The 49,227-nt window shown below is 66.0% G+C and carries 45 protein-coding genes and 4 pseudogenes (1 of these 49 cut by a window edge); 28 read left to right on the plus strand and 21 right to left on the minus strand.

Annotated elements, in window-relative coordinates:
• The 7 genes and pseudogenes from dapB to EET13_RS09970 all read left to right on the plus strand — a co-directional run.
• Positions 1-494 carry the 3' portion of a 4-hydroxy-tetrahydrodipicolinate reductase gene (gene dapB / locus EET13_RS09940; protein ID WP_122442129.1) on the plus strand. 244 nt of this gene lie to the left of the window's left edge, so 494 of the gene's 738 nt are visible here — the last part of the coding sequence; its start codon lies off the left edge, out of view; it ends in the stop codon at positions 492-494.
• 18 nt (positions 495-512) lie between these two features.
• The gene (locus EET13_RS09945) at positions 513-989 is read left to right on the plus strand and encodes a hypothetical protein (RefSeq protein ID WP_122442130.1); all 477 of its coding nucleotides are present in this window, start codon (positions 513-515) and stop codon (positions 987-989) included.
• A gap of 50 nt (positions 990-1,039) precedes the next feature.
• Positions 1,040-1,201: pseudogene (locus EET13_RS30880) on the plus strand (flavodoxin family protein); the annotation flags it as partial.
• Positions 1,202-1,266: 65 nt separating this feature from the next.
• The gene (locus tag EET13_RS09955) at positions 1,267-2,073 is read left to right on the plus strand and encodes a hypothetical protein (RefSeq protein ID WP_122442132.1); all 807 of its coding nucleotides are present in this window, start codon (positions 1,267-1,269) and stop codon (positions 2,071-2,073) included.
• Between the two features lie 150 nt (positions 2,074-2,223).
• Entirely contained in the window at positions 2,224-3,144 is a 921-nt protein-coding gene (locus EET13_RS09960; RefSeq protein WP_122442133.1) for a restriction endonuclease, read from the plus strand.
• A 13-nt stretch (positions 3,145-3,157) separates the two neighbouring features.
• Positions 3,158-3,613 (plus strand): flavodoxin family protein, encoded by a 456-nt coding sequence (locus EET13_RS09965; RefSeq protein WP_168991258.1) that lies wholly within the window; start codon positions 3,158-3,160, stop codon positions 3,611-3,613.
• Positions 3,614-3,617: 4 nt separating this feature from the next.
• Positions 3,618-4,601, plus strand: a complete 984-nt coding sequence (locus EET13_RS09970) for a DUF4238 domain-containing protein (protein ID WP_122442135.1) — start codon at positions 3,618-3,620, stop codon at positions 4,599-4,601.
• A 1-nt stretch (position 4,602) separates the two neighbouring features.
• Here the strand turns inward: EET13_RS09970 and EET13_RS09975 are convergent, their stop codons facing one another.
• From EET13_RS09975 to EET13_RS10045, 15 genes are all read right to left on the minus strand, one after another.
• Positions 4,603-5,547 (minus strand): DUF6602 domain-containing protein, encoded by a 945-nt coding sequence (locus EET13_RS09975; protein ID WP_122442136.1) that lies wholly within the window; start codon positions 5,545-5,547, stop codon positions 4,603-4,605.
• A 4-nt stretch (positions 5,548-5,551) separates the two neighbouring features.
• On the minus strand, positions 5,552-5,791 hold the full coding sequence (locus tag EET13_RS09980) for a hypothetical protein (RefSeq protein WP_122442137.1): 240 nt from the start codon (positions 5,789-5,791) through the stop codon (positions 5,552-5,554).
• Between the two features lie 52 nt (positions 5,792-5,843).
• Positions 5,844-6,281 carry a LexA family transcriptional regulator gene (locus EET13_RS09985; RefSeq protein WP_122442138.1) on the minus strand — a complete coding sequence of 146 codons (438 nt, stop codon included), beginning with the start codon at positions 6,279-6,281 and terminating at the stop codon, positions 5,844-5,846.
• 44 nt (positions 6,282-6,325) lie between these two features.
• Positions 6,326-7,828: a terminase large subunit domain-containing protein gene (locus EET13_RS09990; protein ID WP_122442170.1), complete on the minus strand. Its 1,503-nt coding sequence runs from the start codon at positions 7,826-7,828 to the stop codon at positions 6,326-6,328.
• The gene (locus EET13_RS09995) at positions 7,828-8,079 is read right to left on the minus strand and encodes a hypothetical protein (RefSeq protein WP_122442139.1); all 252 of its coding nucleotides are present in this window, start codon (positions 8,077-8,079) and stop codon (positions 7,828-7,830) included. The genes EET13_RS09990 and EET13_RS09995 overlap by 1 nt, the downstream gene beginning before the upstream one ends.
• 81 nt (positions 8,080-8,160) lie before the next feature.
• A complete protein-coding gene (locus tag EET13_RS10000; RefSeq protein ID WP_122442140.1) occupies positions 8,161-8,721 on the minus strand; it encodes a hypothetical protein in 561 nt (186 codons plus the stop codon).
• Positions 8,722-8,791: 70 nt separating this feature from the next.
• The gene (locus tag EET13_RS10005) at positions 8,792-9,016 is read right to left on the minus strand and encodes a hypothetical protein (protein ID WP_122442141.1); all 225 of its coding nucleotides are present in this window, start codon (positions 9,014-9,016) and stop codon (positions 8,792-8,794) included.
• Between the two features lie 31 nt (positions 9,017-9,047).
• Positions 9,048-9,659: a hypothetical protein gene (locus tag EET13_RS10010; protein WP_122442142.1), complete on the minus strand. Its 612-nt coding sequence runs from the start codon at positions 9,657-9,659 to the stop codon at positions 9,048-9,050.
• Positions 9,660-9,718: 59 nt separating this feature from the next.
• On the minus strand, positions 9,719-10,072 hold the full coding sequence (locus tag EET13_RS31315) for a hypothetical protein (protein WP_244603842.1): 354 nt from the start codon (positions 10,070-10,072) through the stop codon (positions 9,719-9,721).
• A 202-nt stretch (positions 10,073-10,274) separates the two neighbouring features.
• Positions 10,275-11,018: a recombinase family protein gene (locus EET13_RS10020; protein WP_122442143.1), complete on the minus strand. Its 744-nt coding sequence runs from the start codon at positions 11,016-11,018 to the stop codon at positions 10,275-10,277.
• A 324-nt stretch (positions 11,019-11,342) separates the two neighbouring features.
• Positions 11,343-11,912 (minus strand): flagellar hook-length control protein, encoded by a 570-nt coding sequence (locus tag EET13_RS30885; protein ID WP_211189046.1) that lies wholly within the window; start codon positions 11,910-11,912, stop codon positions 11,343-11,345.
• Positions 11,912-12,397 (minus strand): hypothetical protein, encoded by a 486-nt coding sequence (locus EET13_RS10030; RefSeq protein ID WP_211189047.1) that lies wholly within the window; start codon positions 12,395-12,397, stop codon positions 11,912-11,914. The genes EET13_RS30885 and EET13_RS10030 overlap by 1 nt, the downstream gene beginning before the upstream one ends.
• Before the next feature lie 555 nt (positions 12,398-12,952).
• Positions 12,953-14,692 (minus strand): AAA family ATPase, encoded by a 1,740-nt coding sequence (locus tag EET13_RS10035; protein WP_122442144.1) that lies wholly within the window; start codon positions 14,690-14,692, stop codon positions 12,953-12,955.
• Positions 14,693-14,861: 169 nt separating this feature from the next.
• Entirely contained in the window at positions 14,862-15,221 is a 360-nt protein-coding gene (locus EET13_RS10040; RefSeq protein WP_122442145.1) for a helix-turn-helix domain-containing protein, read from the minus strand.
• 173 nt (positions 15,222-15,394) lie between these two features.
• Complete coding sequence (locus EET13_RS10045) at positions 15,395-16,747, minus strand: recombinase family protein (protein WP_244603844.1); 1,353 nt, start codon at positions 16,745-16,747, stop codon at positions 15,395-15,397.
• A 97-nt stretch (positions 16,748-16,844) separates the two neighbouring features.
• On the opposite strand from EET13_RS10045, the pseudogene EET13_RS10050 reads away from it, so the two are divergent.
• Positions 16,845-17,093: pseudogene (locus tag EET13_RS10050) on the plus strand (flavodoxin family protein); the annotation flags it as partial.
• Between the two features lie 67 nt (positions 17,094-17,160).
• On the opposite strand, the pseudogene EET13_RS10055 reads toward EET13_RS10050, so the two are convergent.
• A pseudogene (locus EET13_RS10055) lies at positions 17,161-17,415 on the minus strand (VOC family protein); the annotation flags it as partial.
• A 272-nt stretch (positions 17,416-17,687) separates the two neighbouring features.
• On the opposite strand from EET13_RS10055, the gene EET13_RS10060 reads away from it, so the two are divergent.
• From EET13_RS10060 to EET13_RS10095, 8 genes are all read left to right on the plus strand, one after another.
• Positions 17,688-18,836, plus strand: a complete 1,149-nt coding sequence (locus tag EET13_RS10060) for a PPE family protein (protein WP_122442148.1) — start codon at positions 17,688-17,690, stop codon at positions 18,834-18,836.
• Between the two features lie 113 nt (positions 18,837-18,949).
• Complete coding sequence (locus EET13_RS10065; protein WP_425294234.1) at positions 18,950-20,497, plus strand: class I adenylate-forming enzyme family protein; 1,548 nt, start codon at positions 18,950-18,952, stop codon at positions 20,495-20,497.
• 301 nt (positions 20,498-20,798) lie between these two features.
• The gene (locus tag EET13_RS10070; protein ID WP_122442149.1) at positions 20,799-21,605 is read left to right on the plus strand and encodes a PPE family protein, SVP subgroup; all 807 of its coding nucleotides are present in this window, start codon (positions 20,799-20,801) and stop codon (positions 21,603-21,605) included.
• A gap of 46 nt (positions 21,606-21,651) precedes the next feature.
• Positions 21,652-22,815: a PPE family protein gene (locus tag EET13_RS10075; RefSeq protein WP_122442150.1), complete on the plus strand. Its 1,164-nt coding sequence runs from the start codon at positions 21,652-21,654 to the stop codon at positions 22,813-22,815.
• A gap of 65 nt (positions 22,816-22,880) precedes the next feature.
• Positions 22,881-26,090, plus strand: a complete 3,210-nt coding sequence (locus EET13_RS10080) for an acetyl-CoA carboxylase family protein (RefSeq protein ID WP_122442151.1) — start codon at positions 22,881-22,883, stop codon at positions 26,088-26,090.
• Positions 26,091-26,175: 85 nt separating this feature from the next.
• Complete coding sequence (locus EET13_RS10085; RefSeq protein ID WP_122442152.1) at positions 26,176-26,958, plus strand: SDR family oxidoreductase; 783 nt, start codon at positions 26,176-26,178, stop codon at positions 26,956-26,958.
• Positions 26,955-28,139 carry an acyl-CoA dehydrogenase family protein gene (locus tag EET13_RS10090; protein ID WP_122442153.1) on the plus strand — a complete coding sequence of 395 codons (1,185 nt, stop codon included), beginning with the start codon at positions 26,955-26,957 and terminating at the stop codon, positions 28,137-28,139. The genes EET13_RS10085 and EET13_RS10090 overlap by 4 nt, the downstream gene beginning before the upstream one ends.
• Positions 28,136-29,239 (plus strand): acyl-CoA dehydrogenase family protein, encoded by a 1,104-nt coding sequence (locus EET13_RS10095; RefSeq protein ID WP_122442154.1) that lies wholly within the window; start codon positions 28,136-28,138, stop codon positions 29,237-29,239. The genes EET13_RS10090 and EET13_RS10095 overlap by 4 nt, the downstream gene beginning before the upstream one ends.
• A 157-nt stretch (positions 29,240-29,396) precedes the next feature.
• On the opposite strand, the gene EET13_RS10100 is transcribed toward EET13_RS10095, so the two are convergent.
• Positions 29,397-30,140 (minus strand): dienelactone hydrolase family protein, encoded by a 744-nt coding sequence (locus tag EET13_RS10100; protein WP_122442155.1) that lies wholly within the window; start codon positions 30,138-30,140, stop codon positions 29,397-29,399.
• Between the two features lie 156 nt (positions 30,141-30,296).
• On the opposite strand from EET13_RS10100, the gene EET13_RS10105 reads away from it, so the two are divergent.
• From EET13_RS10105 to EET13_RS10145, 10 genes and pseudogenes are all read left to right on the plus strand, one after another.
• The gene (locus EET13_RS10105; RefSeq protein ID WP_122442172.1) at positions 30,297-31,097 is read left to right on the plus strand and encodes a thymidylate synthase; all 801 of its coding nucleotides are present in this window, start codon (positions 30,297-30,299) and stop codon (positions 31,095-31,097) included.
• Positions 31,094-31,579: a dihydrofolate reductase gene (locus tag EET13_RS10110; protein WP_122442156.1), complete on the plus strand. Its 486-nt coding sequence runs from the start codon at positions 31,094-31,096 to the stop codon at positions 31,577-31,579. Before EET13_RS10105 ends, EET13_RS10110 begins: the two co-directional genes overlap by 4 nt.
• Complete coding sequence (locus EET13_RS10115) at positions 31,579-32,796, plus strand: winged helix-turn-helix domain-containing protein (protein ID WP_122442157.1); 1,218 nt, start codon at positions 31,579-31,581, stop codon at positions 32,794-32,796. Before EET13_RS10110 ends, EET13_RS10115 begins: the two co-directional genes overlap by 1 nt.
• Positions 32,793-33,839 (plus strand): annotated as a pseudogene (locus EET13_RS30290) (restriction endonuclease subunit S); the annotation flags it as partial. The gene EET13_RS10115 and the pseudogene EET13_RS30290, both read left to right, overlap by 4 nt.
• A gap of 213 nt (positions 33,840-34,052) precedes the next feature.
• Complete coding sequence (locus EET13_RS30295; protein ID WP_168991260.1) at positions 34,053-35,657, plus strand: class I SAM-dependent DNA methyltransferase; 1,605 nt, start codon at positions 34,053-34,055, stop codon at positions 35,655-35,657.
• 353 nt (positions 35,658-36,010) lie between these two features.
• A complete protein-coding gene (locus EET13_RS10125; RefSeq protein WP_122442159.1) occupies positions 36,011-37,354 on the plus strand; it encodes an MFS transporter in 1,344 nt (447 codons plus the stop codon).
• A gap of 383 nt (positions 37,355-37,737) precedes the next feature.
• The gene (gene thyX, locus EET13_RS10130) at positions 37,738-38,490 is read left to right on the plus strand and encodes an FAD-dependent thymidylate synthase (RefSeq protein WP_122442173.1); all 753 of its coding nucleotides are present in this window, start codon (positions 37,738-37,740) and stop codon (positions 38,488-38,490) included.
• A gap of 190 nt (positions 38,491-38,680) precedes the next feature.
• Positions 38,681-39,583, plus strand: a complete 903-nt coding sequence (dapA, locus tag EET13_RS10135) for a 4-hydroxy-tetrahydrodipicolinate synthase (protein ID WP_122442174.1) — start codon at positions 38,681-38,683, stop codon at positions 39,581-39,583.
• Positions 39,584-39,602: 19 nt separating this feature from the next.
• Entirely contained in the window at positions 39,603-41,279 is a 1,677-nt protein-coding gene (locus EET13_RS10140; protein ID WP_122442175.1) for a ribonuclease J, read from the plus strand.
• Between the two features lie 413 nt (positions 41,280-41,692).
• Positions 41,693-42,943 (plus strand): hypothetical protein, encoded by a 1,251-nt coding sequence (locus EET13_RS10145; RefSeq protein WP_244603845.1) that lies wholly within the window; start codon positions 41,693-41,695, stop codon positions 42,941-42,943.
• A 54-nt stretch (positions 42,944-42,997) separates the two neighbouring features.
• Here EET13_RS10145 and EET13_RS10150 read toward each other — a convergent pair whose 3' ends face one another.
• From EET13_RS10150 to EET13_RS10160, 3 genes are read right to left on the minus strand one after another with little or no spacing between them, the layout of a single operon-like run.
• A complete protein-coding gene (locus EET13_RS10150; RefSeq protein ID WP_122442160.1) occupies positions 42,998-43,870 on the minus strand; it encodes an SAM-dependent methyltransferase in 873 nt (290 codons plus the stop codon).
• Positions 43,871-43,873: 3 nt separating this feature from the next.
• A complete protein-coding gene (locus tag EET13_RS10155; RefSeq protein WP_122442161.1) occupies positions 43,874-44,707 on the minus strand; it encodes a mycofactocin-coupled SDR family oxidoreductase in 834 nt (277 codons plus the stop codon).
• Complete coding sequence (locus EET13_RS10160; protein ID WP_122442162.1) at positions 44,707-45,021, minus strand: putative quinol monooxygenase; 315 nt, start codon at positions 45,019-45,021, stop codon at positions 44,707-44,709. The genes EET13_RS10155 and EET13_RS10160 overlap by 1 nt, the downstream gene beginning before the upstream one ends.
• Positions 45,022-45,081: 60 nt before the next feature.
• Between EET13_RS10160 and EET13_RS10165 the strand changes: the two genes are divergently transcribed.
• Positions 45,082-47,742 (plus strand): FtsK/SpoIIIE family DNA translocase, encoded by a 2,661-nt coding sequence (locus EET13_RS10165; RefSeq protein ID WP_122442163.1) that lies wholly within the window; start codon positions 45,082-45,084, stop codon positions 47,740-47,742.
• 67 nt (positions 47,743-47,809) lie between these two features.
• Here EET13_RS10165 and EET13_RS10170 read toward each other — a convergent pair whose 3' ends face one another.
• The gene (locus EET13_RS10170) at positions 47,810-48,334 is read right to left on the minus strand and encodes an amino-acid N-acetyltransferase (protein ID WP_122442164.1); all 525 of its coding nucleotides are present in this window, start codon (positions 48,332-48,334) and stop codon (positions 47,810-47,812) included.
• An 85-nt stretch (positions 48,335-48,419) separates the two neighbouring features.
• Between EET13_RS10170 and pgsA the strand changes: the two genes are divergently transcribed.
• A complete protein-coding gene (gene pgsA, locus EET13_RS10175; protein ID WP_122442177.1) occupies positions 48,420-48,989 on the plus strand; it encodes a CDP-diacylglycerol--glycerol-3-phosphate 3-phosphatidyltransferase in 570 nt (189 codons plus the stop codon).
• The last annotated feature ends 238 nt before the right edge of the window (positions 48,990-49,227 follow it).

Genomic DNA, 49,227 nt, shown 5'->3' on the forward strand with positions numbered 1-49,227 from the left:
AGCGCGTCCAGCAGGTGGCAGAATGGCTCGCGGGAAAGCCCGACACATCGGTGCTGATTGCGCCGAACTTTGCCATCGGGGCGGTGCTGTGTATGCATTTCGCCAAACAGGCCGCTCGGTTCTTCGACTCGGCCGAGGTCATCGAGTTGCATCACCCGAACAAGGCCGATGCTCCGTCGGGCACCGCGACGCGCACTGCCAAGCTGATTGCCGCGGCTCGAAAAGGCTTGCCGCCCAACCCCGATGCCACCAGCACCAGTCTTCCCGGAGCCCGCGGCGCCGACGTCGACGGCATCCCGGTGCACGCGGTACGGCTGGCCGGACTGGTCGCTCACCAAGAGGTGCTGTTCGGAACTCAAGGGGAGACGCTGACTATTCGTCACGACAGTCTCGATCGCAGCTCGTTTGTGCCCGGGGTGCTGCTGGCGGTGCGCTGCATCCGAGACCATCCCGGCCTGACCCTGGGCATTGAACCGCTACTCGACCTGCGATAACGGGACAATCAGAATCCGATGACAGGCGCCGCTCGCACCATGCGCATCCAGCTGCTAATCGCGTTCATGTGCCTGGCATTGCTGGCGTACCTAGCTCTGCTCGGCCGCATTGGGTTCACCTTGATCGGTTCGGGCCGGGCTGCCGCGATGGGCCTGGGGCTGTCCTTGTTGGTCATGCCGGGCATCGGACTATGGGCGATGATCGCCACGCTGCGGGCCGGATTCGCACATCAGAGGCTGGCCCGGCTCATCGCTGACGACGGGATGGAACTTGACGTCAGCGCGCTGCCGCGGCGGCCCTCGGGCCGCATCGAACGGGCCGCGGCCGACCAGTTGTTCGACAGTGTGCGCGTCGACCTCGAACACCAGCCCGACGACTGGCGTCGTTGGTACCGGCTGGCCAGGGCCCACGACTACGCGGGCGACCGCCGTCGGGCCCGGGAAGCCATGAAAACGGCCGCGGAGCTGGAAAGGCGCTGTGGGAGGCGTCGGTGACCAAGACCCTGCTCGTCGTGCACCATACCCCGTCGCCGCACTGTCAGGAGATGTTCGAGGCGGTCGTATCCGGGGCGACAGACCCTGAAATCGAGGGCGTGGAGCTGCTGCGGCGGCCGGCGCTCACGGTGTCGCCGGTCGAGATGCTGGAAGCCGACGGCTACGTGCTCGGCACACCGGCCAACCTCGGATACCTTAGCGGTGCCCTCAAACAGTATTTGGTGCAAAACCCGTCTAGTACCCCGACGATGTCTCGCCGCTCCACGTGGAGTGTCGGATGACAACAGTCGTGGCGTGGGAGCGCGAGGTTGGCTTGCAGCGCGAACTTGTCATGGCTAGCGATAGCCGCTTAGGTGGCGGTGAAGATTGGGACGCGTGCGCCAAGATTTTCGATATCGGTAGATCTGATGCACTCCTGGGGTTTGCCGGCAACACGTGGCGAGCATTGCCACTCATATTCCAGGTGCTTGCCACCACGCGATCCTACGAAGGATCGTTGTTGCGAACCTTGGACTTACCGAAGTACGCCGGTCACCTCGAGCGCGTGCTGAATGTGGTCCTGGAACAGGCTGCAGGTCCGGCCGCAGCGGATCCGCCCGGCTGTGAGTTTCTGCTAGCTGGATGGTCCTGGTCCGAGGGCAGATTCTTGATCTACCACTACCTCTTCGACAAGCGCACTTCGCAGTTCGTCCTTGCCGGATTGCGAAACCCGCCCCGCTCGATCGCGAGACCCGCCAAGGTTCGTTTGTATGGCGTAATTGGCGATGCTGGCCGGAAACTCACTGGCCAGATGGCAAAGGACTACAGTCTTGGCGTCATGTCGGGGAAGCTCGACTACCGCCCTCTAGAGGCCCTATATAAGCAGACGGCGGATCCAGAATTTCGCACTGTGGGCGGCCCGGTGCAGGTCGCGAAGGTCTACAAATCAATCCGGGTCGAGCACTTCGCCACTCGCATCCACGGGAATCTCTACATATCGGGGCGGCCGGTGTTACCACACTCTGAGAACGTCGATCTTCGTGTGATCGCCCGCAACGAGGATGGAACATGGGAGATCGAACCACGGAAGGATCTGGCTGAGTGACGTGGAATCTGTGGGGTAGATACCGGCGTACTGAGCTTAGACCGCGCTTGTGCTCTGAGCGCCCGATGGTCTAGTCAGAGTGTCACGCATCGACCAATCTAAAAAGCGGGGGAGCAGCACAATGTTTTCGTCTGAGCGGGAGCCTGCGCAGTGACGATCCCTGACTATCAGACGCTCATGCGCCCTGTACTCGCGTCGCTGGCAGACGGACAGATTCATCGGTCGCGTGACGTGATCGAAGCGATGGCCGATGAGTTCGCCCTTACCGTTGAGGAGCGCGCAGCCAAGGTGCCGAGTGGGCAGCGGCGCATCGACAATCGCGCCGGATGGGCGATGTCGTACCTGAGTCAAGCCGGTCTGATCGAACGGCCGGGACGTGGCCTCGTCAGGATCTCGGATGAGGGTCGTGCGGCGCTGGCCAAGCACCCGCAGCGGATCGACACAAAGGCGTTGGAGATTTACCCGGCGTATCTAGAGTTCCGCGATCGGAAGCGAGGCCGGTCCACCGACGATGGGGACAGCGCGGAGAAGTCAGCCGCCACCGACGACGATTCGAGTACGCCGAACGATCTCGCTGAGCGTGCAGAGCGAATTAACCGCACGGCGGTCGAGCGCGAAGTGCTTGCGGCGGCGCTCAAGCTATCGCCCACTGGCTTTGAGGAATTGGTCGTGCGATTACTCGACCGGATGGGGTACGGGCGCACCGGCTCGGCGCACCGAACCGCGCCCTCCGGCGATGGCGGCGTCGACGGAATCATCAGCCAAGACCCGCTGGGGTTAGACCGCATCTATATCCAGGCCAAGCGGTACACGGACGCGGCGGTCGATCGGCCTGCAATTCACGGTTTTGCGGGGGCGCTGCTCTCGAAACAGGGTGATCGGGGAGTCTTCATCACGACATCGCGTTTCACCAGAGGTGCGCAAGACGAAGCGGAGCGGATCAACGCTCGGATAGAACTGATCGACGGTGCCCGCCTCGCTGAGCTTCTTGTGCAGTACGGCGTTGGAGTCCAGCCCGAGCAGTCGGTGACGCTCTACCGCCTTGATGAGGACTTCTTCGAATCAATATGAGGGGGCGACGTCAGTGCCACGCCTGCTGATCATCCATCACACCCCGTCGCCACACTGCCAGGAGATGTTCGAGGCGGTCGTGGCCGGTGCCACCGATCCCGACATCGAGGGCGTGGAGGTCGTCCGCCGACCGGCGCTCACTGTGTCGCCTGTCGAGATGCTGGAGGCCAACGGCTACGTGTTGGGCACTCCGGCGAATCTGGGCTATATCAGCGGTGCTTTGAAGCTGGCGTTCGACCAGTCGTACTATCAGCTGCTCGACTCCACACGTGGCCGCCCGTTCGGCGTCTACCTTCATGGCAACGAAGGCACCGAGGGAGCCGAACGTGCGCTCGACGGTATCACCGCCGGATTGGGCTGGGAGCGTGCCGCGGAGACCGTGATCGTGTCGGGCAAACCGACCAAAGCCGACGTTGAGGCCTGTTGGAATCTCGGCGCAACCGTCGCCGCAACGCTTATGGGGGAGTGACGAATTGGCCGCCGAGGCGAAGCTCCATCACACGGTGCCCCAGTTCTACCTCGCTGGGTTTGCAGACGACTCAGCACGGATCACAACCGTGAGATTGCCGGGCGAGAAGCGGTACACGTCTCGCGTGAGAAACACTGCCGCGACAAATCGCTTCTATTCGATCGACGGACATCCCGACGGCGCGGACGCGTTCGAGAAGGCGCTGTCACTGTTGGAAGGTAACGCGGCATCGGTCCTGCGCGTGATCGAGGAGGGCACCTGGCCGCTCTCCGAAGAGGACCGCCTGACGCTCGCGACCCATATGGCGGTGCAATACCTTCGCGGACCCGACCACCGTCGGACCCTCGAATACCTCGCCGCGCAGATGACCCGTTTGGAGGTGCAGTTCACCGGGCGGGACAACATCAAGCAGTGGGTCGAGAAGCGTTACGGCGTCGAGGTCGATGACGATGAGGCCGAAACCCTCTGGCAGCAAGCGACTCAACCCAGCGGGCCACCGATTACCCTTGCGCCGATAGCGCACATCGAACAGATCATCAACGGCGCGGATGAGTCGTTGCCGTACATCGTGTCTCGGCCCTGGAAGCTGGTTCGATTTGACCGCCGCTCGTTGGTCACCTGCGACCAACCAGTCGGCCTTGTGCCCGCTGAAGATAGCAAGCCGTGGCAGGGTGTGGGTTTCGCGACGGCGTGGGGAATCACGTTTCCCGTGACCCGGAAACTCGGCCTTGTGATGAGCGACGTCACGCCGATGATTGAGTTCCGGTATCCGGTCGAACGGGTGCGGGCGGGTCAACTGGACTCGGCCGAACCAGGCACAACCGCGATGGAGAAGTTCATCAACGAGAGCACGATCAGGTCGGCTAGCGAGTATCTCTACCTGCACCCTGACGATGAATCGTTCCTGCCGCCCAAGCTGCCGGAGCCAACGCTCAGCAACCTCGTTTCGCCGGCTGAGCTCGACATTCCGGACGGGGAGGTGATCTGAGTCAGCCGGACTCCGGCTTGCTGAGGTCGTCGGTTCCGACGGGTTGGGCCTGGGCTTTCATGTAGTTGGCGTGCCGTATCGGCGGGATGAGGTAGGGCCGGAACACCGACGTACCTCGGAGCACTCGGGGCATCGCGGCGTGCAGCCATATCATCGTCAGCACCAGCGGAGCGTCCGTTTGGGCATAGGCCCAACCCGAGTAGTCGTTCTTGACGGTCTTCGAACCGTCTTCCTTCTGAATTCCGATCTGGATGCCCATCGGGTTGTCAGGTCGCAGGTAGAGCCACACGCCCTTCCCGAGCACACAGATCGCATCGAGCGGCGGTTGTGGCGTGTCTGCCCAGTCGTGCGGCCCCATCGACTTACCTGGTGGCGGTGGGATCAGGTCCGCCTCGCGGAGGCGCTCACCGATTGTTTCGATGGCGACCTTGTTGTCAAACGCGACAACGAAGTAAGGCGGCACCATGCCGATCTGCTGCATGTAGGCCTGCTCTTTGGCCGTCATCACGTGGTCCGACTCGTTGACCGTCATCCGCAGTTGCTTAAACACCGTGCCCTTGTTGATGCAGTCACTGAGCGCGGCGACGTCAAGACAGGACTTGACTTCCCCGGCGGCAGCGACACCGTCCACGACGTAGGTTCCCGACTTGCCCTCGGGGAACGACAGAGGATGGTCGGGGTTCGTGATCACGACGTCGGTCTGTCGTGAGCCGTCTCCAAAGGCGTCGTAGACGATGCCCTTGCCGACGCTGTAGACCAAGGGAAGATAGCTACGCAGCGTGGTGCGCACCGCCTCCTCGGCTCCGTCTCCGACCGTGGTGCCGTGGTCAGATTCCAGGCGAGCTTTCGCCAGGGCGGTCTGCAGTTCTTGCTCGACGGTCGACAGGATCTTGTGAAAACGCAGGTCGATGCTGTAGCTGCCCTCTTGGGTCTGCTGCTCGGTCATGCACTCACGACCCCCCGGCGAACCGGCGCGCCTCGGCGGTCGGCTGCCGAACGACGGCGAGACCGTCGTCACCCGGCAAACTGGACTCGAAGTACTCGGCGATCGACGGCAGCAGCTTCCGAACCGCCACGTCGAGTTCAACGCCGAATCGAGCAGCCATTGCCCCCGCGCTGGCTGCGCCGTCGTTCTCGTCGCATATCTGAAGCGCAGCTCGAAGGGTGGCCAGTTTGTCGGGAATGGTCATAGTCGCCAGTATGCGCGGGGTCACCGACACAACTCCGCGAGACCGCCGCCCCCTAACCGGACAGCATGTTGCCACCTGCACCTCCGAGCGCGCCGATGGCGATCTGTTGGAGCGCACCCGTGAGCCACAGCCCTGCTTGCTTGGCACGGCTCCGTTCCTCCTCGGGGCGCGAGTCGTCGGCGGCGACGGCCTCGAACGCCGCCACCAGTCGTTCCAGCTGCACCTCGGGTGAGGGCCACTGCCCGGCAACCCGCAGCGCGGCACTCGTCGGCGGCCCGACCGCGAGGATTTGCCCGCTGAAGGCATTCATGCCCTTCTCGAAGTACGGCTCTCGATAGAGAGCGCGCAGTGCCCGCTGCACTGTGTCCTTATCGAACTCACACGCCGCCCCGAGTTCAGCGGCGCTCGGATTCCGGCCCGTGCGGTCGAATATCTCGACGGCTGCCCGCAGCACCGGCAAGTCCCGATCTGTCCATGTGTCGGCGATCATGGCGCGAGTATGCCCCCGCACCCCGACAACGGCAGGGAGGTCAGCTACCCGCTGATCCGGCGGCGCAGGTACCCCGGCATGGCCGTGATCGCGCCCTCGCGAGCACGGCGCTCGCTGCCTAGCGGTGACGCAAACCCCCACCGCTGACCGATCGAGTGGACCAGCACGTCGTGAGCCACGACCGTTGCGGCGAGGGCGTCGGGCTGGTGCTGTCCGGCCTGCCACGTCACCGCCGCGCCTTCGAGGTCAGGCAGGTGCCCGGCGATGCGGGTGGTGCCGGTCTCCAAGCCCTGCAGCAGCGCCGCCGACCGGGCCAGCGCATCACCGCCGCCGCGACCGCTGCCCTTGGGAGGCCACGTCGTGACCTTGATCGGGCGGTCGAGCTTGGCGCGGCGCAGCGCATCGGTGACGACACGCCGATACGTCTCGCGGGCGGCGAATCCCTCCACGGCGATCTCAGATGCGCCGACGTCGACCGCCAGATCGACAGCGGCCCTGGCCCATTGGTCGGACGTCATCGGCGCGGAGACATCGGCGATCACAGCCACGACGCCCTCAGGCGTGAGGCTCGCAGCGACGATGCCGCAGGCGTCGCCGGAGCCGGAGTCAGCCGGGTCAACACCGATCACGGTCTTGACCGCGCCGCTCGGCGCTGCAGGCAGCCGCCACGCATCGAGCCACTCGCGCTTGACCAGACCGCCCTCGGGAGCCGAGGGCACCCCCTCGTACAAGGCGTACCAGGCGCGCTCACCGGAGGTGCGGCGAGCGGCGGCGAAGTGTTCAGCGGTGAAGCCCAGCGCCGACGTCATGGCGGTGCCGGGCGACCGGCCCAACACGTCGGGCGCGCCGGTCTCGGCGACGGCAGGCACGTTGGTGTGGGTCCAGACGTCGGGTTCGGCGTCGAGCAGTTCGCCTGCCAGGTCGCGTTCGTGCCAGCGCGTCATCACCAACAGCACCGACCCGCCGGGATGCACGCGGGTCGCCAGGGTGGAGCGGTACTCGGTGATCACGCGGCGGCGGTGCGCCGCGCTGTCGGCCTCGGCGGCATCCTTCACCGGGTCGTCAATCACCATGAGATCGGCACCGAAACCCGTCACGCCGCTGTTGATCCCGGTCGCGAGCAGCCCGCCCGCGTGGCCCTCGACCCGCCATCGCCCCACTGCCGTCTTGTCGGCGGACAGCCGGATGCCGAGGTAGTCGGCGTGCTCATTGATCAGCTGGCGTGCCTCGCGGCTATGGGCCTGAGCGAGTTCATCGCTGTAGCTGACCAGCACGATTTGCAGGTCGGGATTGCGCATCAGTGCCCACACCACCTCCCACACAGCCAGCAGCCTGGACTTGCCGGTGCGCGGCGGGGTCGTCACGATATCGCGGCAGTCCGGTTCCTCAACAGCGCGCACGGCGATGTCCGACAGCAGCCGGATGGTCGGCGTGACAACGAACTTCGGGTCCAGCCGACGCGCCAGATCGGCAGGGCTACTGGGCCGTTGCCGGCCTCGACCGGCCCGCAGAGCACGGGCGGCAGTGAGCGTCGTGAAGGCCTCGATCACGCCGCGCCCTTCCGGTCGAACCCCGCCTGTTCGGCATCCCACAGGTCGGTGCGGGTCCACCGATGGCCGCAGTGAACGCAGACGTACTCGCACGTCACGCGCCGGTCGCCGTGCCACGTCACCGCATCAGGTTCGACCAGGGTGGACAAACGAACGCAACTGTCGGCCTGGTCTCCGGCGGGGTTGCAGTGCCCGCAGTAGTCGCCGAGATAGCTAACATGTCTGCGGTCGACGGTGTTGGTGCTCATTGGGTCTCCTCGGTGTTGGTGGTGAGTCGTTGGCGGCGGAGACCTTCGTGGCTGTGGGGGTGAGTCAGGCGGTCGCGGCGGTCACCGCCGCAGCCCCGCGGTCAAGAAGGCGATATGGGTACTGCTCGGCCCGCCCCTGTCGCCCTTGGGCAACCCAAGCGCGGCGCACACGTCATCGTGGGAGGCCTCGCTGGTCCGGTGCAGCTGTTGCGCGACCTTCACGACCGCGCCCCACGTGCGGTTCAGTAACGGCGGCACCACCATTCGCGCCTCCGCTGTCGGGGTGCCGGGCGTGTTCATCTCCCGCACCGCCGCTGCGCACAGAGCCTTGGTGTCTCGACCGTTGTAGGTCTGCAGGTACCGGAGCTGCGCAGTTGTCGGGCGCGGCCCGTACAGCAACCGGCTCTCGGCAGCCATGCCCGCGTAGGTGACTCGGGCGTCGATATGGTCGGGGAGGTTCGCCCAGTGGACGAACCCCTCCAAGCCGTTCACCCTGCTGTCGCTCACGATGGCCGTGCCGATCTCGCCGCCGAGCACGGCACCGACGACGGCGTGGCCTGCTTCATGGACGCACGCCCGCAGGTGCAGCATCTCGCCGTCGGTCAAGTCGGCCCACGTCAGCGGTGGGCGGGTCTTGGTCATAGTTGGCCCTTCCTAGCTATTACAAGTTGCGTCTCGGTGGGACGTCGGGGCGATCGGCACATAGCTCAGATCACCGCCCCGACGCCACCTTCCAGACCGAAGGAGAGTCTTTGTTGCTGAGCAGCTTGGAGAGATTGCGCTTGCGGGCCTTCTGGTCGCGGACGTCGGCACGCGCTGCAGCCGCTTCGAGGTGGTCATTGATGCAGGCCGTGCAGGTGTAACCCCAGACGTCGCCCTTCCACTGCCAGCACGGGCCGTTGCAGGACCGGCAGCGCGGGCCGCGATAGTCCGTCATTAAAAATCCTGTCTCTCTGGCGGTTGTGGTCTTAGACGTCGATGCCCAGCGCGGCCAACTCGGCGCGGGGGTCGGGCTTGGCGGGCAGAGCGGACGGTTCGGTGTCGGCCCGGTCGAGCGCCCGTTGCAACGACATTGCGGCCCGGTCGACAGTCTCGCGCAGCAGCGCAGCCAGCACGTGTGAGCGCGACGGGCGACCACGCAGCGCGGGCGCGCCCGGCGGGAACGCGGTGGCGAGCAGGTCACGCAGCGCGTCGTCGACCGGCGTGACCATCTCGACCAGCGCCACCGCCCACGAACCGTCAGCGATCATCTCGTCGGTGATCTTCGGCAGGGCCGGGCGCGGGGCGAGATCGCAGATCGTGGTCATGGCGTACTTGCGCTTGCCGGGGTCATCGGCCAGGTGTTCGGTGCGACGGCGCGCATCGCGCTCGGCGTGCCAGCGGGTCATGGAGCCCGCCGCCTCATGCGCCGCGTCGGCGTAGGCGAGCACCTGCCGCCGCAACTCCAGAGGGCACGGCTGGGCGGTGACCTGAGCAGCCAGAGGCCCGGCCACGTCGGCGACCTCGCGGCACACTGAGAAGCCCCGGTAGTCGTCCACCGACAGGTTGCCGCGACGTCGGCGGATTTCAGCCTGATCCATGAGTCGTCCTCTCGACGGGCGGGCCACAGGTGTAGGCGAGGCCGGGTCGCGCATCGCAATCACGGCGTCGCCTCGGCGGGCGCAGGCTCCAATGGCGATTCCGGCTGCCTCTTCGCAACGCTTGCGGGCGAATGGGGTGCGGGCAGGTCATCGTGTGGGGCGGGTGCCTGCGCGACCTCTGCGGGCCGGGGCGTGGACTCGATCAAGTCGAGCAGTGCATCAGCCCGTTCGGCGCTCAGGCCGGTGTCTCTGATCAGGAACGTGCGACGACGCCAAAAGCTCAGTGCCGTATCGCATTCGGCAACGCGAGGTCCGTCAACCTCACCACGGCTGGCGAGCACCGCCTTGCGCGCACGCCACGACTCCATCGGGCGCGAGCGAGGGTGGGCCGGGGTCGGGGTGCTGACTGTCATAGCGCCCATCATGCCACTGAGGCGTGCAAGGAATACGCTTAAACATGTTGCGGCACAACGCTATACGGTAACCAAACTAACCAGAGGCGAGGGTGGAAACCGTCTCGATCCAGGGCAAACGCAACGACCCCGGCTGACCAGAATCAACCGGGGTTCGTTGGCGCGTCGGGAGCGTCGGCGCACCTTTGCACGCCATTACCGGTCAGGCGGTCGGTTCGAGCTGACGGGACAGGATGCGGCTCACGGTGGCTGAAGCCCACCGCCCGCCGCGCTTGGTCGGATGCCCCTCGGCGGTGAGCGTGTCGGCGATCTGCTGCGTGCTGGCTCCGGTGTCGCGCAACTCGTTCATGCGGCGCAGCGCGGCCTGCTCGGCAGGCACCGGCACCAACGCGCCGTTGGGGTTGGCCGGGCTGCGCTTGCCCGAGCGCCACCCGTACGGCGTTGCGCCCGTGGCGTGTCCGCCTGCAGCGGCCTTGGCACGCCGTCCATCGCGGAGGCGCTTGGCGATCATTCGGCGTTCCAAACCGGCGAACACCCCAGCCATCTCGCGCATCGCCGTGCGCATCGGGTCGTCAGGGTCGTCGCGCATCACCTCGGCGGGCGGCAGGCTGGTGAACACGGCGGCGTGGCCGACCAGCCAGACCCTCGTCAACAGCGCCTCCTGCACGGTGACGGAGCGCGCCAGCCGGTCGAGGTCACGCACAATCAGCCCGTCGGCCTCGCCGTTGTCGATCATGTCCAGCGCCTCGGTGAGGCCGGGGCGATCGATGGCGGGCAGCGCGCCGGATAGGCCTTCATCGCTGCAGCAGGCGACCACGCGGGCGTCCAGAGCGCGAACCGCGTCGCGAATTGCCCGGCGCTGCACGTCGAGCCCGAACCCGTGAGCCTTCTGCTCGATGGTCGACACGCGGAGGTACGCAACAAGTCGACGCTTACGTTCCTGCATGGCTCAAGTCTCCTATGTGGGCCGCGATTAGAGCTGAAGGTCTAGTAGCGACTATAGCTGACGGCGTGCCCTGACAGACGTGAGTTGCGCTGTGGCCGAGGGGTTTTCAGGTCACGAACCGGCGCGGCTGGGACGCCAGCCCGGCGCACCCGTGCTCGCGGGCGGTTCCGTGAAGGCATCGTTGCGGCGCGTAGCCCGCCAGTCCTCGCCGAGGTCAGCCGTCGGTGCAGCCGTCGAGCCACGGTTCGATCGCGAAGCGCGCCAATCTGATCCCAGTCCGCTGTCGTTTGCCATGTGATCCATTCTCCTCTGTTGGGGTGAAGCTCAGAGCCGTCGAGTCGCGCCGGGGTTGAAGCCGCGCAACGGGTCATAGTCGCCGCTGTCGGCCCGGCGCTGCGGTGCAGGCGTCGGCGTGGAGGCAGGCTGCGCGTGAACCTGCTGGGCAGCCGAAGCGAGTGCCGCCAGCGCCGACACGATCGAGGTGCCCTGCAGCGCAGCGTAATCGGATTCGTCCTCCGGCGCGTGATCGTCGTCGGTGGATTCCGGCCTGCTCTCCGCAACGCTCGCCAACGAAACCGCCGGCAATGGATCATCGTGTGGGCAGGACGATTCCGACGGCTCTGTGGGCTGCTCGACACCGCGCTGGCGATCGAGCACGGCTGCCCACTCGCGCAATTCCTCGGGACTCAGCGCACCAAGCCCCACCGCCTGCCGGGCGACGTCGGCGTGCAGCGACCACAGCGGGTCATCGGCTCCGATCACGGTGCCGAACAGTTCGCGCAACTCGGTCACGGCCTGGTCCTGCAGCGCCGACGGGTCCAGCCGACCCTCGGCCACGTCCTGAGCAACGGACATCGCAGCGTCTACGGCGTCGCGCCGGGTAACAGTGGTCATCAGGCGATCTCCTTGGTTGGGGTTGGTGCGTCGACCACCTCGGCGTCGAGCACTTCGAGCATCCGTTGACGCGTGTCGGCGATCAGCGAGGGCAGCGATTGGGACACGTTCACGTCGACCTGCTGGGCAACCGGCACGTGCAACCCGTTGAGCTTGGCGTCCTTGTCGATGTTGTCTCCGATGGCCCGGGCGTAGGAGACCACCGCCTGATGGTCTCCGGCCTGCTTCGCTTCCGCGAGACCGGCGAACATGATGCTCCTGGTGATCCGCAACCCGTCTGCAGCGGTGCGACGGAGGGTGACGGGGTTCTCTGCGGGTTCGGCCTCCGCCAGGCGAGCCACCGCCAGTTGAGCCGCCCGCCGCGACCGGAAGCCCTCGGAGTCGGCGATCTGCTGCCACGTCTTGCCGGTACCGCGCAGCCACCGCGCCCGCTCAGCGCGGCGTCGGCTGTCCTCTCGGCTCATCGCCGGTCCCGGTCGTGCCATGTGGTCATTGTGGGGTAATTGCGACCTTCTCCTCTAGTACCCGACGTCGGAGGGAAACTCGTTGTGCCACTGCCTGATCCGCCGCTCACCGCCCCGGTCATCCGCCGCTCTCCGGCCCGTCGGGGCGCGCTCGGGTGAGGGTGTCGCCGCCGCCGCTCCTGACGTCGCCAGTGACGCCGGAGCAGCAGGGGCGGGTCTCGTCGTCGGTGTTCCCCTTCCCTCTAAGTCCCCCCATAAAGGGGGGAACGACACTTAGAGGGGGTAGGCCTCGATTTGGACCCCCGCTTAGAGGGCTTATAAACATGCAGGTCAGCGCATTTAGACCCCGTTTAGAGGGCTTTAGACCCCCGGTTGCCTAACTAACCTGGGGTCTAAGTGGCTTCATTTAGACCCCTCGTCCAGTCTGACCTGGGCTTTTGCGCCTCAGCGGCGTGCCGGAGCCGTCGAAACCCGCCATCGCTAACCCGATCGGGCATTGCTCCGAGCGCAAAGGCGCAGTTCGGAAGGGATCTAAGTGACGATTTAGAGGGCTTAGACCCCCCTCGCTTGACCCTTCTATGCGGCATCTCCGGCGGCATCCTCGAACCCGGCGGTGTCCTCGGTCGCCGTCAGTGCAGCACGATCGGCGTCGGTGAGTTCCACGTCATCCTTGGGCTGCCAATAGGTGTGCTGCAGGGAGTCGACGCGGGCGACCACCAGCTTCCCGCCTTGCGCGAGCAGCTTGATCGCCGTGGTGGCGGTGCCCGTGCTGCACACCCGCCGCTCCTTCTTCGTGCGCCCCTTGTGGTCGGTGTATTCGCGGACCACCTCGGCGGCGATCTCGGCGAGGCGCGTTTGGGTCAGACCGACGCCGGGGATGCAGTTGACCTGCGCCAGCTTGAGCATCGGCAGCGCGTAGTTCGCGCCGACGCCGGTCCACTCCTCCATCGGGGCGGTGGTGAGGTCGACGTCAATAACAGCCGGGTCGACCGCCTCCGGTGCCAGCACCAGAGTGCTCCGCCCGCCGCCGAGTTCGACCTTCGTGGCCGTGACGAGGATGGCGTGGCCGTCGGCACCGTTCTTGTTCTTGCGGTTCTCCAACCGGACAGCGAACGTGCCGGGGTCGGGCCGCAACACGGCCCATTCGGTGTCCAGCGCATTGGTCCACGCAATCGTGCCGCGCCCGACTTCGGGGTTGCTCTTGGGCGTGTGGTGCAGCAGCAGCGCAGTCACCCGCGTGTCGTTGACCAGATCGGTGACCTTTGCGATGGCGAGACCCTGGGCTGTGGCGCTGTCCTCTTCGAGACCGACCGTGCAGCGGGCCTGGGTGTCGAAGACGATCAGGGCGGTGCTCCGCGCCTGGACCAGTGCCCGAATGTCGGCCATGTCGGCGTCGGACGCCAGTTGCGCCGCCCCATTTAGGAACGTCACGTACTGATCAACTTTGCTGCGGGGCACGCCGCGCTCCCGGCACCACCCCTCCACCCGGTCGTTGATGCCCGCCAGACCCTCACCGACCACGTAGGCGACGTGCACCGGCTCGGCTCCGGCCACCTCGAACCGCCGCGCCCCGAGCAACGGGGTGGCGGTCGCCAGCGACAGCGCGACGTCGAGAGCCAGGAAGCTCTTGAGCGTGCCCGACATGCCGACCCAGCGTTCGAGGGTGCCGGTGCCCATCAGCTTCGGGATCAGGTCGACCGGCGCGGGCAGGGCGGCAAGCTCATCGAGCGACATCCAACGCTCGCGCACGGGGTTGGTGTTGCGGCGTGCGGCAGCCAGGCTCTGCGCTGCTTCCCGCGCCTGGATGCGGCAGTCCTCGCGGGTCGCCGCCTCCGTGATCTTCAAGGCGGCGATCTGCTCGTTAGTCAGTGCGCCCAAGGCGGTGATTTGGTCGTCGGTGGCTCCGGCGTCCACGAGCCGGTCGCCCTTGAACATCAACTGCGGGGTGTCGCTGATCGGATCGCGTCCAGCGTCCCAGGCGTCGATGTTGGCGGCGAGCTTGCGCGCCCACGGCTCCGTGCACCCATCAAGGCTACTGCGGGCGAACCGCACGCTCGCCCAACGGTTCCGCCGCTTCTCCACTGCCTGCTGCACTCCCAACTCCTTCGCGTGCTTGGCGTTGGCCGACGGACGGTTGAACGGCTGATAACCCTCCTCGCCGGGCCGCAGCCCGTTCACGTCGGCCTTGCCGTCATCGGCCTTGGCGCGCTTGCCGAAGTCGACCGGCAGGTCGATGACTAACCCGCTGTGGCCGTTTGTATCGGCCTGTTCTGCACCGCTGCCGGTAGACTCGGCAGCGTTCTCCTTGCGAGACATGGTGTTGCCTTTCTGAACTGGTGACTCGGAGAGGGTGCGGTGGCCTTCGTGGTTGTGGGCGTCGCGGGCACTGAATCGTTGGGAGTGATGCCCGCCGGGTTAGCGTCCGGCGGGCATCACCCTTTTCAGGGCAATCATGTTGAGCCGGTGCCGGTTCGGGTCACTAAGCTCATGTGGCACCGCTGGTCTGGACGTCAGCACGGCTGAGCGCCAGCAGTAACTCGCCAGCCCGCCGCAGGTCGTCGGCGCTGAACTGAGCAACGACAGCGGCTACCCAGGCCTGGTCGACCGGCGCAGGGTTACTGCGAGGCGGCGTGGCTGTTACCGCACCGCCGTCGGCATCGCGGTTGCGGACCCAGGCGTCGACCTCATCGGCGATGAACATCTGGCGACGACCAACACGGTGCGACGGAAGGCCTTGGGTCTTGGTGAGGTTGAGGATTCTGCCGGGCGCGACAGCACCGCCGAAGCATTTGGTGCTGACTTCGTCCGGCGTGAGATACCGGGGGAGAGTGGCAGTGGCGGACAACGGGTTTCCTTACAACTCGCCGACGTACCGCCCAGGATCGGGTGATCCTCGCGGGCTTGTCGGCGGGTTCGGTTCCGCCTCAACAGACGCGACTATAGCGCGTGTTAGATCACTTTAGATATCGGTGCGCGCTCTATGGCGCGTCGAGAAACCCACCTTTGTCGGGTTGCCTCTCAACGGTTTTGGCGTGGCGTGATGATGATGCCGTGCTCCTTGGCGTGCCACCTGCTCGTCACGCGCTCGATCTCGATCGTCATCACGGCGCGGATGAACTCGCGCTTGCGAGGCAGGGAGAACGATCGCCACAGTGCCAGCGGGTCAGGGGCTGTGGCGATTTCACGCACGATCGGCTCGGTGAACACGGGCGCGGTCACCTTCTCCAAGGCATCGATGCGCTCGGCAAGTCTGGTGGCGACGCGTGCGCCCACATCGGCGGGCATTTTGCCGTCGGTCAGCTGGTCCTCGACCGCCTGCAGCTGGCGCTTGAGTTCTTCGAGATTGGCCTTGGCCGTCGAGTCGGGTTCGGCACGCGGCACGGCCAGCGCCTCAAGTGCCTCCGGCGTCGTCAGGATGCCGTCGACCACCGCCAGGATTACGTCATCGACCTGGCCGAGGTTGCGCCCCACGCAGCCTTTCCGGCACTTGTAGACCTCATAGAGGGAACCATCCTTCTTGCGTCCCGCCTTGCCGCGCCAGATTTTGTCGCCGCACACCGCGCAATCGGCGATACCCGACAGCAGATACACGGGCTCAGGCCCACGCGGGCCAGTCTTGCGGGCGGTGAACAGCGCAACCAGATCGTCGTGCTGCTCGGGTGTGAGGATGGGCGTCCAAGTGCCTTCCTTGACGATCTTCTGCGGTCCACGCTTGCCGTTGACCTTTGCGCTCTGAGTGCGGAATCCGGCGTTGGTGGCGTTGAGCAGAATCCGCCGGAGCTTCGCGGCGTTCCACCGGGGGTCGGGGTCTTTGGCGGCGATCCACCGCACCGTCGATTCGAGGCTGTGCCCGTCGAGCACCCGGCGCGCCGCCTCGGCAACCAGGGGAGCGCGTGCAGTGTCGGGCACGCGCCCGGTCGCTTTGCCGGTCTCGGGGTCGCGAACGATCTTGTAGCCATACGGAACTCGTCCGTGGGGCTTGCCCGCCGCCAGGTTGGCGCGGTGTGAGCGGACGATGCGCTTGCGAATGTCCTCAGCCTCGCGCTCGGCAATCAAAGCATCGAGACCCGTGGTGAAACGGTCGTCGCCGTCGTCCATGTCGAACAGCTTCCCGCTGTAGGAAAGCAGCACGCCGCGCTCCGAGCACAGCCGCCGCAGATCGACGTAGTGATCGAGTGACCGCCCCGCACGACTGGCCTCCCAGACCACCAGCACATCGCCGGGTTGCAGGATCGTGCGCAGCCGCTCGTACTCGGGCCGGTCCTTAGTGGCGAACCGTGTTGCCGAGCGGTCGTTGTCGGTCAGCACGTCGGCGACCGGCCAGCCCCGGCGGTCGCACTCGGCACGGCATTCGGCCTCTTGCTCGACCACCGAACGGCCCTTGGCCCTGTCGCTCGACACTCGGGCATAGATGACAGCACGGGTGACCTGCGGTGATAGTGTCGTCGCCATACTAAGAGACTATACGAGTTTTAAGCACGCGTTCGATCAGTCCTACTACCAGCTGCTCGATTGCACCCGTGGCCGACCGTTCGGGGTCTATATCCACGGTAACGAGGGCACCGAGGGAGCGGAGCGGGGCCTCACCGCCATCACGACGGGACTGGGCTGGGTGCAGGCTGCCGAGACCGTGGTGGTGATGGGCAAGCCGAGTAAGGCCGACCTGGAGGCTTGCTGGAACCTCGGCGCGACGGTTGCCGCTCATCTCATGGGTTGACAGCCGGGCCCCGCATTCGGTTCGCGGCGTTCGAGTTCGATGGGGCCGGCCTGTGCACTGTTGCCTGTCACTCGGCGGGTGGCTGTTCGGGTTCCATCACGTAGATGATGGCGCCTACGGGATCTTTGAACATGCAGATAATTCCAACGCCGGGAACTTGGCTCGGATGTTCGAGCACCGTCCCCCCGAGGTCGGTTACTCGGGCCGCGATCTTGGCTGCGTCGTCCACGGCGATGTAGGCAACCCATCGGGGTGGTGGGGAGCCGGCGTAGTCGCGCGCCGTCGGGTTCATCATCCCTGCGGCGTCCCGTCCGTCGCGCTGGAAACGGTGTAGATGCCGGGGCTACCTTGCACAGTCACCACGCGCCGAGCACTGCCCCGACACCATGTGACACCGCCGGTGCCGCTATCGCCGTCGGCAAGCCGATGACCGGGTGGGCCGCAATCAGGGTGTCGACCTGATCGAGGTCGTCGACACGGGTACGCGCCTGTCAAGTGAGCGGCGCGCTGACGGCGAACATGATGAAATGATTGCTGCCGCAGGATGACCGTCGCCCGCTCGACCTCGACCTCGACTAGTAACGGAACGCCTCAATGGATTTTGGAGCTCTGCCACCGGAGGTCAATTCCGCGCGCATGTACACCGGTGCGGGCGCGGCGGGCCTGGTGGCGGCCGCGGCGGCGTGGAACGGCATCGCAGTTGAGCTGAGCACTGCTGCATCCTGCTTCGAGTCAATCGTCACGCGGCTGACGACCGAGCCGTGGCTGGGTCCTGCCGCGCTGTCGATGGCTGCCGCCGCAAAGCCTCTCGTGGCCTGGCTGAACCACGCGGCTGAATCCTCGGCGTTCGCGGCGGCACAAGCGGTGGCCTCTGCGGCCGCGTTTGAAACGGGACTTGCGACGACGGTCGCCCCGGCGCAGGTTGCGGCCAATAGGGCGCAGTTGGCCCAACTGGTAGCGACAAACCTCCTCGGGCAAAACATGCCGGCCATCGCGGCCGTCGAGGCGTGCTACGGCGAAATGTGGGCTCAGGACGCGGCGGCCATGTACGGCTATGCGACCGCCTCCGCACTAGCGGGCAGGTTGAACCCGCTGATCGCTCCGTCGGCTAGCACTACCCCGGGGATTGCCGGCCAAGCCGCCGCTGTTGGCCAGGCCGTTGCCTCCGGTTCTGCACAGCAGGTCGGCCTTAACAACCTGATCAGCAACGTGCCCACCGCCGTTATGAGCCTTGCCTCCCCGGCTCCGTCGGAGGCCCAGGCGGCGGGACTCAATGCGGTCGTGGCATTTCTCGCTGAGCCCAATCCGTTGTTCGTCGATCACGCATGGCACGGCGCCTCGGGCGTGATAGCGGACTTTGATATGGCCTTGACCACTAGCAATGAAGGGGCCGACGCCGCTGGCGAGGTCGCCTTCAGCGGAGCGGGTTCGGCTGCCGCGACAGCCGCAGCGGCGCACACGGTTGCCCCCGCGGGCGTCGGCGCAACACCGATCGCAGCCGGCGTGGGCACTGCATCCTCCGTCGGTCGGCTGTCGGTGCCGGCGAGCTGGTCCAGCGCGGCACCGGCGATGGCCGCCGACGTCGCCTCGGCCGGCACAGGGTGGGCAGTTCCGCAGCAGGACGGCGCGATCGCAGCGGTACTGCCAGCGCCGGGAATGCTCGCAGCACTCGCCGACGGCGTAGGCGCGGGCCCGCGATACGGAGTCAAGCCGACTGTGGTGCCCAAGCAAGTTTTCGCCTGATCCGGCTGACGATCTCGTCATCCGCGCCTACGGTGTGTGGGTGCACGGCAACATTGACACCGTTGGCGCCGCTGTCGCCGTCGTCAAAAGCTGCAACGGCGTGGAGTGACCAGGTGCCTCAGATCGTTGCGATTTCCAGGGCAGACAACCCGTTTCCGCGCACCGGCGTTTATCTCGATCACGACGGCGTCCCACACTACGACGACCTGCCGGCCACCCTGCTGGACATGCTTGCCGAACAAGTCGACAGCCGCCCCGACAGTGAAGCGGTGGTTGAACTCGGCGCTGCGCGGCTGACCTACCGGCAGCTGTGGGATCGGGCTTCGAGGGTGGCCGGCGGACTGCGGGCGGGCGGTCTATGCGTTGGCGACCGGGTGGCCGTGCGCTACCCCGCCGGGGTTGATTGGGTGCTGGCGTTCTGGGGCACCGTGATGGCCGGCGGCATTGTGGTGCCGGTCAACACACGCTCCACTCAACCGGAGGTCGAGTTTGTGGTGTCCGACGCCGGGGCGCGGATCGACCTGAGCGCGGACACGGCGCTGCCCGACGGGGCCCCGTACGTGACAGAGCGGCTGGGCCCGCGGGACACGGCCGCGCTGTTCTACACCTCCGGCACCACTGGCCACCCCAAGGGGGTACCGACCACCCATGAGGCGTTCCTGACCAACACCGAGAACGGGGCCAGATGTCTCTGGCTGTCAACCGATCTCGGCGACCAGCTGCGCACCCTGATTTCGGTGCCGCTATTCCACGCGACGGGCTGTAACTCGCAGCTGCTGGCAGCCGCGCGCGTCGGCGGAGCGTCAGTGATCATGCCCGCGTTGAACCTCGACCAGTTGCTCGCGACACTTCGCGCCGAGCGCATCTCACTGCTGGTGACGGTTCCCGCTGTGTACTCATTAGTGTTGCGGCACGAGGGTTTTGCTGCCGCGGACGTCTCCTCGGTCCGTTGGGTCGGCTATGGCGGTGCACCCATGCCCCCGTCCCTGGCGCGGTCGGTGAAGAAGGCGTTTTCGCACGCAACGGTGTTCAACGGATACGGCATGACCGAATCGGCCTCCCTGATGACGGTGCTGCCGGATTGGGACGCCGTTGAGCATGCCGACTCGGTCGGCTACGCGGTGCCCTCGGTGGACCTCGGAGTGGTTCCGTTGCGGGGGGACGGCCCCGACCCGGGCGAGACGACGGGCGAGTTGGTAGTCCGTGGGGCCAACATCATGGCGGGCTACTGGAACCGGCCGGACGCCACCGCGGCCACGATTGTCGACGGCTGGTTGCACACCGGCGACGTGGTCCGTGTCGACAACGCGGGCCGGGTGCGCATCATCGATCGGCTCAAGGACATCATCAACCGCGGTGGTGAGAACGTCTCGAGCGTCGAGGTCGAATCCGCGCTGCTGGCAGCTCCCAACGTTGCCGACGCCTGCGTGCTGGCCGTGCCCGACGACGTCATGGGGGAGAAGGTCGGCGCGGTGCTGTACGGCGGCGCGGAGCGCATCGACGTGGCGGCTGTGCTCGAACACTGCCGGCGGCAACTGGCCGACTTCAAGGTTCCGCAGTACGTCACGGTGGTGACCGAAGCGCTGCCGCGCAACGCCGGCGGCAAACTGCTCAAGGGCATGCTGCGCAAACAGGTCAGGTGGGGCCCGCCGCTGCGTTGACCGGCGCCCGGCGCCCCGCCCGCAAAGCGTAGAAATTCGCGCCACACCTCTCATTTCAACGCCGCTGGTAGCCGGAAGATGACACGCTCGACGGGACAGTGTTAGCACTGCCGGCGTTCGCGTTAAGAAACCGTAACGGGTCTGCTCGCTGACGCCTTTGGATCGCGACGGCGGGAGTGTGGATCACTAGCCTTATCTGAGTACACAGACACTGTCCAGCAAACAAACAGAAGCTGTTCAGTAAATTCACAGGAAGTGGCCGCCGCAATCGGTCGGCATGTTTCGAACACGAGGAGCACTGATGTCATTCCTGACGACACAGCCAGAGGAGCTGGCCGCCGCGGCGGGCAAGCTGCAAACCATCGGCGCGACGATGGATGCCGAGAACGTCGCCGCGGCCGTCCCGACCACGGGCGTGATTCCGGCGGCAGCCGACGAGGTGTCGATGCTGCAGGCGTCGTTGTTCACTGCCTATGGGAGCTTGTACCAGCAGATCAGCGCCGAGGCCACGGCGATGTACGACATGTTGGTGAACACTCTCGGGGTCAGCGCCGGGACCTACGCGGCCGCCGAGGCGGCCAATTCGTCCGCGGCGGCCTCGCCCTTGTCGGACATCCTTGGCGCGCTGGCGCCCAGCCAGACTCCGGGATGGATCTCGGATCTCGCCAACATCTTCAACATCGGGACCGGCAACTGGGCGTCGGCCGCTTCGGACTTGCTCGCGTTGGCCAGCGGTGCGATTCTCCCGGCTGCGGCCGAGACCGCTGAAGCCGATGCAGCCGACGTCCTGGGCGGAGCCGCCCTGGCACCGGCGGCCGCGGCCGAGGCCGCCCTCGGTGAGGCGCCAATCGCCGCCGGCCTGGGTGCGGTGTCATCGATCGGCGCGGCGGCGCCGCCCACCTGGGCGGGGACGGCCACCCTGGTGTCAAGCACCAGCGTCGGCACGCTGCAAGGTGCCGGCTGGACCGCGGCCGCACCGCTGGCGGCGCCGGGCACGGTCATTCCCGGAATGCCGGGATTGGCGTCGGCGACGCGCAGCAGCGCTGGCTTCGGTGCGCCGCGCTACGGCGTAAAGCCGATCGTCATGCCGAAGCCTGAAGCCGTCTAGGCAACCAGCTGATTCAGCCGGACTGAACCAAAGGAGCGGGATAACAATGGATTTCGGAGCCTTACCCCCTGAGATCAACTCCGCACGGATGTACGCCGGTGCGGGGGCGGCACCCATGATGGCTGCCGCTGCAGCATGGAACAGACTGGCCGTCGAGCTGGGCACCACGGCCGCCTCTGTCGAATCGGTGGTCACCCAGCTGACCACCGAGCAATGGTTGGGCCCGGCGTCGATGTCCATGGCGGCCGCGGCGCAGCCGTACCTGGCCTGGCTGATCTACACCGCTGAATGCGCCGCCCACGCCGGCTCGCAGGCCACCGCATCGGCGGCCGCTTTCGAGGCGGCCTTTGCCGCGACCGTGCCGCCGGCTGAGGTGGCGGCCAACCGGGCGCTGCTGGCGGCGCTGGTGGCCACGAACATCCTGGGCCAGAACACCCCCGCCATCGCGGCCACCGAGGCGCACTACGGCGAAATGTGGGCACAGGACGCCCTGGCGATGTACGGCTATGCGGCGTCGTCGGCGGCCGCAGGGACGCTGAACCCGTTGACCCCGCCGTCGCAGATCGCCAACCCGGCCGGGCTGGCCGGCCAGGCGGCTGCGGTGGGCCAGGCCGCCGCGTCCGGAACGGTGCAACAGGTGGGGCTAGCCAACCTGATCACCAACGTGCCCAACGCGGTCATGGGGCTCGCGTCGCCGGCTGCGTCGGTATTCGACGCGACGGCCCTCGGCGGAATCATCGGTGACCTGCTCGGCAACACGTTCGTGCAAAACGCCATCAACGGTGCGGTCAACACCGCGGCCTGGTTCGTCATGGCCACCATCCCCAACGCGGTCTTCCTCGGACACGCCCTCGATGCCGCGAACGCCGCGGGCGGGGTTGCTGCCGAAGTGGCTCCCGCGATTGCAGGACCAGCGGCCACGACGCACGCGGTGGCACCGGCGGGCGCGGGTTCCGTTCTGGCTGGCCTGGGCCAGGCATCCACGGTTGGCAAGATGTCGGTGCCGGTGAGCTGGTCCAGCGCCGCGCCGGCAGTGCCTTCGGGAACCACGGCGCTGGAGGGCAGCGGCTGGGCGGTACCCGAGGACGCGGGGCCGGTCGCAGCGATGCCCGGCGCGCCGGGACTGGCTGTCGCCGCCAAGGGCGGTTCATATGCTGCGCCCAGGTACGGATTCCGGCCGACGGTGATGCCCAAGCAGGTCGTCGTCTGATCCGGCCGGCCGGGCCGTAATGTGGCCCGTATGTGGTCTCGCGTCACGATGACCGGGGTGTCCGAATGAGGTTGCTGATCGCGAACCGGGGCGAGATTGCGCTTCGAATCATCCGGACGGCAACCGAATTGGACATCCACACGGTCGCTGTCTACGCCGACGATGACGCCGACAGCCCGCACGTGCACGCGGCCGATCAGGCAATTGCCCTGCCCGGGAACGGCATAGGGACGTACCTGGACGGTGCGGCCATCCTGGCCGCAGCCGCGGCGTCCGGCGCCGAGCTGATCCACCCCGGCTACGGGTTCCTCAGCGAGGACCCCGAATTCGCGCGGGCCTGCGAGTCCGCCGGCTACACGTTCGTGGGACCCGACGCCGAGGGGCTGGAGCTGGTCGGCGACAAGTCTGCCGCCCGCTCAGCCGCCGTCGCCGCCGGGGTGCCAGTACTGGCTGCGACCCAGGGGCCGAGCACCGTCGAAGACATCCAGGAATTCTTCGCCGCCCAGGGCGGCGGCGCGATCATGATCAAGGCGCTTGCCGGCGGTGGCGGCCGGGGTATGCGCAAGGTGGCAAGCGCCGCTGAGATCGATGATGCGTACCAGCAGTGTGCTGCGGAAGCGCAACTGGCCTTCGGTAACCCGGCGGTGTTAGCCGAGGCGTATCTAGGTGGCGCCCGGCATGTGGAGGTTCAGGTCGTCGGGCAACCGCCGCATGCGCTGGCGCTGGGCGATCGCGACTGCAGTATCCAGCGACGCTACCAGAAGCTGATCGAAATGGCTCCGGCCCAAGGCCTCTCGGAGGGCCTACGCCGTGGTTTACATGGCGCCGCGACGAAGCTCTGCGCCCGCGTGAGATTGCGCGGGCTGGCCACCGTCGAATTCCTGGTCTGCGGAGAGGAATTCGTTTTCTTGGAGGTCAACCCACGAATCCAGGTTGAGCACACCGTCACCGAAGAGGTGACCGGGCTGGACCTGGTGGCGCTGCAGCTGGCGATCGCCGGCGGCGCGTCCCACGGCGAGCTGGATTTACCGTCTGGAATAGCCTGCGAGGCAAACACAGTCATGGGTGATCCCGCTCCCGCGCGCGGCATCGCAATCCAGGCCAGGGTCAACGCCGAAACCGTGGCGGCGGACGGGTCCGTCCTATCCACGGCGGGTGTCCTGACGATGTTTTCGCCCCCGAGCGGCCCAGGAGTGCGGGTCGACACCCACGGCCGGCCGGGGCTGTCGGTGAGTCCCCGGTATGAATCGTTGCTGGCCAAGGTCGTTGTTCATGTCCACGGGTCGTCGTTTGCCGCTGCCGTACGCAAGGTGCGAATTGCGCTGTCGGAGTTCAGCATCGAAGGTGTCGCCACGAATTTGACGCTCCTACAAGAACTTTTGTCGGACCATCAGGTGCAGTCCGGCGTGGTCACGACGAGTTTCGTTGAAGAGAAGCTGCCCCTCCTGGCCGCGGCCGCGCTATCTCACCGGCACGAGCATCGGGTTGCCCCGGTGGAGCTCTACCCCGATGAGGAAGCGCTGCGTGCCCAGCTGGCCGGCACGGTCGTAGACGTCGCGCCCGAGGGTAGCGAGGTAGGTGCCGGCACGCAGTTGGTCGTGCTGGAGGCGATGAAAATGCAGCATGTCCAGGCGGCTCCGGAGGCGCTGCGGACCATTCGCAACCTGGTATCGCCCGGTCAGGTAGTGGCCACCGGCGACCCGCTGCTGGTGTTCACCCGCACCGACGCTACTGACAGCGAATCATCCACTGCGGTAATCGATCTGGATCGAACACGGACCGACCTTGACGAGGTCCGCCAGCGCCATCTGCGCACCCTGGACGAAGGCCGGGAAGCGGCTGTGGCCAGGCGGCACAAGCAGGGTCGGCGTACCGCACGCGAAAACATCGCCGATCTGGTCGACGCCGGCAGTTTCGTCGAGTACGGGGCTTTGGCGATCGCCGCACAACTGAGCCGACGCTCGGAGGCGGACCTGATTGCCCATACTCCCGCCGACGGCCTGATCGCTGGTCTGGCGACCATTGGCGCGGACCGATTCGGCTGGGCGGCTGCTGAGGTGGCTGTGCTGTCCTATGACTACACGGTGCTGGCCGGGACGCAGGGCATGCGCAACCATGCGAAGACCGACCGCGTCTTCGACCTGGCCGTCCGGAAACGCCTCCCGATCGTCCTCTTCGCCGAGGGCGGCGGGGGCCGGCCCGGCGACACCGACGTCGGCGGCCGGGCCGGGCTGGACGTGCCGACGTTTCGGGTGCTGGCCGGTCTGTCCGGCCGGGTGCCGTTGGTGGCCATCGTGTCCGGCCGGTGCTTCGCCGGCAACGCCGCCCTTGCCGGTGTGTGCGACGTGATCATCGCGACCCCGGACGCCAATATCGGCATGGGCGGGCCGGCGATGATCGAAGGCGGCGGCCTCGGGGTGTACCCGCCGGAAGCCATTGGGCCCATCGACGTGCAGCGGCACAACGGCGTGGTGGGCCTGGTCGCCCACGACGAGGTGCACGCTGTGTCGCTGGCCAAGCAGTACCTGTCGTATTTCCAGGGCAACGTGGCCGATTGGGCCGCTCCCGACCCACGGATGTCGCGACATATGGTGCCGGAGAACAGGTTACGTGCCTACGACGTACGCCGGGCAATCGAGTCGATCGTCGATGTCGGTTCGGTGCTGGAGTTGCGTCCCGACTACGGGGTCGGCATCCTCACGGCGCTGGTCCGCGTCGAGGGGGTGGCCTACGGACTGATCGCCAACAGCAGCCACCATCTGAGCGGCGCCATCGACGCGTCGGCATCGGACAAGGCCGCCGACTTCCTCATGCTGTGCGAGTCGTTCCGGCTGCCGGTGATCTCGCTGTGCGATACCCCGGGATTCATGGTCGGGCCGGAGGCAGAGAAAGAGGCCACGGTTCGGCGGTTCGGCCGGATGTTCATCGCCGGCGCACGGCTGACGGTGCCGCTGGGAATGATCATCTTGCGCAAGGGGTATGGGTTGGGAGCGATGGCCATGGCCGGTGGCTCCTTTCGCGCCCCCGAGTTCACGGTCGCCTGGCCCACCGGCGAGATCGGTGGCATGGGGCTGGAAGGGGCGGTGCGCCTCGGGTTCCGCAAGGAGTTGGCCGCGGCCGCGAATGAGGTTGAGCGCCAAGCGCTTTTTGACCGGCTGGTCGCCGCGGCCTACCAGCACGGCAAGGCGCTGCGCTCGGCCACCACGTTCGAATTGGACGACGTGATCGATCCGGCAGACTCGCGAGCCTGGATCACCAGGCTGGCGAGACGCTGACGGTACGCTGCGCTGCCCCGGCCCCGGCCAGCGGTTTCCGCAGGGTTAGATTGGCTAACATCGACGACACAGAAGGCATACCACGATGACCGCACTGGATCTCACCGGCCGTACCGCCCTAGTCACCGGCGCCTCCAGGGGAATCGGGCTGGCGACAGCGCAGCGCCTGGCCGCCGCCGGCGCCAACGTGGTGCTCACGGCGCGCAAGCAGGAGGCCGCCGACGCGGCCGCCGCCCAGGTCGGCGAGCGCGCGGTGGGCGTGGGCGCACACGCGGTCGACGAGGAAGCCGCCCGACGCTGCGTGGACCTTACCCTCGAGCGCTTCGGCAGCGTGAACATCCTGATCAACAACGCGGGGACCAACCCGGCGTTCGGCCCGCTGATCGAGCAGGACCATGCTCGATTCACCAAGATCTTCGACGTCAACCTGTGGGCACCGTTGCTGTGGACCTCACTCGTCGTCAAGGCATGGATGGGAGAGCACGGCGGCGTCGTCATCAACACCGCCTCGATAGGCGGCATGCATCAATCTCCGGCCATGGGCATGTACAACGCCACCAAGGCAGCCCTGATCCATGTGACCAAGCAACTGGCGCTGGAACTTTCGCCGCGGGTGCGGGTCAACGCAATATGTCCTGGAGTGGTGCGCACCCGGCTGGCCGAGGCGCTGTGGAAGGACCATGAGGATCCGCTGGCGGCCACCATCGCGCTCGGGCGCATCGGCGAACCGGTCGACGTGGCCGAAGCCGTCGGATTCTTGGTCTCCGATGCCGCGAGCTGGATCACCGGCGAGACCATGGTGATCGACGGCGGCCTGCTGCTGGGCAACGCCCAAGGGTTTCGCGCCAATCCGGGTGGCGCGCGATGAACATCGGCGAGGACCTGCAAACCCGGGTGCAGGCGCTGCTCGACCAGCACCGACCGGCCACCACCGACCCGCGGGAATTCCTCGGCGCGCGGTTCGACGCGGGGCTGGCCTGGGTGCACTTTCCGGTGGGATACGGCGGGCTCGACCTGCCGCACACGTATCAGGCGCAGGTTGACGCGCAATTGGCCGCAGCCGGCGCGCCGCCGGCCGGCGGCGGGCGAAACATCATCGGGATCGGCATGGCGGCTCCGACGATCGTTGCGTTCGGAACCGAAGACCAGAAGCGTAAGTTCTTGCGCCCGTTGTTCACCGGTGAACACCTGTATTGCCAGTTGTTCAGCGAACCGGGAGCCGGATCGGACCTAGCCGGGGTGGCAACGCGTGCCGTACGCGATGGTGACGACTGGATTGTCAACGGGCAGAAAGTATGGACGTCGATGGCCCAGCACGCACAGCTGGCCATCCTGGTGGCCCGCACCGACCCCGATGTTCCCAAACATGCTGGGCTGACATACTTCCTGTGCGACATGAGGCAACCGGGCATCGACATCCGGCCGCTGCGTCAGATCACCGGTGAGGCGGAGTTCAACGAGGTGTTTCTCACCGACGTCCGGGTGCCCGACGCCAACCGGCTCGGCCCGGAAGGCGTCGGCTGGCGAGTCGCGACCACCACCCTCAACAACGAGCGCGTCGCGATCGGCGCACGGACCGGAATCCCGCGCGAAGGTGGCCACATCGGCAGGGTCACCGAAGCTTGGCGCGATCAGCCGGCGCTGCGCAATCCGGCCATGCATGACGACATGATGCGGCTGTGGGTGGAAGCCGAAGTACTGCGGCTCACCGGCGAACGACTGCGTCAGCAGGCCGCGAGCGGCCAGCCCGGGCCGGAGGGAGCCGGCATGAAAGTGGCATTTGCCCGTCTTGCGCAACAGATCTCGGGATTCGAGCTCCAATTGCACCCCGAGTCCGGGATGGGATACGACGACTGGACACTGCGACGGCCGGAGACCGTCGACCTCATCGGGCGCGGGCCGGGATATCGCTACCTGCGCGCTCGTGGCAACTCGATCGAAGGCGGCACGTCGGAGATTTTGCGCAACACCATTTCCGAGCGGGTGTTGGGCCTGCCCGGTGAACATCGTGTCGACAAGACCGTCGCGTGGAAGGACTTGTCTCGATGAGCGCCGCGGACCTGCTGTACTCCGACACCGAGGAGGCGCTGCGCGACAGCGTGCGCCACTTTTTCGCCGACCGGTGTCCGCACGAACTCCTGCTGCGTGCCTATGATGCACCGCCGCAAGACTTTTCGGAGATATGGCGGACGCTGGCCGCCGACCTGGGAGTGGCCGGGCTGTTGGTCCCCGAGCCGCTGGGCGGAGCAGGTGCGAGTGCTCGTGAGGCAGCCGTGGTCGTGGAGGAGATCGGCCGGGCCGTCGCGCCGGTCCCGTTCCTGTCCAGTGCGGTGCTTGCGACCGTCACGCTGTTGCGATCCGGTGAGACCGAGACGCTCTCGAGCCTGGCCAGGGGCGCCGTTACCGCGGCGCTGGTGGTGTCGCTGTCGACCGCGCCGGGTGATCCGGTCACCGGAGTGGGCAGTGGCGCCGACGGACTGACCGGACGGGTCACCAGCGTGGCGGGTGCCAGGGAAGCCGACGTGCTGGTGGTGCCGGTCGCTGGACCCGACGGTGTGGAGTTGCATACCGTCGCCCGCGACGCGGCCGGGGTCGAGGTCTCGCCGCTACTGACGTTCGACATGACCAGACCCCTCGCAGACGTGCAGTTTTCGGGTGCTGCGTCATCGCCGATCGGCACCGGGCCGGCCGAAGCCGCGCTGGCCGAAGCGCTGCAGACCGCAGCGGCGCTGATGGCCTCGGAGCAGCTGGGGATCGCGCGGTGGTGCCTTGACACCACGCTGGCCTACGTCAAAGAGCGTAAACAGTTCGGCCGGGCCATCGGTTCCTATCAGGCGATCAAGCACCGGCTGGCCGATCTGTGGTTCGAAGTCGGTGCGGCGACGGCCGCGGCCCGCTACGCCGCCGACACGTGCGCCCGAGGCGATGCAGATGCGGCTATCGCGGCGGCTCTGGCGCAGGCGTATTGCAGCGGCGTCGCGGTGCGCGCCGCCGAGGAATGCGTGCAGCTTCACGGTGGAATCGGCATGACCTGGGAATATCCTGCTCACCTGTACCTGAAGCGGGCCAAGAGCGACCAGCTGGCCCTAGGCACCGCGTACCGGCACCGCGCCCGACTGGCCACCTTGATCAACCTGCCGGTCACCTGACTTCGGCGAGGCTTCGGGCTAGCGGGCCGGGGTCGCGCTAGCGGGCCGGGGTCGCGCGAGCAGGCCGAGGTCGCGCGAGCAGGCCGAGGTCGCGCGAGCAGACGCAAAATCGCCTGACACGCCGAGGAATTGGGTGATTCTATGTCTGCTCGCCGGATCAGCGCGACAGGGCGGAACCGAAAACTTCCGTCATCGCCGTCCAGTGACGTTGCTCGCATGCCTGGTCGTACGGCGGGTTGTCCGGGACGGCAAACCCGTGAGCGGCCGGATACCACTCGATGGTGTGCTCGACACCCGACGCGGTCAAGGCATTGTCGAGCTGTTCGGCATGGTCAGCGGTGAACGAGGGATCGTTCTTCGCGCCACCGACGTACACGATGGCATGCATCCGCTCGGCCAGCAGATGCGGGCTGTCTGCGCTGTCGGTGACCAGGCCACCGCCGTGAAACGACGCCGCGGCTACGACCCGCTCCGGAACACGCCCGGCGACCACCAGCGAGATGCGGCCGCCCATGCAGTAGCCACATACGCCGAAGCGCTGGCCGCTCACTTCCGGCCGGTTGGCCAGATAGTCGAAAAACGCGCCGGCGTCGCGGGTGACCCGGTCCGGGGTCATGGTGCCGATCATGAACATGATCCGCGCGCGCTCCTTCGGGTCGCCGAACGCCGTCGCCATGTCGAACGGGATCCAGGAGCCCTCGCGGTAGTACACGTCGGGCAGCAGTACCGCGTAGCCGAATCCCGCCAGCGTTGCCGCCATCTGGTTGAAGGTGTCCCGCACGCCGCCGGCGTCGGGATACATCACCACACCGGGCCACGGGGCTTCGGCTCCATCAGGGGTGAACAGCTCGACGGGGCAGGTGCCGTCGGGCGTGGTGACCGTATCGGTGAGCTTCGGCATGGCTTCCGTTGTACTCCTGCGATCGCCGCTGGATTGATTGGCGTCGACCCGCCGCGCCCCGCTTCGCGGGGCTTGCGATCGCCGCTGGATTGATTGGCGGCGACCCGCCGCGCCCCGCTTCGCGGGGCTTGCGATCGCCGCTAAGCTGGCCGCGTGGTGCCGATTGCGACTCCCTATGAGGACCTGCTGCGCCTGGTGCTCGAAACGGGCACGGCCAAACCCGACCGTACCGGCACCGGCACCCGAAGCCTGTTCGGCCAGCAGATCAGGTACGACCTATCTGCCGGCTTCCCGCTGCTGACCACCAAAAAAGTCCATTTCAGGTCGGTGGCTTACGAGTTGCTGTGGTTCTTGCGCGGCGACTCCAACATCGGCTGGCTGCACCAGCACGGTGTCACCATTTGGGACGAATGGGCAAGCAACACAGGCGATCTCGGGCCGATCTACGGTGTGCAATGGCGGTCCTGGCCGACGCCTTCGGGTGAGCACATCGACCAGATCAGTGCCGCTCTGAATTTGCTGCGCACCGATCCCGATTCCCGGCGGATCATCGTGTCGGCCTGGAACGTCAGCGATATCCCGCAGATGGCGCTGCCGCCGTGTCACGCGTTCTTCCAGTTCTACGTCGCCGACGGGCGGCTGAGCTGCCAGCTCTACCAGCGCAGCGCCGACCTGTTTCTCGGCGTGCCCTTCAACATCGCCAGCTACGCATTGCTCACCCACATGATGGCCGCCCAGGCCGGCCTTGGCGTCGGCGAGTTCGTCTGGACCGGCGGTGATTGCCACATCTACGACAACCACGTCGAACAGGTCCACGAACAATTGCGTCGTGACCCCCGGCCGTACCCAAAACTAGTGCTGGCACAACGGGATTCGATCTTCGACTACACTTACGAGGACATCCTCGTGGAAAACTACCACCCGCACCCCGCGATCAAAGCCCCCGTAGCTGTATGACAACAGTGGGCCTGATCTGGGCTCAGTCAACGTCGGGTGTCATCGGCCGCGGCGGTGACATTCCCTGGCGGGTGCCCGAAGACCTCGGCCACTTTAAACGGATCACGATGGGCCACACAGTGGTGATGGGCCGACGGACCTGGGACTCGCTGCCGGTCGCTGCCAGGCCATTGCCCGGCCGACGAAATGTGGTACTGAGCCGCCAGACTGACTTCGTGGCGGAAGGTGCCGAGGTGGTCGGTTCACTTGACGACGCCCTCACCGAACCGGAGGACACCTGGGTGATCGGCGGGGAGCAGATCTACACTCTGGCCCTACCGCGGGCCATCAGGTGTGAGGTGACCGAGGTCGACGTGGACCTACCCCGCGACGACGATGACGCCCTTGCTCCGCTGCTCGACGAGACGTGGCAAGGCGACGTAGGGGAGTGGCAGGTCAGCCGGTCGGGGTTGCGTTACCGCTTCCACAGCTACTACCGGTGATGAGCGCCTTGACTGCCGCGCAAGCCCGCCGGGTCGCGGTCGCGGCACAAGGCTTCGTCGAGCCGAAACCGGCGGGCCCGATAACGCGCGCCCACCTCAAGCGGCTGATCTCCCGGATCCAAGTGCTGCAACTGGATTCGGTATCGGTGGCCGTGCGGGCGCACTACGCGCCGGTGTTCAGCCGGCTCGGCCCCTACGATCGCGACCTGTTGGACCGCGCCGCGTGGGGCCCGCGCTCGTCGCGTTTGCTGGTCGAGTATTGGGCACACGAAGCCGCGTTGATGGCTGTCGAAGACTGGCCGCTGCTGCGCTGGAGGATGCGGCAGTACCGGTATGGACGCTGGGGTATTCATATCGTCAAGGCCAACCCGCAGCTGGCCGACGACATCATCGCCGCGGTCGCCGAACTCGGACCCAGCACCGCCGGTCAGATCCAAGCGCAGTTGGCCGCCGAGCCCCGCACACGAAAAGGAACCTGGTGGAACCGCAGCGACACCAAGTGGGTCGCCGAGGCGCTGTTCGCGTCCGGGGCGCTGACCACCGCCACCCGCGTCGGCTTTGCCCGCCACTACGACCTGGTGGAGCGAGTGCTGCCGGCAGAGGTGCTGGCGCGAGAGGTCGACGACGACGAAGCCGTGCGCCAGCTGACGCTGCGAGCGGCCACCGCACTGGGGGTGGGCACCGAAGCCGACATCCGCGACTATTTCAGGCTGACCGCCCAACAGGTCAAGCCGGCGATCACCGACCTGGTGGCCACCGGTGAAATCGAGTCGGTGAGTGTCGAGGGCTGGCCGGCGCCAGCCTACCTGCGGGTGGGCCAGACGGTGCCGCGCCGCGATCGCGGCACGGCGCTGCTGTGTCCATTCGACCCGTTGATCTTCTTCCGGCCAAGAGTCCAGCGGCTGTTCGGTTTTCACTACCGCATCGAGATCTACACGCCGGCGCCCAAACGCCACTACGGCTACTACGTGTGGCCGCTGCTGCTGGACGGCCAGCTGGTCGCGCGGGTGGACCTCAAAGCCGACCGCGCCGCCGATACATTGCGCGTGGTTGGGGCGTTCGGTGAACCCGACTCGCCACGGCCGCGGGTCGCCGCAGCGTTGGCCGGGGAGCTGCAGGCGATGGCGTCCTGGCTGGGGCTGAGTGGGATCAGCGTGTCCGGCCACGGCGACCTTGCCGGGGAGCTGCGCGTCGTGACCAAGCGGGCCGGCGGATGAGCGCCGGACGCGCAAGGCTGGGCGATCATCTTGATTTCGCTCACGGTCGTGCACGGCCCAAGCGAGAACCCGACGGCGACGTTCCCGTCTGCGGCGCCAACGGGGTGATCGGTTATGCAGGCCAGCCAAATGTCCACGGGCCGCTGATCGTCATCGGCCGGGTCGGGTCGTATTGCGGTAGCGTGCATTACCACGACTCCGACGTGTGGGTCACCGACAACGCACTGGCCTGTCGTGCCAGGCGCCCCGAAGAAATCCGCTACTGGTACTACGCGTTACGAAGCTGCGGCCTCAACCGGTATCGCGCCGGTTCGGGACAGCCCCTGCTCAACCAGACCATCCTGCGGGACCTTTCGATGTGTGTAGCCGACGCATCGGATCGTCCCCGAATTGGCGAAGCACTCGGCGTCTTTGACGACAAGATTGCCGCCAACAACCGCGTCATTGAAGCCGCCGAGTCGCTGATGCTCGCCATCGTGCGGCGTGTGTCTGATTACGTGACGCTGTCGAGCCTGGCGAAAAGGTCAACCGTGTGCGTGGCTCCCCGGAGATTTGACGCCAGAGTCGCCCATTACAGCTTTCCCGCGTTCGACGACGGGGCACAGCCTGCCGTCGTCGATGGTCGAACCATAAAAAGCGCCAAGTTCGTGTTGTCGCGGCCGTGTGTGCTGTTTTCCAAGCTGAACCCGAGGATCCCGCGGATCTGGAACGTCACCAACCTTCCGACTGAAATGGCTTTGGCGAGTACGGAATTCGTTGTGATGGAGCCGATCGAGCTAGATGCCTCGGCCGTGTGGTCGGCATTACGGCAACCCGATGTCTTAGCCGGACTCCGCCAGCTGGTTGCGGGCGTGACAGGAAGCCGTCAACGAATCCAGCCGCACCAACTTCTGCAAACCCGCGTGCCTGATGTGCGACGCCTGACTACCGGACACGCACATGCGATTGCCGGCTTGGGCGCGCTGTGCCATGGCCGACGGGTCGAATCTGCTCGGTTGGCGTCGTGTCGCGATGCGTTGCTTCCACATCTGGTGTCCGGTGTGGTCAATGTCCGGCAAATCGAGCCGATCAACAGTGGCGTGGTGGAGCGAATCTATGCGGCTGCCCAGGGCACCAACGTCACGAGTCGACGCGTGGTAGCGCCCGCGCGCGAGCCGGCGGCGCGCAGCGGCACTTACCGGGCCATCCCGGTGAAGGACGCCGACCGCGTTGCGGAGCCCGACCGCGATGCAACGCCGAATGGGAGGAAGCAAGGGATGCTGTCCCGCAACGACCAGGAGCGGCCGGCGCCGTCGACGGTGAAGGAACTCAGGGACACGCTCTGGAAAGCCGCCGGCAAGCTGCGCGGGTCCATAACGGCGAACCAATACAAAGACGTGATCCTCGGCCTACTGTTCCTCAAATACCTGTCCGACGCGGATGCCGAGCGGCGCACCATGACCCGGGCGACGTCGGCCGGGGACATGGGCTGCGGCGCGTTCACCGTGCCGCCGAATGCGCGCTGGGAGTTCTTGATCGCCAACGCCGACATCAACACCAACACCAACATCAACGCCGACGGCAGGCCGGCAGTACGCGCTGAATCGGTGAAAGCCATTGGCGCCCTCATCGACGAGGCAATGGACTCAGTGATGCAAGCCAATCCGGTGCTCGCCGGGACGTTGCCATTGCTGTACAGCCGCGACAACATCGACCAGCGCCGGCTCGGTGAGCTGGTCGGACTGTTCAGCAAGGCGCGCTTCAGCAGGCAAGGCGAACATCGCGCGCGAGACCTGATGGGCGAGGTGTATGAGTACTTCATCGGCAAATTCGCTCGTGCGGAAGGCAAGCGCGGCGGGGAGTTCTTCACCCCGCCCAGTGTGGTCAAGCTGTTGGTGGAGGTTCTCGAGCCGTCAAGCGGTCGGGTGTACGACCCCTGTTGCGGATCCGGGGGCATGTTCGTGCAGACGGAGAAGTTCGTCCACGAGCACGCGCGTGACCCGAACCAAATTCGCATCTATGGCCAGGAGAGCGTCGAGGAGACTTGGCGAATGGCGAAGATGAACCTCGCTATCCACGGAATCGACAACAACGGCCTCGGCGCCCGCTGGGGCGACACCTTCGTCCGTGACCACCACCCGGGAATCCTGATGGACTATGTGATGGCCAATCCGCCATTCAACATCAAAGATTGGGCCCGTGACGAGAACGATCCACGCTGGCGGTTCGGCGTTCCGCCCGTCAACAACGCGAATTATGCATGGATTCAGCACATCCTGTCCAAGCTTGCCCCGGGGGGGCGGGCCGGGGTGGTGATGGCGAACGGCTCGATGTCGTCGAACTCTAGCGGCGAAGGCGCTATTCGCGCACGAATCGTCGACGCAGACCTGGTTGCCTGCATGGTCGCGCTGCCGACTCAATTGTTCCGCAGCACCGGGATCCCGGTCTGTCTATGGTTTTTCGCTGACGACAAGGGTGCGGGTTGTCAAGGCTCGATAGACCGCTGCGGCCAGGTGCTGTTCATCGACGCGCGCGAATTCGGCTACCTCGTCGACCGGACCGAGCGGGCGTTGACCACCGATGAGATCACATTCATCGGCGACACCTACCACGCCTGGCGTGCAACGCTTTCAGCTGGCGCGAAACAGCTTGGCTACCAGGATGTTCCAGGATTCTGCAAGTCGGTGACATTGGCGGAGATCAGGGCGGCCAACTATGCGCTCACCCCAGGCCGGTACGTGGGCGCAGCTGAAACCGCGGAGGAGTCCGAGCCGACCAATGCGAAAATCAGGCGGTTGGCAGATGAGCTGGTGGAAGCGCTCGATGAGTCGGCCCGTCTGGACCACGTTGTGCGTAAGCAGCTGATACAGCTGGATGTGTAAGACCGGTTGCCGCGGCCTGAAATGCTGACCGGGTAGGCGCCGCCATCGTCGTTACCGACGGCGGTGCGCTACCGTGCGACGCTGCGGGACAACGCCGTTCATCGGCTGCCGACTGCACCCAAGCCGGTCACCGAGCTTGCGCAGCCGCGGTGATAATCGGCGGTTATCTATCAAGCAGTAACACGTCTTGGACAACGAAATACCCAGCGCGCAGAGTTACTAGTTGCCACAAGTGCTCCGGTCGCATGGATAAGAGGTTCGCTGTTGGTTGTCCGTTGCCTACGACGTGGTCGGTGCGCGAATCCGCGAACACCGGCCAACACCGAGGCCAAACCGCCGCGACTGGAGTGGTAATGGGTCTGCTCACGCAATTTCGTAGCTTCAACTACCCCAGCCGCGTGCTGATGATCAACCATTTCGGCATCAACATCGGATCCTTCATGCTGATGCCGTATTTGGCGGGCTACCTGACCGGAACACTCGGGTTGCCCACATGGGCGCTGGGTTTGTTGATGGGCGTGCGCAGTTTGTCCAACCAGGGCATGTTTTTCGTCGGCGGCACGTTCGCGGACCGAGTCGGCTACAAGCCGCCGATCGCGGCCGGTTGTTTGATACAAACCTGTGCCTACGCCGTGCTGGCGATTGCGCATTCGCTACCGATTCTGATGCTCGCCGCCGCCGCAACGGGTATCGCCGGAGCGCTGTTCACCCCCGCGGTGCGCGCTTATCTCGCCGTTGATTCCGGTGACCGCAGGGTTGAAGCATTCGCCGTGTTCAACGTCTTCTACCAGGCAGGCGTCCTGCTCGGCCCGTTGGTCGGATTGGTGTTGCTGACGATGAACTTCAGGGCCGTTGTACTGGGCGCGGCCGGTGTTTTCGCGACACTCACCGTCGTGCAGCTACTGGCGCTGCCTCACCACGTCGCCGATCCGCATCAGTCGAGCACTTCGCGGGGCTCGATCCTGCAGGACTGGCGCTCGGTCGTGCGTAATCGGTCCTTTCTGTGGTTTGCCGCCTGCATGACCGGCCGCTACCTGCTGACTTTCCAGATATATCTCGCACTTCCCATCCAGGCCTCGACCTTGGCCCCACATCAGCAATCGTTGTTGGTAGCAGCGATGTTTGCGGTATCGGGTCTGCTCTCGATTACCGGTCAGCTCCGCATCACCCGCTGGCTGGCGTCGCGGTGGGAGCCAGGACGCAGCCTTTTCGTCGGGGCCGTGGTGATGGCCGCATCGTTCGTACCGCTGGCCATCGTTCCCAATGCCCAGGTGCTTGGCACCGCGGCTGCTGTCACGGCATTGCTGACGTCGACGTTTCTGCTGTCCATCGCCTCGACGGTGATGTTTCCGTTCGAGATGCGCGCAGTTGTTTCGTTGTCCGGTGAGCGGCTGGTGGCGACTCACTACGGGTTCTACAGCACGCTCATCGGACTGGGGGTCCTCGTCGGCAATCTCGGTGTCGGATCGCTGATGGGCGCCGCGCATCATGTCAACGCCGACGAACTCCCCTGGGCTGTGTTGATTCTCATCGGTGCGCTCGCTGCTTTCGGATTGTGCCGGCTTGATTGCTTCAGCCCTGGTATGCGGCGGTCAGGTTTGCGCGAGAAGGGCGACTTGGGCATGAGTTCCCTAGCCGGTCAACGGGTTACGAATGGCCAGCACAAAGCCGAAGCGCCCGAAGTCGCGATCGGCTGACCGCGGCTCGCCAACCCCGTGCGCAGACCGCGATCTGCGCCGTGCGCAATGGTCCGTAGGCTCACCGAGCAACGCCAGAATTGGGTGGGGCCACCCAAACGTCCGGGGCTGCTTGACGTGCTCGGCCGCGACCTGTGAAATTCGGCGTCGCCCCGGGGCGCACACCGAGATCTTGGTGTCCATGGCGGTCATCGGAGGTCGTCAGCGACCATGTTGCGTCGCGATCTGCCAGCTCCCGGGCTTAGCCGTCCTCAACAGACCCGTGCAGCCATATCGTGCGCCGAGCGCAGGATGCGTCCTGTGGGCGGCCTCAGTGCCGGGCTGGCCCTGCGGCGGCGCTGCCCCGCTCGGATCTGACGGGTGGCGCGGCTAAGGTGAGCGCCGTGGCCCACACCGCCCCGCTCCGCGTGCGCCTGATCGCCAAGACGGAGTTCCTGGCGCCGCCAGAGGTGCCGTGGACAACCGACGCCGACGGCGGGTTGGCGCTCACCGAGTTCGCCGGCCGGGCCTGCTACCAGAGCTGGTCAAAGCCCAACCCGAAAACCGCGACCAACGCCGGCTACATCAAGCACATCATCGACGTCGGCCATTTCTCGGTGCTCGAGCACGCGAGCGTGTCCTTCTACATCACCGGTATTTCCCGGTCGTGCACCCATGAGCTGATCCGGCACCGGCACTTCTCTTACTCGCAGCTGTCGCAACGCTATGTGCCCGAAGGCGACTCACAGGTCGTCGTGCCTCCGGGTATGGACGACGACCCCGAACTGCAACAGCTCCTGACCGCTGCTGCCGACGCCAGCCGGGCCACCTACATCGAACTGCTGGCCCAGCTGGAGGCAAAGTTCGCTGATCAGGCCAACGCGGTGCTGCGGCGCAAACAGGCGCGCCAGGCGGCACGTGCCGTGCTGCCCAACGCCGCCGAGACCCGCATCGTGGTGACCGGCAACTACCGCGCATGGCGGCATTTCATCGCCATGCGGGCCAGCGAGCACGCTGACCTGGAAATCCGGCGGCTGGCCATCGAGTGCCTGCGTCAGCTCGCCGACGTCGCACCCGCCGTGTTCGCCGACTTCGAGATCACGACCCTGGCTGACGGCAGCGAAGTGGCGACCAGCCCCTTAGCCACCGAGGCCTGAGCCCGCCCCGGCTGGTTTTCGCCGAGTTCGGCGTCTAGCCGGCCCCTTCTCGCCCGTTGTCTGCAAGACGTTGATGTCGTTGGATCGGGGACCAGTTCTGCAAAACCTGGTCCCGGGAGCACCCGGAACGAACACGCGGCGCTGACGCTGCTGCCAAAAAGCTTGGCGGCGCCAGGTAACCTTGGACAACGTGAGCACCGTCGGATTCGACGTCCCAGCGCGCCTGGGAACCCTGCTGACCGCGATGGTGACACCATTTGGTGCCGATGGCTCCCTGGACACCGCCGCCGCGGCGCGTCTGGCGAACCGTCTGGTGGACCAGGGATGCGACGGCCTGGTGGTATCCGGTACCACCGGTGAGTCGCCGACCACCACCGACAGCGAGAAGCTCGAGTTGCTGCGTGTCGTGCTGGAGGCGGTAGGCGACCGGGCCCGGGTGATCGCCGGTGCCGGTACCTACGACACCGCGCACAGCATCCGGCTGGCCAGCGCCTGCGCTGCCGAAGGTGCGCACGGGCTGCTGGTGGTCACCCCCTACTACTCCAAGCCGCCGCAGAGCGGGTTGCTGGCACACTTCAGCGCCGTTGCCGACGCGACCGACCTGCCGGTGCTGCTCTACGACATCCCGGGCCGATCCGGGGTGCCGATCGAGCCCGAGACCATCCGCGCGCTGGCGTCGCACCCCAACATCGTCGGGGTCAAAGACGCCAAAGCCGACCTGCCCAGCGGCGCACAGATCATCGCCGACACCGGGCTGGCCTATTACTCCGGCGACGACGCGCTCAACCTGCCGTGGCTGGCAATGGGCGCCCTTGGTTTCATCAGCGTGATCGGTCACCTGGCGCCCGGTCAGCTTCGCGAGTTGCTATCGGCCTTCCAGTCGGGCGACATCGCCACGGCGCGCAAGATCAACGTCGCGGTGAGTCCGTTGTGCAAGGCGATGGGCCGTCTGGGCGGCGTGACGATGGCCAAGGCCGGCCTGCGCCTGCAGGGTTTCGAAGCCGGCGACCCTCGGCTGCCGCAGATGCCCGCAACACCGGAGCAGATCGACGCGCTGGCGGCCGACATGCGTGCGGCTTCAGTACTCCGGTGAGTCACAGGGCGAGTCATCCGTGAACGAAGATCTCCCGCCACCAGGTCCGTTGGCCGCAGGTGGGTTGCGAGTCACCGCGCTGGGCGGCATCGGTGAGATCGGCCGCAACATGACGGTTTTCGAGCATCTGGGCCGGCTGCTGATCATCGACTGCGGGGTGCTGTTCCCGACTCATGACGAGCCGGGCGTCGACCTGATCCTGCCCGACCTGCGCCATATCGAGGACCGGCTCGACGACATCGAGGCGCTGGTGCTGACCCACGCGCACGAGGACCACATCGGCGCGATCCCCTTCCTGCTCAAGCTGCGTCCCGACATTCCCGTCGTCGGCTCCAGGTTCACCTTGGCGCTGGTCGCGGCCAAATGCCGCGAACACCGCATCAAACCGGTGTTCATCGAAGTCGAAGAGGGTCAGAGCAGCAGGCACGGGGTGTTCGAATGCGAATACTTCGCCGTCAACCACTCCATCCCCGACGCGCTGGCCATCGCCGTTTACACGAGTGCCGGTACCGTGCTGCACACCGGCGACATCAAGCTCGACCAGCTACCGCTCGACGGGCGTCCCACCGACCTGCCCGGTATGTCCCGGCTGGGCGACGCCGGCGTGGATCTGTTCCTGTGCGATTCGACCAACGCCGAGATTCCCGGTGTCGGACCCTCGGAAAGCGAAGTGGGCCCGACATTGCACCGGTTGATGCGAGGTGCCGAGGGCCGCGTCATCGTGGCATGTTTTGCCTCCAATGTGGACCGGGTGCAGCAAATCATCGACGCCGCAGTGGCTTTGGGCCGGCGGGTGTCGTTCGTCGGGCGATCGATGGTGCGCAATATGGGCATCGCAAGGGATCTGGGTTTCTTACGAGTGGCCGATTCCGACCTGATCGACATCGCAGCCGCGGAGCTGATGGCACCCGAACAGGTGGTGCTGATCACTACCGGTACCCAGGGCGAACCGATGTCGGCGTTGTCCCGGATGTCGCGCGGTGAACATCGCAGTATCACTTTGACTTCGGGTGATCTCATCGTGCTGTCGTCGTCGCTGATTCCGGGAAACGAGGAGGCGGTCTACGGCGTCATCGACGAGCTCTCCAAGATCGGAGCGCGCGTTGTCACCAATGCCCAAGCGCGGGTGCATGTTTCCGGACACGCATACAGCGGCGAGCTGTTGTTCCTGTACAACGGGGTACGGCCGCGCCACGTGATGCCGGTACACGGGACCTGGCGAATGCTGCGCGCCAACGCCAAGCTCGCGGTCGGCACCGGAGTTCCGGAAGAGTCGATCTTGTTGGCCGAGAATGGGGTCAGTGTCGATCTGGTCGGCGGCAGAGCCTCGATCGCCGGTGCCGTGCCGGTCGGCAAGATGTTCGTCGACGGCTTGATCACCGGCGACGTCGGCGAAATCACCCTGGGTGAACGGCTGATCCTGTCGTCGGGTTTTGTCGCGGTGACCGTGGTGGTCAAGCGTGGCACCGGGCGCCCGGTGGCGGCGCCGCATCTGTATTCGCGCGGCTTTTCTGAAGATCCCAAGGCGCTGGAACCCGCTGTGCGTAAGGTCGAAGCCGAGCTGGAATCGCTGGCCGGCGCCAATGTCACCGATCCGTCCCGGATTGCCCAGGGCGTGCGCCGCACGGTCGGCAAGTGGGTTGGCGAAACCTACCGCCGCCAGCCGATGATCGTGCCCACGGTGATCGAGGTCTGACAACCGGAGCGTGTTCTGACGGGTCAACCAGCCGGATGCGCTGGTAGGAAGCTCACTAATGACCGCGGTCGATTGACGTGGGCTGCTCGGCTCCCGTAGCCTTTACGCCGAAAGTAGCATATTACTACTGTCACTAACTGCAAGCTTCTACAGCACGCACCCTATGGGCACGCACCCGAGGAGAATTATGTCGCGCGACACCGCAATCTGCCACGAGAGCCTGTTCCATGAGGTGGAGGTCGCCTGCTCAAGCCCTGCTTTCGTGGTTGACGCTCTCGTCTAGTCAGAACTGTGCCGGCTCGCCCGTCGGGCCACCGCGTCGCGTGTCTGGCGTCGATGCACCGCTGGACCATCGGCTCGCACTCAACGATCAAGCAAGATTTCTCGCCCAGCGAGCTACCGGGTTGACACCGGTGGCCCAGTGGGTGTGGGTTTACGACCGCTCCGTCGACCTCGATGGCCTGAAGCGTTTTCACCGCAATCTCGGTTACGGGTTGTTGGGACGCAGGATCGAGCGTTCGCCGCTTCCCTTCGGCCGGCACCGCTGGGTCTGTTCACCGGCCTCGGCGGACATCGATATCGCTCGGTATGCCCGTCCGCGCGCTGAGTTGATCGGCTGGGCCGACGAGCGCGCGCAATTGCCACTCGATCCGCAATGGGGGCCTGGTTGGCATGTGGGTGTCCAACCGTTTTCCGACGGTTCCACCGCGGTCAGCCTGGTGGCCTCGCACTGCCTGGTGGACGGGGCCGGCGGCTGCCTCGCGATCGTTGATGCGGTCAAGGGCAATGTGGACAGTCCCGGTTACCCGTTACCAGGTTCGCGCAGCCGTGCGCGCGCAGTGGTTTCCGATGCTCTCCATACCGCGCGTGGCCTACCAGCGATCGTCCAGGCGCTGATCGCGGCCGCCAGGCAATCGCGTCATCGCAGCCGGGGTGGTGGGCAATCGGGGCGGTCGGGGCGGCTTGTTGTCGCCAGGGGCAACGACGACGCTGTTGCGGTGCCGGCCATCGCAATTCATATCGACGTTGGTGACTGGGATACTCGCGCAGCGGCTCTCGGCGGCAGCAGTAATGCGCTGTTTACCGCGTTCGCCGCGAAACTGGGTGAGCGGGTGGGATGTCGACGCGCCAACGACGGCGCGATCCGGGTGGGCATGACCGTCAACGACCGAGCCGAGGGCGATACTCGCGCAAACGCATTCTCGCTGGCGACCATTGATATCGACCTGACTCGGATAACGTCGGATTTGTCCAATGTTCGAGCCGGCATCAGGCGTGCACTCGGCACTTTTTCCGCGGTGCGGGGTGAGCAGCTCAAGCTCCTGCCGTTGATCGCGTTGATGCCAGAGTGGGCGGCCAGACGACTGGCCCACATGTTCTTGGCCACTCCGGCGGTGGGTTGCTCCTATCTCGGCGACGTCGACCCGGCGGTAGGTCGCCCCGATGGAACCGAGGCGGATTCATTTTTCGTGCGCGGGGTAACACAACACGTCTCGCGACAGATCGTCGAGCAGGTATCGGGCATGACTGCGGCGTCGGCTGCGCGCATCGGCGGCACGATCTGCATTGCCGTCACCGCATACCAGTCTGTCGAAAGGCGCCTCTTGGGCGAGCTCGCCGCAGCAACGCTGGCGGAGTTCAACCTGACCGGGCTGATCGTCTAGGCGGAAATTATGACCGCCGGTGCGGGCGTCGCGAACCCGGAGGCCCACGGAGATCTAGACCTTTTCGGCGTACGCCGACCACTCGATCTGTGAAGCTTTGAGGGTGCGCCCGGTGGGCGCGACATAGCGCTGGACAAGTTCATCCGGCCCGGCTTGTTCCACCAGCCGCCAGCCGTACTCGGCGAGAAAGTCGGCCACCTGCTCGGGCAGCAAGCCGAAATGCCACAGCTGACGCCGCTGCCGAACGGCGCGATACAGCGTCCGGGTGCCGTACCGATTACTCCCGTCGATGAAGTCGCGGCGCACGTAGGTGAATACCAGGCGACTGCCCGGTGCCGTTGCCCGCAGTCCGTCCAATGTCCGCCGGACGGCACGCTCCGTGAGGTACTGGGTGACACCTTCGCAGATGAAGAAGACCCGGTAATCAGTGCGGTATCCGTGCTCGGCCAGCGCGGTTAGCAGGTCGTCGCGCTCGAAATCCAAGGCCACCAACCGAACTGAGAGGGGTAACTCGCCCAGGACGCGCCGGACCGTCTTGGCCTTGCGGGCGATGTTGACCGGCAGGTCCACTTCGAACACCGGGATACGAACCTGGCGGGTCAATCGATAGGCGCGCGTGTCGAATCCGGCACCCAGGATGACGACCGCGTCGATGTCGTCGAGTGCCGCCGCCAGTTTGTCGCCAATGAATCGCTTGCGGCAGACCAGGTTTGCCCACAGTCCGCGGCCGGACCACTCCGACCCCGCGATGAACAAGCGCCTCAGTGTCGTGGGCCGGGTGGCGCTGACGAGCCAGCGCAGGGGTCTGGGCAAGAACAGGTCCGCCAGGTCGTCGTCCACAAGCCGGCGGTCGGGTGGCTCGTTTTGTTCGACGGCCGACAAGATCATCGGGCCGAATGCAGTCTGTGCAACGGGATTTCGGGCCATCAGCTACCTCTTGTTCACACAGCCCGCGTCGACGGGCAACGCCACGCCGGTGATGTATCGGGCCTCGTCGGACACCAGCCATGCCACGGCATTGGCGATGTCCTCTGCTGGCAGAATCCGCACCGGCAACGCGTTGCCCGCGCCGGACGCCGAGCCGTCCTGAGCGGCCATGTCGGCAAGCCACTGCGCGGTGAACTCGTTGTCGATCATCGGGGTGCCGACCGCGGACGGATGCACGGAGTTGACTCGAATATTGTGGGGCGCAAGCAGATTGGCGTATAGCCGCATCAGCCCCACGAGTCCGTGTTTGGCGGCGGTATAGCCGATGGAGCCGGCGTCGGCGCTGCCGAAGCCGGCCAGGCCCGCCGCGGAGCTGATCAGCACGATCGAACCCCCGGCCCCTTGAGAGGTCATGGCGGGTATCGCGACATCGACGGTGTGGTAGGCGCCGGTCAGGTTGACGTCGATCACGTCGTGCCAGCCGTCGGCGCCGGACTGCATCGGGGCGATGCCGGCATTGGCGATGACGATGTCGAGCCGGCCGAACTCGTCAAGACCCGCCCGCAGCGCCGCGGCCAGCGATGCACGATCGCGGACGTCGGCTTGGTGCGCCACGATGCGCGCACCGGTCTCCTCGACGAGCGTGACGGTCAAAGCCAGATCTTCGGCGGTGCCCAGCGGGTAAGGCACACTGTCGATCTGCTCGCACAGGTCGATCGCGATCACGTTGGCGCCGTCGGCCGCCAGCCGCACCGCATGGGCGCGGCCCTGACCTCGTGCGGCGCCGGTCACGAAGGCAACCCGGCCGTTCAGCGGCCCAGGTGACGACCCGGCCATCAGCGGCGAAGCTGCCCTTTGTCCGGATCGCCCGCCGGGATGGGTTGCAACACGTTGATGTCGGGCGCACCGACCAAATGGTCTCCGACCGCCTTGAACATCTTGGCCACCGCGGGTGCGGTGCTGTGGACTTTGAGTGCGTCGGCGTCGGCCCATTGCTCGACGAATACGAACGTCTCACCCGTTTGATGCAGGGAGTACAGCTCGCAGCCGGGCTCGCCGTGCACCTCTTCGACCGCGGTGATCAAGATGTCGCGGACGGTGTCGACCGAGTCGGGCTTGACGGTCAGCGTGGCGACGACGACGACGGGCATGCTAGAGCCTCCTGGGACCTGTGGCGGATTATCGGCGGCGTGACGCGGCATGACCCGCGGATGACCATTGTCACCTTTGGCCAACCCTACTCATGCCCGTTGATAACGAGGCGAGCACGGGTTGGAGAAGCCAACGTTACCAGTGTGGCATGTGGTGCAGAAGATGTATTTGCGACTAGGCTTGCCCGCATGGCCAATCGGACCGTTGCCCGCTCCGGAAGCAGAACGAGCAGGTCAAAAGCCACTTCGAGGGGGGCTACGCGCAGTGCGCGATCGGCTGCGCCCAGAACCGGGAAGCGCCCGAGTGGGCCGGTCAAACGGGTGAGCCGGCCGGCCCGGCGGCGCGATCAATCCCTGATCGCGTCGACCGGACTCGCCTGCGGCCGGGCCGTGCGCGCGACCTGGCTGATGGCGGCCAAGGGCACCGGGGGAGCGGCGCGCTCGATCGGGCGCGCGCGCGACATCGAACCCGGACATCGCCGCGACGGTGCGGCGCTGGCACTGCTGGGCCTTGCCGTGGTCGTCGCCGCCGGCTCGTGGTTCCACGCCGCCCGACCCGTCGGGGCGTGGGTCGACGCGATGCTGCGGATGCTGATCGGCTCAGCCGTCGTGTTGCTGCCGATCATCTTGGCCGCCACGGCGATAGTGCTGATGCGGACCCAGCCCAATCCCGAGACCCGGCCGCGGCTGATCCTGGGATCCAGCCTGATCGCGTTGTCATTTCTCGGTTTACGGCACTTGTGGGCCGGCTCGCCGGAAACCCCGGCGCCGCGCGGTCATGCAGCGGGATTCATCGGTTTTGCGATCGGCGGGCCATTGTCGGACGGGCTGACGGCGTGGATCGCCGCACCGCTGTTGTTCATCGGGGCACTGTTCGGGCTGCTACTGCTGACCGGAACCACGATCCGCGAGGTGCCCGACGCCTTACGGCGCATGTTCGGCACGCGGCTGTTCCAGCGCGACTATCCAGACGACGAAGACCAGTACGACGACGAATACGACGAGAAATACGACGAGAAATACGACTTCGCCGGCGACGACGCGGACACCGTCGAGGTCGCACGCGAGGACTTCTCCGACGGCTACTACGACGAGGTGCCGCCGGTGCCGGAGGCCGGCCCGCCGGCTGACGACACTCCGACCACTCCCGAACCCACGGTCGGGCGGGGACGAAAGCGCAACACCAAGAAGCAGGACACCCAAGCACTGGACCGCGTCGTCGAAGGGCCTTACACGCTGCCCTCGCTGGACCTGCTGGTGGCCGGCGATCCACCCAAGAAGCGAAGCGCGGCCAACAACCACATGGCCGCCGCCATCGGGGAGGTGCTCGTCCAGTTCAAGGTCGACGCGGCCGTCACCGGCTGCACCCGCGGGCCGACCGTCACCCGCTATGAGGTCGAACTTGGACCCGGGGTCAAGGTCGAGAAGATCACCGCGCTGCAGAAGAACATCGCCTACGCGGTGGCCACCGAGAGCGTGCGGATGCTGGCGCCCATCCCGGGCAAGTCCGCGGTCGGCATCGAGGTGCCCAACACCGACCGGGAGATGGTGCGGCTGGCCGACGTGCTCACTGCTCCGTCGACCCGCCGCGACCACCACCCGCTGGTGATCGGGCTGGGCAAGGACATCGAGGGCGACTTCATCTCGGCCAACCTGGCCAAAATGCCCCACCTGCTGGTCGCCGGCTCAACAGGATCGGGCAAGTCCAGCTTCGTCAACTCGATGCTGATATCGCTGTTGACCCGAGCCACCCCGGAAGAGGTCAGGATGATCCTGATCGACCCGAAGATGGTGGAACTGACGCCCTACGAAGGCATCCCGCACCTGATCACGCCGATCATCACCCAGCCGAAGAAGGCCGCGGCCGCGCTGGCGTGGCTGGTCGAGGAGATGGAGCAGCGCTACCAGGACATGCAGGCGTCCCGGGTGCGCCACATCGATGACTTCAACGAAAAGGTGAGATCTGGTGCTATCACCGCGCCGCTGGGCAGTCAGCGAGTGTACCGGCCCTATCCGTATGTCCTGGCAATCGTCGACGAGCTGGCCGATTTGATGATGACCGCGCCACGTGACGTCGAGGACGCCATCGTGCGGATCACCCAGAAGGCGCGCGCGGCCGGTATCCACCTGGTGCTGGCCACCCAGCGCCCGTCGGTCGACGTGGTGACCGGACTGATCAAGACCAACGTGCCGTCGCGGTTGGCGTTTGCGACGTCGTCGCTGACCGACAGCCGGGTGATCCTGGATCAGGCGGGCGCGGAGAAGCTGATCGGTATGGGCGACGGGTTGTTCCTGCCGATGGGCGCGAGCAAGCCGATCCGGTTGCAGGGCGCCTACATCACCGACGAGGAGATCCAGGCCGTCGTCGCCGCCTGCAAGGACCAGGCCGAACCCGAGTACACCGAGGGCGTCACCGCTGCCAAGCCCAGCGGTGAGCGCGCCGACGTCGATCCGGACATCGGCGACGACATGGACGTGTTCCTCCAAGCCGTGGAACTGGTGGTGTCCAGCCAGTTCGGCTCCACCTCGATGCTGCAGCGCAAACTGCGGGTGGGTTTCGCCAAGGCCGGCCGGCTGATGGACCTGATGGAGACTCGCAGCATCGTCGGGCCCAGCGAAGGCTCCAAGGCGCGCGAGGTGCTGATCAAACCCGACGAGCTGGCGGGCACCCTGGCGCTGATCCGGGGCGGGAGCGACGCCGCCGGGAGCGATTCCGAGTAACCCGCGAACAGACACCAACGCGCCCAATTCGCCGGCGTGCCGGGGGCTTTTTCGACTGCTCGGCTGGTCAGAGGACCAGCAGCATCCGGGAATTGCCCAGAATGTTGGGCTTGACGTAGCTCAGATCCAGGAATTCCGCGACACCGATGTCATAGGACCGGCACATCTCCTCGTACACCTCGGCGGTGACCGGAGTACCTTCGATTTCGATAAAGCCGTGCTGGGCAAAGAATTCCGTCTCGAAAGTCAACACGAACAGTCGCTCCAGCTGAAGCTCCCGGGCAACCTCGAGGAGCCGGTCGACGATCGCGTGGCCGATGCCGCGACCAGTCATGGCGGGGTCGACCGCGACGGTACGGATTTCCCCGAGGTCGGCCCACAGTACGTGCAGCGCCCCGCAACCGACTACTTTGCCCTGGATTTCGGGGTGTTCGGCCACCCAAAATTCTTGCACCGCTTCGTAAAGCGTCACCATGTTCTTTTCCAGCAGGATCTTTCCCGCATACGTGTCGACGAGTTTTTTGATCGCAGGCACATCAGACGTGCGGGCACGCCGGACTACCGGTTGGAAATCCCATGGACTTTCGCTCACGTAAAGAACAGTATCGACATCGACGACGGGTGGCCTGGTCAACAGTTATTCTGTTGCCGTGCCCGGGCAGCCGCAAACAGGTCAGATGCCAGGAACCGCCCGTATCGCCAACCTCGCCAATATTCTGACCGGCCTGAGGCTGGTGTTGGTCCCGATTTTCCTGTACGCGCTGTTCTATGACGGCGGCCACCAAACGTCTGCCCGGATAGCGGCATGGGCGGTATTCGCGGTTGCCAGCATTACCGATCGGTTCGATGGCCTGCTGGCTCGCAACTACGGCATGGCGACCGAATTCGGCGCCTTCATCGATCCGATCGCCGACAAGACCTTGATCGGGGCGGCGCTGATCGGCCTGTCGATGTTGGGTGACTTGCCGTGGTGGGTCACGGTATTGATCCTGAGCCGCGAGGTCGGGGTGACGGTGCTGCGACTGGCGGTGATTCGGAGTGGTGTCATTCCCGCCAGCTGGGGCGGCAAACTCAAGACCGTGGTGCAGACGGTCGCCATCGGTTTGTTCGTGCTGCCGTTGTCGGGTCCGCTACATGTCGTGGCAGTGATGGTGATGGCCGCTGCCATCGTGCTCACGGTCGTGACCGGTATCGACTACGTCGCATCGACGATCAGGGAAATCCGCTGGGCCAACCGCGGGTCGTGAACTCTCGGGAACCACATCAGCCGGGGCGGCGTTGACCTAGAAACCATTGCTCGTCGGGTGCCCCGGCGAGGCAAATGCATGAGGTGTCGGACGCGACCGGATCAAGGAGATTCTCAATGAAGTTGTCAAGCCGCCGCGGCGTTAGGCGCGGTGGGTTGGTAGGCCCGGTGGTCGCGCAGCATGGCCTACAGGATGTGGGGGCGTGGGCGGGCCACGGCGGGGACGGCTTGGGTGTGGG

The organism is Mycobacterium attenuatum (assembly GCF_900566085.1).
GTDB classification, from domain to species: Bacteria; Actinomycetota; Actinomycetes; order Mycobacteriales; family Mycobacteriaceae; genus Mycobacterium; species Mycobacterium attenuatum.

Excerpts from the sequence above, each read along its gene's own strand:
- EET13_RS09985 (WP_122442138.1), bottom strand. The coding sequence starts at position 6,281 with ATGATCGCCGACACATGGACAGATCGGGACTTGCCGGTGCTGCGGGCA.
- EET13_RS10115 (WP_122442157.1), top strand. The coding sequence starts at position 31,579 with ATGAGCGCCTTGACTGCCGCGCAAGCCCGCCGGGTCGCGGTCGCGGCA.
- EET13_RS10000 (WP_122442140.1), bottom strand. The coding sequence starts at position 8,721 with ATGACCAAGACCCGCCCACCGCTGACGTGGGCCGACTTGACCGACGGC.
- EET13_RS10070 (WP_122442149.1), top strand. The coding sequence starts at position 20,799 with ATGTCATTCCTGACGACACAGCCAGAGGAGCTGGCCGCCGCGGCGGGC.
- EET13_RS09995 (WP_122442139.1), bottom strand. The coding sequence starts at position 8,079 with ATGAGCACCAACACCGTCGACCGCAGACATGTTAGCTATCTCGGCGAC.
- EET13_RS30295 (WP_168991260.1), top strand. The coding sequence starts at position 34,053 with ATGCTGTCCCGCAACGACCAGGAGCGGCCGGCGCCGTCGACGGTGAAG.
- EET13_RS10155 (WP_122442161.1), bottom strand. The coding sequence starts at position 44,707 with ATGGCCGGGTCGTCACCTGGGCCGCTGAACGGCCGGGTTGCCTTCGTG.
- EET13_RS10095 (WP_122442154.1), top strand. The coding sequence starts at position 28,136 with ATGAGCGCCGCGGACCTGCTGTACTCCGACACCGAGGAGGCGCTGCGC.
- pgsA (WP_122442177.1), top strand. The coding sequence starts at position 48,420 with ATGCCAGGAACCGCCCGTATCGCCAACCTCGCCAATATTCTGACCGGC.
- EET13_RS09955 (WP_122442132.1), top strand. The coding sequence starts at position 1,267 with ATGACAACAGTCGTGGCGTGGGAGCGCGAGGTTGGCTTGCAGCGCGAA.
- EET13_RS10150 (WP_122442160.1), bottom strand. The coding sequence starts at position 43,870 with ATGGCCCGAAATCCCGTTGCACAGACTGCATTCGGCCCGATGATCTTG.
- EET13_RS10010 (WP_122442142.1), bottom strand. The coding sequence starts at position 9,659 with ATGGATCAGGCTGAAATCCGCCGACGTCGCGGCAACCTGTCGGTGGAC.
- EET13_RS10125 (WP_122442159.1), top strand. The coding sequence starts at position 36,011 with ATGGGTCTGCTCACGCAATTTCGTAGCTTCAACTACCCCAGCCGCGTG.
- EET13_RS10110 (WP_122442156.1), top strand. The coding sequence starts at position 31,094 with ATGACAACAGTGGGCCTGATCTGGGCTCAGTCAACGTCGGGTGTCATC.
- EET13_RS10005 (WP_122442141.1), bottom strand. The coding sequence starts at position 9,016 with ATGACGGACTATCGCGGCCCGCGCTGCCGGTCCTGCAACGGCCCGTGC.
- EET13_RS31315 (WP_244603842.1), bottom strand. The coding sequence starts at position 10,072 with ATGACAGTCAGCACCCCGACCCCGGCCCACCCTCGCTCGCGCCCGATG.
- EET13_RS10075 (WP_122442150.1), top strand. The coding sequence starts at position 21,652 with ATGGATTTCGGAGCCTTACCCCCTGAGATCAACTCCGCACGGATGTAC.
- EET13_RS09980 (WP_122442137.1), bottom strand. The coding sequence starts at position 5,791 with ATGACCATTCCCGACAAACTGGCCACCCTTCGAGCTGCGCTTCAGATA.
- EET13_RS10090 (WP_122442153.1), top strand. The coding sequence starts at position 26,955 with ATGAACATCGGCGAGGACCTGCAAACCCGGGTGCAGGCGCTGCTCGAC.
- EET13_RS10035 (WP_122442144.1), bottom strand. The coding sequence starts at position 14,692 with ATGTCTCGCAAGGAGAACGCTGCCGAGTCTACCGGCAGCGGTGCAGAA.
- EET13_RS10100 (WP_122442155.1), bottom strand. The coding sequence starts at position 30,140 with ATGCCGAAGCTCACCGATACGGTCACCACGCCCGACGGCACCTGCCCC.
- EET13_RS10080 (WP_122442151.1), top strand. The coding sequence starts at position 22,881 with ATGAGGTTGCTGATCGCGAACCGGGGCGAGATTGCGCTTCGAATCATC.
- EET13_RS10060 (WP_122442148.1), top strand. The coding sequence starts at position 17,688 with ATGGATTTTGGAGCTCTGCCACCGGAGGTCAATTCCGCGCGCATGTAC.
- EET13_RS09945 (WP_122442130.1), top strand. The coding sequence starts at position 513 with ATGACAGGCGCCGCTCGCACCATGCGCATCCAGCTGCTAATCGCGTTC.
- EET13_RS09975 (WP_122442136.1), bottom strand. The coding sequence starts at position 5,547 with ATGACCGAGCAGCAGACCCAAGAGGGCAGCTACAGCATCGACCTGCGT.
- EET13_RS10165 (WP_122442163.1), top strand. The coding sequence starts at position 45,082 with ATGACCATTGTCACCTTTGGCCAACCCTACTCATGCCCGTTGATAACG.
- EET13_RS10160 (WP_122442162.1), bottom strand. The coding sequence starts at position 45,021 with ATGCCCGTCGTCGTCGTCGCCACGCTGACCGTCAAGCCCGACTCGGTC.
- EET13_RS10030 (WP_211189047.1), bottom strand. The coding sequence starts at position 12,397 with ATGGCACGACCGGGACCGGCGATGAGCCGAGAGGACAGCCGACGCCGC.
- EET13_RS30885 (WP_211189046.1), bottom strand. The coding sequence starts at position 11,912 with ATGACCACTGTTACCCGGCGCGACGCCGTAGACGCTGCGATGTCCGTT.
- EET13_RS10085 (WP_122442152.1), top strand. The coding sequence starts at position 26,176 with ATGACCGCACTGGATCTCACCGGCCGTACCGCCCTAGTCACCGGCGCC.
- EET13_RS10020 (WP_122442143.1), bottom strand. The coding sequence starts at position 11,018 with ATGCAGGAACGTAAGCGTCGACTTGTTGCGTACCTCCGCGTGTCGACC.